Source organism: Bacteriovorax sp. BSW11_IV, from assembly GCF_000447755.1.
GTDB lineage: Bacteria > Bdellovibrionota > Bacteriovoracia > Bacteriovoracales > Bacteriovoracaceae > BSW11-IV.
In genome coordinates this window covers 1-57,671 of sequence record NZ_AUNE01000043.1, presented here as the reverse complement: position 1 = coordinate 57,671, position 57,671 = coordinate 1, and the positions used below count along the sequence as shown (strand labels likewise).

Below are 57,671 nucleotides of genomic sequence, written 5' to 3'. Positions count from 1 at the left end.
CCGACTGTCGTCGCCTCTATTTCTACTGCATCAACTCTCTCGTTCTTTCTTGTAACTTGAATTTTAGAAAGTATTTCAAACTGATCTATTTGATCATGCCCGGTAATCAGAACACGATCACCGTTATCGTCCACAGTGGCCTCTTCTAAAAGCTCTTCTGTAAGTCCTAGCTCTTGATCTACCTCTATAAAAATGCTGTCCTCACCGCCAATTTCGTCCTTACAGACAAGGATTGCTTCTGTCTTGAGAGTACCTTTAACCATAATGGCACGCACCTCTTTTCCATGATGAAGGATTTCAACAGAACACTCTGATCCATCAATAGTAGAATGTCCTTTGTAATTAACGATTTTATGTGCATTTGCGCCCAGAGAAAGCATCGTAAATGCTATAAGAGTTGTCATTTTCATTTTGCCACCTGTGTTTATTGAAAGTGATTTATCTTAAACAAATTTCACACAAAGATGGGTCTAATAGAAATTATTATAGATAGTGTCGAAAATTATTACGGTCCAAAATAAAAAAGGCCCAGATTTCTCTGGGCCTCATTTTTTGAAAATTTAATTTCGTTCGAGAAAGTAACGATTAATCATCGTTAGCAAGTTTCTCTTTACGCTCAGCAATTACTTTTTCTTGGATATTTGAAGGACACTCAGCGTATCTTGCAAATTCCATTGTGTAAGAAGCTTTACCAGCAGACATTGAACGAAGCTCGTTAGAGTATCCGAACATTTCTGATAGAGGAACCTCAGCATTGATGATTACGTCCCCACCTGGATCAGTCTCAGAACCTTGGATGATACCTCTTCTAGAAGAAAGGTCACCAATTACCGAACCTTGGTATTCGTCTGGAGTTGTAACTTCAACTTTCATTACTGGCTCAAGAAGAACTGGTTGAGCACCTTTGATAGCTTGTCTCATCGCTTGTCTAGAAGCAATACGGAACGCCATATCAGAAGAGTCAACATCGTGGTACTTACCGTCTTGTAGGAAGATTTCACAGTTAATAACTGGGAAAGCTGCAAGAGGTCCCTTATCCATAACGTCTTGGAAACCTTTTTCACAGGCACCAATGAATTCGTTAGGAATAGATCCACCTTTAATTTCGTTATTGAATCTAAATACTTGGTCTTCTTTCTCTTTTCTGTCTTCTGGAAGTGGCTTAAGCATACCCACAACTTGACCGAATTGACCAGAACCACCAGTTTGCTTCTTGTGAGTGTAATCGAACTTAGTTTCAGTTCTGATTGTCTCACGGTAGTTAACCTGTGGAGCACCAACAGTAACTTCAGCATTGAACTCACGCTTTAATCTTTCTACGTAAATTTCAAGGTGAAGCTCACCCATACCAGCGATACGTGTTTCACCTGATTCTTCATCAGTGTAAACGTGGAAAGTCGGGTCTTCTTTAAGGAACTTAGCAAGACCTTTTGACATTCTCGCTTGAGCATCTTTATCTTTACAAGAAACTGAAAGCTCAATAACTGGAATTGGAACGTGGATACCCTCACATGAAATGTTTAGGTCTTTGTCGTCAGCAACAAATGTATCCCCTGAAGCACAGTCAACACCAACAAGAGCGATGATATCCCCAGCGTGAGCTGAATCGATATTCTCTCTGTCGTTAGAGTTCATACGAACCATACGTCCAACACGAACTTTTTTCTTAGTTCTTGTGTTGTAAACAGTTTCACCCTTATTTAGAGTACCACGGTAGATTCTTGTATAAGTAAGCTGACCGAATTGTTCGTCAGTAATTTTGAACGCCATAGCAATAAGAGTTCCTTCTGGATCCGGTTGGATTTCCATCTTCCCTGCTTTCTCATCAACGATAGTTGGAAGAGCACAAGTAAGTGGAGATGGAAGGTATCTAGCAACACCGTTAAGAAGAAGTTGAACACCTTTGTTTTTGAAAGCAGAACCCATAAATACAGGAGTAAGTTTAAGTGATTGAACACCAACTTTAATACACTTGTGTAGTTCTTCTTCTGAAGGCTCTTCACCTTCAAGGTATCTTTCCATGATCTCATCGTCGAACTCAGCAACTTTATCGATCATTTCTGCTCTGTATTCTTCCATTTGATCAACTAGATCAGCTGGACACTCTTCTTCTCTTACTTTTTCACCGTTATCACCGTCGAAATAGTAAGCTTTTTTAGCAACTAGGTCTACAACACCACAGAAACCATCTTCTTCACCGATTGGGATCTGAACAAGAACTGCGTTGTGGTTTAGTTTTTCAACAAGGGCATCTCTACCTTTGAAAGGGTTTGCACCCATACGGTCCATCTTGTTTAGGAAAGCAAGTCTTGGAACGTTATATCTTCTCATCTGTCTGTCTACTGTAATTGACTGAGACTGAACACCAGCAACAGAACAAAGAACTAGTACAGCACCATCTAGTACACGAAGTGATCTCTCTACCTCTACAGTAAAGTCAACGTGTCCCGGAGTGTCGATTAGGTTGATTCTTGTTTCTTTATCAACACCATCAGCAAAAGTTGTACCTGCGTTACCGATACCTTTCCAAGTAACAGTTGTAGCAGCAGAAGTAATTGTAATACCTTTTTCTTTTTCAAGTTCCATGTGGTCCATTTTCGCACCATCACCAGCACCACGAACGTCTGAGATTTTGTGGATCATGTCACAGTAAAAAAGAATACGCTCACTCAGTGTCGTCTTTCCTGAGTCAATGTGCGCCGAAATCCCGATGTTACGAGTTTTGGCCATAAGTTTGTTGTTAATCATCTTTTCTCTCCAAACTAGAATGATAGAATTATTAAATACAACTGTAATTTTTTAAACATTTTAAAACCGCATCTTAGTGAAATTCTGGGCATGAGTCAATCTAGGAACATTAAAATAACTGAAAAAAATAGGGGCCCAATAAAATGACTCAACTAGTAATTTTTCACTTAAAAAAGCGTATCCTAGTTGACAAGAAAGCCCCTTACCATTAATAAATTTTAACAGACAAAATTCATCGTAAAATTAACATATTAGATTATCATTTAAGGAATACTCAAGAGTACGAATCTATGGGCAGCGAACTTAGTAAACAAGATCTATATGAAGGCGTAAAATCCCTCGTCGACCACACGGCAAATCACATTCATTTGCCACAGCACAAACTTTTTACACTATTCAGTATTGGGTTTCAGTATCTTTTGTTTAATTCGACAAAAGTTCCGGGCGCCTACATTATACGTATTGAAGACAGCCTCTTGGCCGACAAGCTGTGTAAAAAAGCGAAGGACCAAACGACCCGCAAGTTTCTTCAATCCCTAATGCTTCCGCGTAAGCTGAAGTATGGCAAATCTATCTTCTATCTCGACTACTTTCATATTGGTACATGGAATCTGACAAAAGATATTCCGCGCGACAAGATCAAAGGTGCTCTTATCGTTAAAAACACAACGACAAGACCAATGAATGAACAGGTCATTGAAGAAGAAGAAACAGATGTCCTAATGCAAAACCTGCCAAAGGATTATTTCCTTAGCTCTTTAACAGACTTTGTACCAAGAACAATTACAATAGCCTTCGATGAGTCTTTTGATGAACTAGAAAAACTAGAGTTTCCATTCATTAAAAAAGATGTTGAAAAAACAATCTCTGGAGTGACTCTCGGAAATGATGTTTCATGGGATAAAATAGATTAGATATATTTTCGCAAGAAGCGGTATATATGTCCGACGATAAAAAAGTTCATTATTATCAAAAGAATAAAGAAGTAATGGCCATTTGGTTTAGACACAACCTTGGCCATTAACATCGAATAATCTTCTATCTTATCAATAGGTCCATAACTACAAATAAGGTGATTACCTTCATAGCGAAATTCGCTAACTCCACGCTCGCCTTTTACTAACTTTCGACCAATTTGCGCAAACTGATCATTCTTATCGTATTGGATATAATCACTTACAACGAGAACATTTCCAAATTGATCATAAATTTGATTTCCATCTTGATCAGAGATCGGCACCAATTTTTTACGATTATCAAAGTGATACCAAAAAGCACCACTGCGATGGATGACCGAAGGCCAATATGAATCATCAAGTTTATAACTTTCATTCAATCGTTTAATAAATTTATCAAATTCATTCCACTCAACACCACCTCCAACTAGCCCTTTAACTTTTCCATCCCTTATAATGGTTGCCAATACAAGCACAAGCCTATACTCAGAGACATAGGCGATTAATGGAGCCGTTACATAGGTCATGTATTTATTGTCCACATTGTCGCGCACAAGTTTTTGCCAATAATGTCTTTTCTTTGTGTTTTTCAAAGGTGATTTTGGATCAGAGTTATCCAAAGAATGAAGACCTCCCAAGAAAGTATTTCCAGGATTGTCTGCGGTATAATATGTCCCATCAGCATTAACGACAAAAATTCTTATAAATCGTTTCTCTACTTCGCCAAGAAGTTTTAATTTAGGCATAAATTTTTGAGAATCATAACCATCAAAAATGGGAGAATTTGCTAAAGAGTTAACAAATTTTAAATGGCCATCAAAGTAAGCTTCCACTTCTTTAGCATAAGAGACTTGAATTTCTGTTAATTTTTTTTCTTGGTTGTAGACTTCATAGCGAAACAAATAATGATTAAATATTTGGTTAAAAAACCAAGCGATCACCGTTAGGTGAAAAAGTATAATTATCTTTAAAAATAAGGACAATCTGTGTTCGGCCATATCTTCATATTTTCAAGGAATTTATTTTTAAGAACAAGAAGAAAGGGCCATTCGGATTGACATAAAAAAGGGAGACCATTGTCTCCCTGATTTCATTATTTAAGAACGCAACTCATAAGTTTCTTAAGATTCGCACCTGTTGAATTTTGAAGAGGGCCAAAGTGATTATATGCATAACCTGCATATATGAACGGAGTGACACATCTTTGTGCCGCAGGCACTAAACCTGAAGATGATCTATTACTAGGGTGAGTAGATTTTGAAGCCGTTGTGTTTACCTGAATAGCGAATGTTTGCGCCACTTTATTTACACCACAAAAGGCATTCATTCCTTGGTGTGAGCTACCAAACATTCTAATGAGATCTGATTGGGATGCTTTTTCATTTACAGGACATTGAGGATACATTTGGTTCCAATGTTTTAAACATGCTCCAATATTTCCTGTGTATCGCGGAGTGAATTGGTAGAGACCGATATTCAATTTACTCTCCGCTGGCTGATAGGGATCTTCATAAAATTTTACACCAGCAGGCTTTCTATAATTTGAAGGAGCATACTTTCCTGCTACTTTCACAGATGAAGATGCATCGGCCGTAGTTAACGACTCAACATAAGATAAACAGCCCATAAATTTTGACCATGTTTTCACTAGATCAAGCTTGGCCACTTCATCTCCTGCTAGCATATCATCTCTAAGGCCATTTACTTTATCTTCAAATTCATTGAGCATCTCAATAACATCTGAACCTGGAACTTTTTTAAGCGATGTCGTTAATGAACTTTTTGTTGAGTGGCATAAAGGAAAATGTGCTAGTCCTGTTAATGCATGTTTATCGCGCGAGCTTGGTACAGCATAATAAGATGAAAGATGTGCTACCTCGGGACGAATATTAAGCAATTGCTCAGAAACATAAAAAGAAATTTGATCGACAAAGCGATCTTTTCCATCAAGAGCATTTGAGCAATGATCACTTGATGTATTAAAGCTACCATCCCTTACTTTAAGTAACTCGGCACTCCCAAATTGAGACTCAACTTCGGCATTAATAAATTCTGCAACCTCTTCATTCATATAAGTAGAATCTAGGGCCGGTGTATCGTATTGAGGCTCTACAGGACTTGCAGGCTCTCTATTTGGTTCAGAAGGTGTTGGTGTGGGTGTTGTATTTGCACCTGAATTTGATGATGATCCCGTTTGGCGTGATCTAAACAGCCCCATACTCATCGCTTGATCTGCAAAGAATAAGCTTGCGAGTAAAACGATCAAATACTTCTTCATGGTTTTCTCTCTTGTTTTGTATTGTTTCAAGAAACCAATCGGAAAATATTTCCCCTTCTTTATAATTTTTGGTGGCCATTTTTTTATGAAATCTTTATTAACTTCGTTTACAATGGGTTAGAGGTGGACAATGACAGCAGATAAGACTGATATTTTGAAATTTATGATTACTCTTTTAACGATTATTAATCCGCTTGGTGCGATTCCAATTTTTTTGTCGTTAACAGACAACTTTAGTCAACAACATATTGTGACGGTTTCTAAAACGTGTTCAATAGCGGTTATTGTTACTCTTTGTATAAGTCTTATTTTTGGACAAAACATTCTTAATATGTTTGGAATTAGTATTCCTTCATTCACTATCGGTGGTGGAATCCTACTTCTTAGTATGGCCTTCAGTATGATCACGGCCTCTCCGAGTAAGACTAAAATTAATAAAAGCGAAATGGAAACTTTTGAAAACCGTCCAGACTTAGGGATTGTTCCACTAGCTATTCCAATGTTGGCCGGACCTGGAAGTATTTCAACGGCCATTATTCAAGGTAAATCACTAAGTGGACTTGAACAGTGGCTTGGTTCGATCCTGGTAATTATATCTATGGGTGTAGTCGTATACGTTATTCTAAGAAGCTCAAGAACTCTGGGTAGAAAACTAGGCATGGTGGGAATGAGCGTTCTTTCAAGGGTCTTTGGTATAATTCTTCTGGCAATCTCAATCGAAATGATCGCCAAAGGCGTTAAAGAGATTCTACCAATCCTCAAGGGCGCTCCTGTTTAAAACAAGAGGGCCTTGGTACAAATTTAAATGGTAAGATAGGATATTGATTTGGATTAAGGGGATAAATTCTTATCCACTTTAATGATGCCGGTATAGGTGGGACAAAAGGACCGATTTTAAATCGTAACCAAGGCCTGTATATTGTCCGGCTTTCTTGTTAATACTATAAGCAATCCTCGTGCCAACTTTTTCACTCAAGTATTCCTAGTAAATTCAATGAAATGCCCTCGAAATCTTCTGGCCCCAGGGCCCAATTGCACCTTTTTCACGGTTCCCATTTTGGCCCTTGTAAAAATGACACTAGCTCTAAACAAGCACAACACAATGCGGTATAAGCACAGCATCATTTGTTTGGGGGAATTAAATGATGTGGTTACGAAAGAGTATAATCTTCACCTGTTTCTTCGCTGTAATTGCAAGTTCATGTGGACGCGGAAACGTTAGCGAAAAGGTAGAATTCTCAGTGAGTGGAATCATTCATGGAGAAGAGGTGGACCAAGATGAATACTCTTTCGTGGCCAAAATTCTTCAAGACAATCAAACAATCTGCACAGCGATTCTTTTAAATAACGACACTGCCCTATCGGCGGCCCATTGTTTCGAAAATTATCTTCCAGATGAAATCAGTAACGGCAGCACGACAAGACAAATTGCTGAAATTATCACCAATCCAGAATTTGATTATAGTCTCGATAATTATAGTGATAATGATATTGCCATAATCAAATTGGAAAGTGGCGATCAATTTAACGTAAGTAAATATCCAAAAATAACTGCATTAAAAAAGCAGCGAAGCACTTTTTTAGTTGTAGGACACGGTAAAGATGAAAACAACATCACTGCCCTACGCACTAAAACAATAAAAGAAGTACCAATTAAAAGACGTTGTTATAAAAACACGAAAAAAATTATTACAACAAATACTGCTATTTATGGAGCTGATAGCGGTGGAGCTCTTCTTACTAAAAATGATTTAGGGGAATCATTAAATTTAGTTGGAATCTCGTCGGCGTATTATAAAGGTGATTTTTGCAGAGCAAATTCAATCTTTGTAAATCTTGCTGACCATCTATCATGGATTGAAAAATTCATTTAAAAGAAGAGAAATTCATTTTCTGGGGGGGAAATGATGAAATTAAAACTTATGATTTCGACAGTTGCTTTAAGTATCCTGTCTCATTCTCAAGTCTATGCGGTCGCTAATTTTACAAAGATTATGGCCTCGTATGATCTGACACCAAAGTACCACGGTCTATGTACTCTCGATGACAAAGGTAATATTGGCGGTTTAAATCCGCATCGAAAAGTTCGTCTTGCATCTGTGACTAAGCTGCTTACCACTTTGTGGGCCGTTGAAAAAATTGGACCAGACTTTAAGTATGATACGAAGTTCTTTGAAAAAGACGGTGATATTCATATCGCAGGGGATTTAGATCCGATCTTCAGTACAAGGAAACTTTTCTTTTTGATTTCCCAATTAAACAATATGGGAATCACAGAAATTAACAATCTTACATTTGATAAGAATCTTAAGATTTTCACTGGAGCAGAAGGTTATTCGGGAAGTATTCTTAATATCTCACCAGAAAGAACAGCTCAAAATTTGAGAGATTTCTTTAACACTGATGCGTGGGAAAAACTAAAAGTGGCCTATACGGCCTTTATCAAATCCACTCCAAAAAGTGTGATTGATGCACTTCAGATTAGAGATTCCTTAGATGATATCTCACTAAAAGTTAAAAGTATTCGTTACGTCGAAGAAAATCCATTTAAAGACGATCAAAGTGCTGTGAAGGAAATGACTCACCTATCGCCGGAAATTGAAAAATATCTAAAACTGATGAACATTCAATCAAACAACTACATTGCTGACCAAGTTTTTGAAAAACTTGGTGGTACTAAGGCCTTTGAAAAATATGTTAATCCAATAGTTGAAGAAGATTTTCCAGATTACAAAAATGAGCGTCTTGAATATTCTGCAAATGAACCATCAATTGTGATCAATAGTGGTTCAGGTCTAAATACAGTAAAAAATGGCGCGCGTTTCGATAATTATGCGACATGTGCCATTGTAGTTAAGCTAATTAAGAGACTTGATCAAAAAATGATGGATCTCGATAGAAAAATTCAAGAAATCGTAGCTGTTCCAGGATCAGATGGTGGGACATTTAGAACTCGCCTAAATACTCCGAGAATAGCAAACTCGATTGTAGCAAAAACAGGTACGCTTTTTCATACATCGGCCCTTGCTGGTAAAGTATCTACAAAAAATGGAGATGTTTACTTTGGTGTTTTCCACCAACTTCAAGGTTGGAAAGGAAATGCAAAGATGGCTCAAAATGAGATCGTAACAGAGATTATTGATGCGAATGGTGGACCGAAAAAATTTGACTATAAAAAAGAATACTTTTTTCCTGCAGATCAAATTTTGCAGTAAAATAGGTTCATGAAAATAAAAATAATCAAAATGATCTTTATAGTATCGACGCTCGTAATGGGCGTCTATACTTTTCAAATGTACAGACAATCGGCCCAATTAAAAAACCCAATGCCCTCACAGCACACAAGGCAAACACGCCCGAGTTTAAATGAAGTTACAAAATCAAATGTAAGTGAACAGGCCTCTCAAAATCAAGACAACACAGTTGAAATAAGCGAATCAATCCAACAAGAGCATAAAATTGATAAGTCACTTTTCGAGGAGGCCTTTGATGGAAATGGTGAAAAGTTAAAAGAGGCCATCGAAAATGGTTTTGATATTAACAGTCAAAATGAGAACGGCCAAACGCTGCTCATGAGTGCGATAAATGGTAATTCATCAGACCTATTTTTTTACCTTCTCTCTAAAGGAGCTGACCCCAATATAAAAGATAAGTCAGGTCAAACGGCCTTAGTTTTTGCAAGCAGTGGCGCCAATGAAGATATGACTTTAGAACTTTTAAAAAAAGGCGCTGATCCAAATATTATTTTTAACTCTAAAAAGTTCACTCTCCTAATGGATTCTTCTTTTGAAGGAAATATCAATATTACAAGACATCTTGTTGAGTATAAGGCCGATATAAATGCTATAAACGCCGATGGACAAACGGCCCTGCACTACGCTGCGAGAGAGGGTCATTTGGAGATTGTTAAACTTCTGTTGGCCAATGGTGCAAATAAAAATATTAGAGACTCTAAAAACAAGTCTGCGCTTGAATACGCGGCTGAATCGGAGTTCCAAGCGATTGAAACACTTCTAAAATAAACCTAATTAAATCCTAAAACACAAAACGTTTTTTCTGAGTAGAATCCATCTTGAATAGAATATCCATGGGGTGGAACATGAAACTACTTAGATTTTTTGAAACGATTTTGAAATTTCTTGGTCACAATCAAGATCAGTCTTTGAACTATGAAACATTAGAAATGAAAAAGAACTGCAACCTTGAAGAGCGTGTTCTTCTGCAAAAATTATTTAACGAAAATAACTAAGAGAATTCTTAGATATTAATCTGGCGGGGTCGTTGATTCTCTTTCCTCAATTCCCAAAAACTGACGATCCCGCCTATAAAAAAAAGCGCCTCCAAAGGAAGCGCTCATTGAAAAAAAATTCCAATCAAAAATTAGAACATCTCTTTCCAGGCCTTTCCTGGCTTGAATTTTGGAAGTGTTTTAGCTTTGATTTTGATTTTTTCACCTGTAGCAGGGTTAACACCATCTCTAGCAGCTCTTTTAACTTTTGTAAAAGTACCAAAACCGATTAGAGAAACGTCGTCACCTTTTTTAACTGCTTTTTTGATTGTTTCAACAGCGTGATTAACGAAAAGCTCAGCATCTTTTTTTGAGATGTGAGAAAGTGTTTTTTCGCTTACGATAGCTTCGATAAGTTCCTTCTTGTTCATGAATGCCTCCATAAAAAAACGTTTGTGTGTTCTTTAAATGGTGAGAGATTTTTAATGACTTGGCAAGATAGCTGTCAGAAAATATTAGGCGAATCTTTTAAGAACCGTCACAATCTTTGTTGCGTACTCAGTTGCACTTGCCACATCTAATGAAGGGGCGAAGGATAGCCTCACAGCACCTTTGGCCTCATCTTCACTATAACCCATGGCCATAAGCACACGCGATGGAATAACAGCACCAGAAGAACAGGCAGAGCCTGAAGACACATCCATTTTTGCAAGATCAAAGGCCGTAAGAAGAATATCGGCCTTCTTATTAGGGATAACAAGATAAATGGTATTACCATTTCTATGATTGGCCTTTGCACCAACCAGTTTCAAAGAAGGAATCTCTTTAAGTATTTCATTTTCAATAATGTTTTTACCTACAACTTGCTGTGAAAAATCGTAGCTTTTCATGAGTGATTCAAGAGCAAGCTTAATTGAATAGATTGCGTGAACATTTTCAGTTCCCGAACGTAGTCCTTCTTGTTGACCGCCACCACGAATTAAAGAATGAAAGGGAAAATCTGTGCGCATAAAGCTAAAACCAATACCTTTCATGGCGCCAAACTTATGGGCCGAGAAAGTGAAAGCATCAATTTTTTCGCTAAGCTCTTGCCATTCTTTTATTTTACCGACGGCCTGTACAGCATCAACATGAACAAAACAGCCTGTTTCTTCTTTTAAAGAGACGGCCATATCCAGTGGCCATACAACACCTGATTCATTGTTTACAAATGTATAATTCAAAAGAACTTTATTGGTTTGCGCTTTTATTAAATCACGCAAATTTTCATAAGAAAATTCACCGTTTTCATCAATATCAAAAACAACAAATTGATGTCCGAAAAGTTCTAATTCTTCTTTTAGATTATAAATACATGAATGATCTGTGGGTGAACAAATGAACGTTAGCTTCTCAGAGTTTTTAAATAACTCATAAGCAAGCCCTCTAACTATACTATTAATCCCCTCTGTTGCACCAGAGTGGAAAAAAAGACGGAAATCATTTAAACCAAATGTCTGATAAAGAAACTCACGAGTTTCATTGATATATCGCTTTGATAATTTACCAGATGAGTGAATGGAAGATGGATTTCCAAATGGTAGATCCCCAGAAGAGAGCCAGCTTGTGACCGACTCTGCTAATGGGGATGTGGCATTATAATCGAAATAAAATCTGTTATTGGTTAATTTCACCAATTGGGTTCCTTATGGCAGATGTTAAACCACCTAAAGAAACCTCAGACTGAGATGCGCCAGTTCCAGTACCTGTAGTTGTTCCAGCTCCAGTACCGTTATTAGCAGTAGCTGCTTGAGCAGGGATTTCAACTTCAGCAGACTTTCTTACAAGATCACCAAGTGATGTTGTTGCAAGATATTCTGTCATGATCACACCTAGGTTTTGAAAATAATTCTTTGATAGGTGGAACTCAACAGTGTTTGCTGCTTCAGCTTCTGTACCAAGAATATCTTTTGCAGGGTTGATGTTTTCACCAACACAGTCAAGAATGTCTTTTACAGTGATTTGATCCATTGATCTCGATAGTACATAACCACCACCTGGTCCTCTAACCGACTTAACGGCCTGACCATTTCTTAGCTTTCTAAAAAGCTGCTCTAAGTAGTGAAGAGAGATGTTCTGTCTTTGAGAGATCTCTTGTAAGCGAACAGGGTTTCCATTACTGTGAACAGTAAGGTCGAGCATAGCTCTTACAGCGTAACGTCCTTTAGATGTTAGTCTCATTAGTCTTCCTCCATAAATCCAAATAAGAATTGAACTCGGTTTTTTCTTTCATGAAGCCTTGTGCGTGTTCTCTCAAATCGAGGTCGCGAATCCTACGCTTCCGTTTTGAGTCGATGTTCATTCCAGCGAACTCCGAGCTACGTAAATAGTATGACAATAAACTACCGACACCGTCAACTCGATTTCCGATTAAAAAAAAGAAAAGTTCCAACAAATTTAAAAATTAAGTTATGCTTTTGCTAAAGAATAAAAAACTCAGGTATTTAGGGCCCAAATCTCAAAAAAATCCAAGATGTTAACCAATTTGACGCACGTGGAAAAATTACCGATCAAAGCATTTTGATCGGCATTATTTACCACTAAACGTCGAGTTTATGGAGCAAGAAATTGCGTGACGAAACTGTGTTAGAATCTTCGTTTGCTTCGTTGATTTCAATCACCATTTCATAAAAAGAAAAGTCGATGCTGACATGACGAGAAATATCTCGAACATACTTCTTCCCCCATTCAACAAGAAAAAAATCTTTATTCTCTAAGTACAAAGACAATTCAAGGTGAATGATTTCTTCTGGTTCTTCAAGACGATAGAAGTCTGCATGAGCGACATTGCCATTTTCATTGATGATAGAATATGTAGGGCTCGACATCGCATCGGCCCTGCCACCTACAAACTTCTTTGTAAACGTTGTTTTACCTGCTCCCACTGGCCCAGAGAGGATAATGACAGCAGGTTTTTTAACGGTCTCTTTAAGCTCGCTGGCAATATTTTCGAGATCTGATTCAAAAACTTTTTTCCAAGATCTTTCAAGCATATTTCTAAAATTCCTTAATCAAGAAGCTCTTCGATTTGAGCAAAGGCTTCAGAAAAATGATCAACTATTGATAGCGCCGTCATTGCTCTTGGGCCAAGATTTTCACTTGCAACCTTTCCAGCAAGAGTGTGGACGAAAACTCCAAACAATACTGATTTAGATATTTTACTCTTATCAACGAACATCATACTTGTTTTATGTTCAAGTGGATTTTGTGCAAGGAGGCCACCTAAAATTCCGGCCAAAACGTCACCGCTTCCACCAGTGGCCATACCATCATTTGGAAAATAATTGATGTAGATATCACCATTTGGTAATCCAATATAAGTACATGCACTCTTTAAAACGATAATAGAATTTGTTTCATCAACTGCTTTTTTTAAATATCCAATAGGATTTAAATTAACTTCTTCAGGTGTTGCTCCAACAAATTTAGAAAACTCTCCCACGTGCGGAGTCATAATAGTTGGAAATTTTCTCTTCGTTAAAAGAAGGGCGTCATCATTGATATTAAGTGCATTAATTGCATCAGCGTCAATAACAACAGGTCCCGAAAAATGAGTCAAAACATCAATTACAGATTCTCTCGTGATTTCACGAGAACCTAATCCTGGACCAATTACAATTGAATCAAAACGATCTAGATCGCGAAGAACAGATTCAACCTCATCTTTGTTTGTTGGAATTTGACCAGTCATAATTTCTGGCGTGATACGAGAGACAAGTTCACCGTAATTGTCGCGCCAAGTGGCCGCAGTCACAAGACCAGTCCCCACTTTTAAACAAGCTTCAGAGGCCATCAAAACAGCACCTGTCATGCCTCGAGAACCACCAATAACAAGAGTGTGTCCAAAGCGATTCTTATGGTCAAATTTAGAGCGAGAAGCAATTACATCAACAAAGTGTGATGGATTAAGCAACCACTTATCACCACCACCTAAGGCCTTCGATGAAATCCCTGCATCAATGACAACAACCTCACCTGTTAACTTTGATCCTTCACCAACATAGTGACCAAGTTTAGGAAGACCAATAGCAAGAGTATAATCAGCACGAATGGCCGTCTGTCCAGCTTCTCCAGCATCTCCTGTAACACCAGATGGTAGATCAACAGAGACCATTACCGATGAATATTCATTTACGAGATTAATAATATCAAAAAGGTTATTTGCTAATGGTAAGCGAAAACCCATCCCGATGATGGCATCGATAAATAAAAAGTGTCCACCACCTTGAGAAAGGTAATCACTAAGCTGATCAACGCTTCTTATATCATTTATCCTTACACCATAATTCTTTGCAAGTTCAATTTGTCTATTGAGTTCCTCTGAGTATGGATCATCAGGTAAGAGCATGAAGGCACGAACACGGTGTGAGCGGTTTGCAAGATTTCTTGCAATGGCCATCCCATCAGCAGCATTATTTCCACGTCCACAAAGAACAATAATCTCACCAAAATCCTGATCTTCTAAGAAAGCTTCTTCAATAAAATCAGCTCCTCTAATACCAACATTTTCAATGATCAATCCTTCGCTGAAACCGAATTTACTAATTGCGGCCTCTTCAATCGTCTTCATTTCATCTAAACCAACAACTCTCACAGGGAAACTCCTTATTCCTTGGACGAACTAATATGTATAATTTGCAAATAGTTTTTTAAACTTATCTGTTACACTACCAAGTCCCTCAAATAGGGCCTGGCAAATTATCCAATGACCTATATTGTATTCTTCAAACAGATTATTGGAAAGCAGGGGGCATACACTTTCAAGTGTCAGTCCATGACCGGCATGGCAGTTGATCTTTTTGCTCAACAAGAACTCCTGCGCGGCCTTATATTGAGTCAAATACTTCTCAATATCTTCCCCTTGTAAAAAAGCACGAGCATAATCACCTGTATGAATTTCAACAGCGTCAATATTCATCTCACTCGCTTTTACAAGAGTATGAATATCGGCCTCTAGAAACAGAGAAATCTTTGTTCCAGGGATTTTTTCTTTTAAATAAGCACAAGTTTCACGAACCTTAGCATTATTGGCCTCACCAATAAGATCGAGGCCACCTTCAGTCGTTTTTTCTTCTCTTTTTTCTGGCACTAAACATATCCACTCGGGGCCGGTGGCCACGGCGATATCGATAATTTCTTTATTACAACCCATCTCTAAATTTAGTGGTTTCCCATAGCGCTTTGTGACCAGTTGAACCGCTTCAACATCTATATCCTGAATGTGGCGTCTGTCTTCACGTAAATGAATTGTAATTTGATCGGCTCCATTTTCTAAAACCACACGTGCCGCTTCAACGACAGAGGGATAATCTTCGCCACGGGCCTGTCTTAAAGTTGCCACGTGATCAATATTTACACCTAAACGAATCGTCATTTTATTTCCTTTAATTATTGTCCAAGCTCACGGCTTACAACATCAACAAGCTCATCACATAATCGATCGACTTGCTCAAATCTCTCGCCTTCAACCATGACACGGGCCAATGGCTCGGTTCCAGAGTAACGAACAAGAACTCGTCCCTTATCCCCAAGTTCCACATCTACTTTTTTCAATAGCGCCTGAATTGGCTCAATTGTATCGAGGGGAACTTTTTTATTAACAATAGCGTTTTTAGTCACCTGAGGATACAGTTGAATTTGCGCTAAAATATTTTGCAGTTCTTCGCCGTAAAATTTCATGGCCTCAACCATTTTAAGGGCCGCAAGACAACCATCACCAGTTGTTGCAAACTCTTTAAAAATAATGTGTCCAGACGGCTCTCCGCCTAAGATCGCACCACTTTCTTTCATATGCTCCATGATGTATCTGTCACCAACTTTAGTTCTATGAAATTTCAATCCAAGCTCTCTTAGATAAACTTCGAGCCCAAGGTTTGACATTACAGTACCAACAACCGTGTCCCCTTTTTTCAAAGAGCCTTGATCAAGAAGAAGTTTAGCAAAAAGACCAATAAGAACATCACCATGAATAACTTTTCCATCGTGATTGATAACTGTGACACGATCCCCATCACCATCGAGACAGATTCCAAGGTCTGCACGAAACTTCGTCACACTCTCGGCCGCGCCTTCTGGGTGTAGAGAACCACAATTCAAATTAATATTTTCTCCATTAGGGTTCACCCCTAAAGTCATCACTTCTGCCCCAAGTTCATCAAACATCATCGGCGCAACTTTGTAACCAGCACCATTGGCACAATCAAGAACGATTCTCATGCCATCAAGATCAAAGTCTCCCCTAAGGGCCGATTTCGCATGTACGATATAACGGCCAAAAACTTCTTTTAAACGTTTTGCATTTCCAAGTTTCGGTCCAACCATAACTGGCATTAGATCTGGTGTGAGAACTAAATTTTCAAGCTCTAGCTCAACTTCATCGGGAAGTTTATGTCCAGAGGCATCGAAGATCTTAATTCCATTATCATCAAAACTATTGTGTGAAGCAGAGATCATAACCCCTGCATCCGCACGCATAGATTTCGTAACAAAGGCCACACCTGGAGTTGGTAGAGGTCCAGTTAAAATAACCGAGCCTCCCTGTGAACAAACACCTGCTGCAAAGGCATGCTCCAGCATATAACAACTAAGTCTCGTATCTTTTCCGACAATGATAAGTGGTTTTTTTCTTTTACCATCGCCATGAGTTTGAAAGTAATGAGTTACGGCACGTCCTAGGGCCGTCGCGATCTCTGAAGTCATTGGATAGATATTGGCCTTTCCGCGAATACCATCAGTTCCAAAAAGCTTGCGTTGTGACATTTTCATTTATCCTTTGGATATAAAACAACATTAAAATTATCGAACAGTAACATTAATAGATTGTGGGTTAATTTGCAAAAGATGGACACCATCTGGCAGATTGGCCTTGAGCTTAATTTCCACATTCCCTTTTGACCCCTCTGGTATATCAGCAACCACCTGCACTTGTGAACTTCTAATTGACATTCCCTCGGGTGCGAGGACATCAAGAGACACTTTTCGACTCGTCGCTTTCAAAATCTTTGAAGAAGATAAAAAGCGAATCGGGATATTTTTCAGTGTCAAATTCGCCTTCTTTGCTTTGATATCATAGGCAAATGAAATTGGTTGCTCCCTGTCATAGGTAATGCGCTCGTCAATTTCGGCCAGTGTCGTTTTCACTTCGCCTTCGCCTTCTAGTTCACTAATATCGATGGGTATAGTTTTGGCCATACCAACATTACGCATCACTTCAACAGGACCTTGCAGCATAACTTTATCAGGACTCAATTCTTGTTTAACCATCTTGAGTTCACTTGGCAGCGCGCCAACAAGGTTCATTTTAATGGGGACAAACTTTTTTATTTCACGATCAAGTCTTACAGTAAGAGCATTGGGCGTAACAGAAAGAACATCCACTCCAAAGGGAATAGGAATGTCATTGGGACCAATATGAATCGTAAAATCCTTTCCTTTTTTGAATGGATACTTATTCAAATTGACAACAACACGCTCTTCACGCGGTAAAATTTCGTTAATAAAAGCGCGTGCGCCACGCAACTCGACATTGATCGTACTAAAATTCATGGCCGAAACAGCAAGACCTTCAGGTGAGATAAACTCTATTTTCATCTGCTTTGTGATTTCCTGAGGTTCAGAATTTAAAACGTAGAACCACAAAAAAACACTTATAAACAAACTCACAATTTTAAGGGCCGTCTTCTCAGTTCTTTTGCGATTAATTGACGAGAAAGCAAACTTCACTCTTTGCTTCATCTAAACCTCCCCTTCAATATTTAGAGGTCTAAGTTCGGCACTTAATTTTTCATGGGCCCACAAGTGTTTCATGTATTGACGAAGATGATTTTCATTTTCACAAGGATAGAAAACACCTTTTAAACACAAACTAATTCGTCCTGTTTCTTCACTCACAGTAACGACAACTGCATCACTAACTTCACTAATACCGAGGGCCGCTCTATGGCGTGTTCCTAGGTGGCGGTCGATATCAACATTTTTTGATAGTGGTAAAAAACAACCTGCAGCTGCAATTTTATTATTTCTAAAAATAACGGCACCATCATGCAGTGGCGACTTTGTCTGAAAAATCGAATAGAGAAGATCGGAATGGATAAAACTATCCATCTTCGTACCTGAGGCAATATAGTCAAAGAGCCCGTGTTTTCTTTCAAAAACCATTAAGGCCCCAATTCGTTTTCTGCTCATCGCACTTGCCACTTCTACAATTTCTTCAATATCAAGATCAGATTCTTGCTTTTGCAATAGTCCAAAAACTCTTTTTCCCGTACCAACACTTGCAAGAGCAGAGCGAATTTGATCTTGGAAAAGAATAATAAAAATAAGAAAAAAAGAATCAAAAAAGTGAGTCAGAATCCAGCTTAGAGAATACAGTTTGTAGTATTGTCCAAGTAAGAACAGAATAACGAGAAACGCTATCCCAAGTAACATTTGTAAGGCCCTCGTACCGTGAACGATACGGAGCAACTGGTAGAGTAAGACGGCCACGATAAAAATATCGAGGAAGTCCTTTACCCCCATTTGATTTATGAAAATATCTAATATTTGCATGGCCTATACCGCCCTTTTTGCAACTTCAATGATTTGTATATGGCTACTTTTCGTCACAGGACACCGAATACTTGAGATATTTAATCGACTTAATTCTCAAAACAAGCTCGGCCCTTTATTAGCAAAGATAACTGTGCAGTCATTATGACGAATTTTATCGAGATGAGAAATTATTTTTAAATAAAAATTTCAATACTTAGCGCACTCTTATATGATGGCCATGAAAGGAATTATTCATGAGTATAATCAAAATAGAAGTGAAAACACATGGTGAAAAGTTTTATAATATCACCGAAGAAGTTAAGCGCTATGTTTCGCAAATTTGTGCCAATCACAGTGGCATCCTACATCTTTTTGTGACCCATACAAGCTGTGCTCTGACAATTAATGAGTCCTATGACCCTAGTGCGAGAATAGATTTAGAGAACTTTTTAAAACATCTCGCCCCTAGAAATTTATCACTGATTACTCATACCGATGAAGGTGAAGACGACTCACCCTCCCACATGAAAAGCTTATTGTGTCATCAGAATTTGGCGTTTATCGTTGAAAAAGGACAGCTCTTGCTAGGAACTTGGCAAGGGATCTATCTCGCAGAATTTCGAGACGATCCCAAGACAAGGATTGTATTAGTTAAATTCCAAAAAGACTAAGCGGCTGCCTTTTTAGCTTTTTCCTCAGGAGTAAGCTCCTCAAGAACGTTATTTGAAAGAAGCAGCTTCTTTCTTAGGGCCTCTCGAGAAATTCCCATTTCTTTAGCGGCCTTCGATTTATTACCGTTATTTCTCTTAATTTCAGCAATGATCATCTCTCTTTCAACAAGAGCAATACGATCTTTAAGAGGAATAGAGAAATCACTTACGTAAGGAATTGTTCCAAACATTCTTTGCTTTTGATTAAAATCAAGAAGCGGTGTTGTCGTATTTTCGAGAGCAACTTCAGTAATCACGTGTGAGCGTGGATTATAAAGAACTGCTCTTTCAATACAAGTTTGAAGCTCTTTAATATTGCCTGGCCAATCGTATTCTTTCATTTTTTGAATGGCCTTAGGTGAGAAGTTCTTCATTAGAAGACCTTGCTTCTTACATTCGATTTTCAAAAAGTAATCCACAAGATGATCAACATCTTCGACTCTTCTTCTTAGTGGTTCAATTTGAATATAGGCCTTAGACAGAAGTTCATAAAGATCTTTGTTGAACTCCCCTTCATCAACCATTTTCCCTAGATCTTTAGTTGTAGAAGCAATAATTCTAGCATCTAAACTTAAACGACTACCTGGGATACCTTTTTCTCTTAAAACTTGTAAAAGTCTCTTTTGGAAATCAAAACTAAGGGCACACACTTCGTGAAGAAGGATTGTCCCTCCTTTACAGCTTGTGAATACACACTTCGTTTCATCTGGTCCAAAAAGTCTTTCTGAGAGAGTATCAAAATCTTTATTCTCGCAATGAACTGTATCAAATGCGTGAAGACCTCTTGCTCCTTCGTGGTGAAGAATTTTTGCATAGAGAGTTTTACCAACTCCTCTCTCACCTTGAATTAAAACTGGTGATTCTAGATCTTTGATTTTAATAATAGAGTTTCTCAGTGTCCCGACATGTGGAGTTCTCCCCACAAGAGCAAACTTTCTATCAAATGGCTGAGAGAATCTTCTAATTTGTGTTGTCTCACTGATCGGTGTGAAACCGTGGAACACTGATGAGAAAACAAGTGCTAATACTTTCATTGTTTTTTCATCTTCAATTGTAAAACGATCTTGGTTTCTCTTGTTAATAACTTCGATAACACCAATGATCTTATCTTCTCTATTATGGATTGGATGACAAATAATCGACTTCGTTTGAAATTGTAAAACTTGATCGAAAACTTCATTGAATCGTGAACTATCATTTTGCACGTCGATATTAAGTGCAACACCTGTCGTAAAAACAGAGCCAGCAATACCTAAGCGGTAATCGAATTTTAATGTATCTTTTTCAACCCCAAGAGCGGCCACGGCCTCAAGCTCGTTAGTTTCAGGATTAATGAGAAAAATCGAGGCACGTTGTGCATTCATAATACGCACAACTTCTTCAAGCATATTATCGAGGAAGCCTTCTTTGTCTCCGAAGTGAGTGATGTCTTTAAAAAGAGAAAGAAGTAGAGAGAACATCTCAAAACCTTCAGAAGCACTTGTGTATTTTTCTTTTAGTGCAGAGTCAACCAGACATTCTTTCAAACGATCTGAAGAAAAACTCATAATATACTGTTCAAGAAATTTATGTACTTTTTTCTCTTCGTCAATTTCTACACCGTAGATAATTTCTTCGTCTTCAATGGTATTTGAGAAGGCCCTTACAACTCTCCCCGATAAGTCGAGGTGGAATTTTTTAAATTGAAGTGAAATGGATAGCTCTGCTTGTACAGAAATACGCTGCTTCGTTGAAAAACCAAGACCCGTAACACTAATATCTATTAATTTAGCGTCATCAATATAATGAAAATTTCCTGCTTCATCTTCTATCTGAACAAGAAATCTCAGATCATCAGCTTCCTCAACAGGAATTCTGAACGACTGGTAAAATTTAAATTCTTGAAAACTTGCGAGCATACCTCACTCCTTCAAATATTAAGGCCTATCCTATCGTTGTTATCGGAACTCACTGGCATGAACTTTAGAAAATTGCCTAATAATTTTGGCAAGGCCGAGTAATTCATAAGGCTTAGACTGACAACCTTCCTCAACTAAAACGTTATTCTTTAAGAAGAAAAATAAATAAGAATCATCGTACAAAACCCAATACACATGCCTGATTTCATTGATTTACAACGCCTTTAAGAAATTAATGCCATAAGTCCATTTTTTTTTAGACGTGGCCCGCATTTTTGCGTATAACACACTGATATTCTTAAATTTTATCGACCCTTTAATAAGGAGAAGGCCTTGATCTTTGAAGGTTCTGAAAAGAAATGTGAAGTGATTGTAGACAAAGAGAAAATTGCTCTACGCTCAATTGATGAATCTTTTTGGCGCACACTCGTTTCTAAGTGTAATGCGACGGTACTGTCAAAAATTAGCAACGAGCACTGCGATGCTTATTTATTGTCTGAATCATCACTTTTTGTATGGGATGATCATTTTCTTTTGATCACTTGTGGGCAAACAACACTAGTAGACGCTGTTCTGTATTTTCTAGAACAGAAAGGAAAAGACGTTTTAAAACAACTAATCTTCCAAAGAAAAAATGAGTACTTCTCATATATGCAGCCGACGACATTCTTTGATGATGTTAAGAAGCTAAAAGAGCATGTGGACGGAGAGGCCTTCCGTTTTGGGCATATTGATGCTCACCACAACTATCTGTTTCATATGAATGGAGAATACACTCCAGATAAAGATGATAAAACTTATGAACTTCTTATGTATGACATTTGTCCTCTGTGCATTGATGTTCTAACAAAAGAAAATCAAACGAAAGAAGTCCTTAGAAAGTTCTTGGCCCTCGATCAGCTGATCCCAGGCTTTGAAATTGATGATTTCGTCTTTACTCCATACGGTTATTCATTGAACGCACTTAAAGACGATCAGTATTTAACGATTCACATCACTCCACAAGAAGAGAGCTCTTACATTAGTTTCGAAGCAAACTTCAATCTTGTGGAAAAGATTAATATTCCACTTGAAGTATTAAGACCAGGGTCTTTTGATCTTATTACTTTCAATGCTGATGATACAAAAGAGTTATCTAAATTTGTACCATCGGTATATACAGATAAAAGACGTGTGCAAGATGAGCTAAAGTGTGGTTACAAAGTAACATTCACGCACTACTACAAGCACGTACAAGAAACACAAAAACCATACAAGATTAAGGAGCTATAATATGAATTCACATCTATGGGTTGAAGAAAGATTTAGAGATTTTTACGGAATGAAGTATAAAGTTGAAAAAACACTTTTCTCTGGAAAAAGTGAATTCCAAACTGTTGACGTAGTTGAGACTAAAGGTCACGGAAAAATGCTTCTTAACGATGGTCTCGTAATGGTTACTGAGCGCGATGAGTTTGTATACCACGACATGATCACTCACGTTCCTCTATTTGTTCACCCAAATCCAAAGAAGGTTCTTGTTATCGGTGGTGGAGACGGTGGAACGGCAAGAGAAGTTATTCGCCACCCTTCAGTTGAAAAATGTGTCATGGTTGAAATTGATGGAATGGTTGTAGACGCTTGTGTTGAACATATCCCGCAAACAGCTGACATGCTTAAAGATCCAAGAATTGAACTTCTTATTCAAGATGGAATTGAATACGTTAAAAACACAAAAGAAAAATTCGACGTTATTTTAGTTGATTCAACTGACCCAATCGGTCCAGCTCAACCACTATTTAACGAAGACTTCTACCAAGATATTTATAATTGTCTAACGGACAACGGAATTGTTGTATCTCAGGGTGAATCACCATATTTTGAAGTAACAATGCAAACGAAACTTGTCTCAATTAAGAACAAGCTTTTCCCAAATACTTTTGTATACAACTTCTCTAACTTAACTTACCCAGGTGGTCTGTGGACATTTACTTTTGCATCAAAAGGTCTTCACCCACTTAAAGACTTTAACCCGCAAAGAGTTAAAGATTCTGGATTAGAGTTTGGTTATTACAATACAGATATGCACGAAGGTGCTTTCAAGTATATTCCAACTTTCCAAAGAAAGAACTTAGAAGGACTTATTCAAAACTAAGGTGGAGTAATGGCAAAGAAATATTGGCTCATGAAAAGTGAGCCTGATGTTTTTTCAATTGATGATCTTTCTAAGAGAGAAAATCAAACTGAACACTGGGATGGCGTAAGAAATTATCAGGCCAGAAATTTCATGAGAGATGAAATGCAGGTCGGTGATATTATTCTTTTCTACCACTCAAATTGTCCAGTGCCAGGAATCGCAGGACTTGCCACTGTGGCAAGCTCTGCTTACCCCGATCACACGCAATTTGATAAAAAGTCAGATTACTACGATCCAAAATCCACACAAGAAAATCCTCGTTGGATGATGGTTGACGTTAAATTTAAAAAGAAATTTGCCAACGTTGTTTCTCTTCACTACTTGAAAGAGTGCGACGAACTTAAAGATATGCGCCTTCTTCAAAAAGGCAACAGACTTTCAGTTATGCCTGTTAACAAAGAAGAATATGAATTTATCGTTGGACTTTCTTAATTAGAAAAAAAGACGAAGTTTAAAACTTCTGATAAATGTCTGGCCTTTAGGTGAATAGCTAAAGGCCATCACAAAAAGACAAAGTGTCAGTAAAAAACCCATCGCTCCCACTATAAATATCCCACCAAGACCTACTCTTGCCTTAAAACCTTGATGATAATAGGCCGATAAGCTGTGTGTGCTTTTTTTCTTTGATAATGTTGATGACGATGTGGAATAGTCGTGGGCCTCAGACATTTTACTCTCCTTGACCCACTTATCGACTTATTTGTGTCGGACTTTATTTTTTAAGATACGTGTAACCAGCTAAGCAGTCCTCATAGAAGTCAATTAACCTGACCCCTTCACGCGGATTTATACTTCCCTTGCTGATTTCCTTATCGATACTTCTCTTAATCGTAAAGGCCATGTATTCAGGATTATACTGCATAGTCGAAAGAACTTGCTCTGCAGACGAACCTTTAACAACTTCTTCAATATAGAAGTCTTGAGGGTCATCATCGTGTCCATAAACGTGAACTTCATTCAAGCGACCAAATAAGTTGTGCATATCACCCATAACGTCCTGATAAGCACCAGTTAGGAAAATACCTAAAAAGTAAGGCTCATCAGGATTTAGTTTATGGATAGGAATTGTCTTTCTTTCACCATCCAGATCAATGAACTTATCGATCTTTCCATCACTGTCACAAGTAATATCCACAAGTGAACAATTTTTTGATGGTCTAACATCAAGTTTAGAAATCGGACAAATTGGTAAAAGTTGATCAATGGCCCAACTATCAGCGGCCGACTGAAATACTGAGAAATTACACAAATACTGGGCCGATAAAACTTCATCAAGTCCTTGAAGTTCTTCAGGGACGAAGTCTTCTTCTTCCAGCTTATCGTTAATCTTCTTTAAAAGTTTCCAGTAAAGAGTTTCAACTTTTGCTCTTTCTTCAAGAGAAATTACACCTAGCTTGAAAGCATTAATGGCATCATCTTTTAATTGAACAGCGTCGTTGTAACCTTCTTGCAATGAAGAAAGCTCATCAAGCATATCAACAAGATCGCGCATATTTGAAACAAGGATATGCTCCCCTGTTACTTTCTTTGTATCGAGACTTTCTTCTGTGTTATCAATTTCACCCACTACATTTGTAATAATACAAGAGTGGTGGGCAGTGATGGCACGTCCCGATTCAGTTACAATATTTGGATGTGGAACATCTTCAAGATCACAAATTTGCTTTAAACCATAAACGATATCTGATGCGTACTCCACAATTGAGTAGTTCATAGACGAATCATTTGTCGACTGTGAACCATCATAATCAACTCCTAAACCACCACCAACATCGAAGTACTCAATAGGCACATTCATTTGATAAAGTTTAGCGTAGATTCTTCCACCTTCTTGAATCGCTTCTTTTACAGAACGAATATCTGTAATTTGAGAACCAATATGAAAGTGGAAAAGTTTGATACAGTGATCAAGCTTTTCACTTCTTAAGTATTGAACAGCGCGGATAATCTCTGCAGTAGATAGACCAAATTTAGCTCTATCACCACTTGAACTCTCCCACTTTCCACGACCCTTAACAGTCATCTTACCTCTAATACCGATTAGAGGTTCAACATCCATGGCCTTTGCCGTATCCACAAGAAGTTTTAGTTCTGAAAATTTTTCGATAACAACAATGATCTTTCTTTTAAGTTTTCTTCCTAGCATAGCAAGACGAATATATTCTTCGTCTTTATATCCATTAAGAACAGTAAGAGCATTCTTATTTGTATTGTAAGCAAGAACTGACAAAAGCTCTGGCTTAGAACCGGCCTCTAGACCGTAATCATACTTTGATCCAGCATCCACGATTTCTTCTACAACTTCGCGCATCTGGTTTACTTTTACAGGGTAAACACCACTGTAGCGGCCTTCGTATCCGGCCTCTTCAATAACCTGTCTGAAACAAGTGTTAATGCGTTTTACTTGGGAGCGTAGAACGTCCTGAAAACGAACAACAGCAGGAAAAGGAATATTTAATGCCTTAATCTCATCAACAACGTCTTTAATGGAAAAAGAAATTCCATCATCGACTCCATTTGGTCTAACAGTAAGATCTCCATTGTCTGCAATTTGGAAATAACCGCCGCCCCACTTTGAAACGTGGTAGGCATCCTCTGCATCTTTGATTGTCCATTCAGTGTTTTTCATTCTATCACCTACCTCCTAAGTATATGTGATTACAGGCCCACTTATTACAGGTAGATCACCCTAGTGGCAACTAAATTGTAAACGCATGTGCTAAATTATATTACATTCCCTGCTCATCTTCATCGAGATTGTTATCTTCAATCTCTTGAGACTTTTTAAGAGCGATATTTACACTATGCTCATCACGAAGATCGTGAAGCATGGCAAAGTGTACAGCGGTTTTGAAACGCTCCCAATAAACTTTGTGTTTGCGGTTATCAGAGCTTGGTAGCTCGAGCGTATAGGTTGGAATTCCCATCTCATTACCCGCAAAATTACCAAGGCTACCTGGAAAGAAAGGATAGTTCTTCATTTTGTAACCCTGAGCGGCCTTACTCATATTGAGCAAAAGCTGAGTTGCCTTGTGAGCAATCTTAACACCAAGAGTTTCTGGCCCATCGTAATCTAGGAAAGTCAGCGGGGCGTGAACAGAGAGAATCTTATTTGGTTTATATCTTCTGATGAGATTTACTTGAAAACGAGTTTCCGGCTCGCTCATGGCCTTGTGCCCAGGAAAGCGTCTCTTATCTGCGGCATATCGATGCTTCCATAAATGTAGGGCCTCTTTATCCCAATCTTGAGTTGGAAAATTTCGATTGAGGTCTACACCACGTGCATTTGTGCGCGAAGGTTTTGTTGTAAAAAAAGAGTCAGGGCTTACGATTGGGGCCACGATGATAAGTTTGTTTTGTAATTCTTCATATCCAGGTTCTAATCCTGCATAGATGCGCTCAATATGAGTCATGATATCAAAACAAAATTTTACCGGAGTAATCTCGTCACCATGAACGGCACAAAAAATCATTGTGCGATCAACTGTAGGATCTTTTTCTTTTTCTTCGTTTCCAAACACCGCCCAAATAAGAGGATCACCATTTACAGAATTTCTAACATGCTTCCAGTTATAATTCTTACAACGTGAAACTCCCCAACCCCAGTGCAGGAAAGTTTTATTAATTTTATTGCAATACTGATTAAGGGCCGGCGACTGTTCAACCAATTCGTCACTCAATTTTTTTATAGGCGCAACAGAAGTTGTAGATGAAAGTTCACCTTCTTTTTTAGCGTGAAGTTCAGCAGTGACAACTCCCTTATTTTCGATCTTTTTTTGATCGTCTTTTAAGAAAAAAGCACATGAGCTCAAAACCAATGTCAGAAGAATTAAAACTGTCTTTTTCATCTATTTCCCTATGTGTTTTAACAGTACCCCATTATAATCATAAAGAACCGAAACAAAAGAGTTTTTATGGTAAAACCGAACATTTTCCTCGTGTCAAAAAACAACCATTTGCCTACACTTTCACGCTTTCAAGAAGAGGCCCAAGCACTAGGCCTAAGTGCCCAAATCATCACTGTAGAGCAACTGTCACAATTAGACTTTAGCGAACACGATTTTATCATAAACCGCGTCACTGGAATTACCTACGATGACGAAGATTTAGTTCGTCTTCGAGAAATACAAAAGCGTACAAAAACCACTATTTGCAATACTCCTAACGCAACCCTTTCATTTAGAGACAAAAGTAAACAATACAATTTTTTATTGAATCAAGGTGTCAATACGCCTCAAACTCTTGGGCTTTGGGAGTTTAATTTTAACAATCCTCAGTTGAATCCCCCCTATATCATCAAACCGTTGAGAGGAAATAAAGGAATTGGAGTCGAATATTTTGAGACTCTGGCCGAACTTAAAAATTTCCACATGGAGAAATTGGCCATTGAAGATCTGCGCTATATTGTCCAACCCTATATTCAAAAGCAAAGTGAGTTACGACTTTTTATGATTAATGGTGAGCTCATTGGTGCGCTGGAAAAAGATGTTCAAGATAAAGTTTGCAATGCATCTCGAGTAGAGTGTCGGTTTATTGAAAGGAGTAATCTCGATGAAAAACTTATTGCTATATCAATAGCAATAACAAAGGCCTCAGAACTTTTTTATACAGGAATAGACGTTATGGTTTTTAACGAACAATATATTTTTCTTGAAATGAATACTTCTCCAGGTTTTATGGAATTCGAAAAATATTCAGGCATCAATATCGCAAAGAAAATTTTAAAAAATCTTACAAGAGATGATTAAAAATAATTGAAGGTATTTTAACGAGATAATAAAGAAACATTTTTCCAGTACTCACTTTCTCAAACTTTAATTTTTCAAAAGTTTCTTCGTCTGTCATATGTCGGGAACTATCTTCAATACGCACATAAACACTATCTTTTAAGGCCTTCGCCATGGCCGGATTATTGCGACATACAATCGCATGTTCCATATTATAATTATTAGATCGTGGATCAATATTATATGTACCAATTACTGAAGTTTCATCGTCCACAATAATAGTTTTAGCATGAGTTCCCCATCTGTTTTTCTTAAAGATTGAACGAAATACAGGATAATTCTTTACACTAGAGCCCTTAATTAAAAAGAGATCTAGGCCAAGTTTTAACCATGAGCGAACGAGGTCATACATGCGAGAACCAACATAGACAGCATCAGTAGAATACAGACCATTTGTTAGAACTTTAACTTCTGTTCCCTTACTCAATGCCACTTTGATATTTTTTTTCATATCCTTATCCATAATAAAATAAGGAGACTCTATCAAAACATTATTTTTTGCGTTTTTAATAAGATCAAAAACTCTATACTTTAGCACGCGTGCATTATCCGTTTTCTTTCGCCCAACCGAAGGCATATCTGAATAGTAGCCAATGTCATCACAAACAAATTCGTCATTGAGACTTCTCTTGTTGAATTCTTCCCCGGCCCAAAAATCTTCAAGCTCAATCATCAGACTCGTTTTTTCTGATGAGTAAAGAAACTCATGTTCCTTGGCCATATTCTTCTCATAACTTCTTAAACGAGAGCGATACTGAAACAACTGTTGATGCTCATTTTTATGATGAAAACGACTCATTTCTGGTCTTTTGGCAGGGTCAATTGTTTTAGTAAATTCAGATTTCCAAAACACATCAAAACTTTGACGTACAGTCTTGGCAATTGGACCATCAACGAAAATGTCTCTATCAATGAAATTGTAATTCTCATCCATATCAAAATATTCATTTCCAATATTGCGGCCACCAATAATAACTTTTTCATCATCAACGATTAAAGTCTTTCTATGATTGCGATATTGAGCGCGATTAAAAAAGATATTAGGAAGGGTATTAAAGAAGCGAACTTCAATTCCTGCATTTTTTAAGTGCGCCAAAAGATATTTGTTCATGGTTTTTTTAACGAGAAATTTATCAAACAAAACTCGAACCTTAACTCCCTCGCTGGCCTTTTGAACTAGGGAGCGCAGGATTAATCTTCCGGCCTTATCATGGCGAAAAATAAAGTATTCCATTTCAATGGTATTTTGAGCGGCCTCGATCATATCAAGACGTTTTTTAAGTGAAAAAGATCCGTGGTTTAAGATTTGTACCTGATGGGGCGTGTATTGTTCTGAAACAAAGGGCGAGAAAGCTTGTTCTGCATGTGCAGATATAATAAAAAAAGTTAATAGAATTAACAACTTAACCCTAGACAACACATCCCCCTTTTGCGAACAAACATGTGTAAGGTCTATAAAACACATCAAGATGGCCGAGTCCAGTGCATTGCATTATTTTTGTAAAATCTATAGTTTTATGATGGTTATGCCGAAAATTAGTTTGGCTATTCAAATTTTTTGTATATAATGGATACAAATGGGGGATTACATGTACATTTGTATTTGTAACGGAATCACAGAAGATCAATTAAAAACAGCTATGACGAACTCGTACAATGCTAAAGAAACACTAAAGAAACTTGGTGTAGGCGATAGTTGTGGAATCTGTCTTGTGGACGCCATAGAAAGAATTCAAAAAGATAGCGAACTAAAAAGTGAGCAAATTCTTCAAAATCCAACAACAAATCGTTAACTCTAGTTGCCACAAACTCCTATCATTTTTATAATACCTATAAATTTGATCTAAGGAGACCCCGATGAAAGGAAGTCAAAAAGTAATTGACGCTCTAAACTCTGTTCTTACAAAAGAACTAACGGCCATTAATCAATATTTTCTTCATGCAAGAATGTTACAAGACTGGGGCCTAGCTAAGCTTGGACGCCTTGAATATGAAGCAAGTATCGATGAAATGAAGCACGCAGATGAGCTTATTAAAAGAATTCTTTTTCTTGAAGGACTACCTAATCTTCAAAAGCTTGATCGCATTAAAATTGGTCAAAATGTAAAAGAAGTCGTTGAGGCCGATCTTGAAGTAGAATACTCAGCTGTACCTCATCTTAAAGACTGTATTAAAATCGCTGAGGCTGAAAGTGATTACGCAACTCGTGATCTTTTTGTTCAAATTCTTAAGTCTGAAGAACACCATATTGATTGGCTTGAAACTCAAAAAGGTTTAATTGAAAAAGTTGGTGTAGAAAACTACATGCAATCTCAAATCGAAATGACAATGGAACACTAAGAGTTCTTACTCTCTAAATATCTTAGGGCCAAATTACGCAAGTCGATTTTGGCCCCTAGTATTTTCAAAATCATAAAGACACCACCGATCTTTCTATCTAAAAACACAATATCTTGTGGTGGACTTGCTATATCCACTTTACCAAACATCTGCATACCATTTTTTAATAAATCATCGGCCAATCTTGTGGCCCCCCAATCATAGATTTCACCTTTAAAAGGATCACCAAGTAAGCGTGCATTATCCCAAAGAAGATCTTTATCCTTGTCACTCATTCCCGCACGAAAATAATTCATACGCTCAACGACTTCAAAATAAAGCTCTCTGTCCCCTACAATACAGGCCCTCATCATATCTTGGTAACACTCTCCAATGGAATCTGAAACATCCTTAACAGAGCCAAAGTCCAGCAAGACCCATTGCCATCTGCCTTGAATATGTCGGAGAAGGTAATTTCCATAGTGAGGGTCTGATTGAACTTTTTTAAATTCAAAAAACTCTCGCAAATAGAGTTCAAAAAAAGACGTTGCTAATTCATTACGAACGTCTTGCGCCAAAGATGCAACAACATCTGAATCAACTTTTACACCATCGATAAATTCAGTGGCCATTGTGGTGTCACTACAAAAGTCATCATAAACCTTTGGAATGTAATAGCGTTCATCGCCCTCTAAGCATTGTATAAAAAAATCGTGTGACTGTTTTTCCTTTTGGTAATCCATTTCATGGATCATCATTTTTTTGACTTCATCTAAGAAGGGATCAAGATCAAACTTTTTAGGAAGTGCTTTGATACCTTTTAGCAATAATTTCAAGGCCAACATATCTGAGTTTATGGCCTTTTTGATATTCGGATATTGAATTTTAAGTGCCATCTTTTCTTGATCTTTTGTATAGGCCACATGAACCTGACCTATGGATGCAGCAGCAAAAGGGCCATGTTCAATTTTTAATTGGTCAAAAAAATGATTGGGAATATTTTGAGAGATATTTTCAAAGTCAAGGTAATGAGTTTGGGTTTGCAATTTTTTAAAAACATCATTTACCTCTTTGGGTAAAAAATAATCACCATAAACAGAGAGCATCTGTCCGGCCTTTAGGGCAGAGCCTTTCATCATAGCAAGCTCAGAGTAGATCAACTCACTATGCTTAGAAAGGGCGCTTGCACCTTTTTCTAATACATCATCCTTTTTCTCAGAAATATAATCACGGCCTACTTTGTAGGCCATTTTGGCGAGAGAAAAATTTCTTTTAAGCACGTTGCTTTTGAGATCTTTTATTTTTTTCATAATTTGCAATTACTAATGAGAGGACAAGAACACTTGTTCCAATTGAAAATGGGACAATATCAACTGAGTCCCCAAAAAACATAAAACTTACAAAAATCCCTACCGGGATAACCATATTGTTCATCACGGCCAATATTCCGACTTCGACTTTCTTGGCCCCTGTGTTCCACAAAAAATAACAAAGTCCAGAAGCAATGATTCCTAACCACAATAGGACAAAATACTGTGTTGTGGTTGTTGGAATCTTATTAAAATTGGAAAAGAGCAAACTTAATAGACCAATAAATACAGACGCGCCAAAATAGAAGTAAAAAAAGACATTGCGATCTTTTAATTGAATTTCTTCTAATTCATTTTTTAATTTTCTGTAAAAAACTTGGCCTATGGCAAAGCAAATATTCGACCCCTGGACAAGCAAAAGTCCAACGAGAACATCATTGCTCATTTGTTGATAACGAATAATATAACTGCCTAAAATGGCAACAAGGGCCGCAAGTAAATGATTGGGTGAAAATCTTTTTTCTAAGAAGTCACCAATCAAGGCAATATAAAGGGGTGTCGTAATAGTGAATAAGATAACTTCCGGAACTTTTAAAAAGGCAAATGATTTGTAAAAGCACAAATACATAAGGCCAACTTGAATCAAACCACAAAGTGCAACCTTCGCTTTAAGCTTCCAATTATTCGTGAAGCTTGTGAAGGGAATAAAGCAAAGGGCCGCGAGCACGAAGCGAATTAAAATGGCCAGATAACTATCAATCTGGCCAGAAATATAGTGGCCTATCAAGGGAAATGAAAAGGCCCAAACAAATGTAACAATCCACAAATTAAGCAAAATTAATCCTCAGTGCTCTCAACCTTTGGCAAGAAAGAAAGCATGATAATTGGCACAATCAAAAAGAAGGCACCATATATATAAGGTCCACTTGAGCCAATGCGCCAGTAAACAAGAGAAGCAACAATAGGACCGACAACACGGGCCAAGGCCCCAAGAGATCTAAAAATACCAATGCTGCGTCCTTGAACTTGCGAAGGAGTGTAAAGACTTACTAGTCCAGTTAAACAAGGAATGGCCATGGCCGAGCCCACAGATAGAAAGAATAGACCAAAATAAACCATGCCGCTTGTGTAAGCATTTCCTATAAGCAGTAGCCCAGGAATTAGAGAGATTAGACCAACAATGGCCATTTTCTTTTCCCCAACTTTATGGGCACTACGTCGAACGACACCACCTTGAATAAGAGCAATGATCAGTCCGATAAAGATAAACATATAAGCATTATCCATTGACGAATAACCAAGCCTTTCAACTGCTAAGAATGTAAGTGTAAACTCCATACCAGAAAAGGCCGTTAAAAAGAAAAAGTATCCAAAGTTTGTAAGGTTAACACCTTTGTACGGTAAGGGTGCAAAAAGCTTAAGAGGATTTGTTGTTCTTTCTGATTCTGCTCTACCTCTTTTTTCCTCTGGTAAAGTTTCTTTAAATCTTCTGACAATGTAGAAGAGGTTGAAAAAAGATAGTACAGCTGCAATTAAAGCAGGCATTGAAAAAGGATTAACCCCATAATCAGCAAGAACTGGATAAATCTTAGTGAGATCGATTAAAGAAAAAATTCCCCCCATGGCCGGACCAATGATAAACCCTAGAGCGAAGGCAATTCCAATAATGGCCATTCCTTTAGAGCGATTCTCTTTAGTTGTAATATCGGCCACGACAGCAGTAGCTGTAGAAATATTACCTCCCATAATTCCACCAATAAATCTGGCCAAAATTAAGAGTGTGAATGATCCAGAGAAGAACCATAGAACATAACTAAGACCTAAAAAGAATATTGAAATTGAAAGAATTGGCTTTCTTCCATAACGGTCAGATAAACTTCCCCATATAGGAGAGGCGACAAACTGAAGTAAACTATAAAGGGCCCCTAAGGCACCACCAAATAGAACGATGGCATTCATCGACATGTGACCACTTTCATTAGCAAACGAAGAGATGGCACCAAAAATTAATTTCAAGAAATAATTATCACCATCAACTGTCAAATAGTGTTTGGCCAGTGCTGGGAACAAAGGAAAGATAATCGAAAAACCGATGAGATCTAAAAACAGCGTGAGAAAAATAATTTTTAACACCGACTTCGCCTCAGAACTGAGCGGCGGTGATTGCATTTTTTGCTGTTTCAAATCCATGTAGTCTTCCTTTTCTAAATAGTAAAAATCTTCTTTTCTTTTTGTGATATCGGCCAGTGTTTGGTTTTCTACAAAACTTGCAAAATCTTCACACCACTTTTGATCGTCATTTAAACATGGCACAAGGTGAACAACCCCTCCGTGCTCACTAACCTCTTCAACAAGCTCATGACCGAGCTCATCAATTGTCTCTAAACAATCGGCCACGAAACTCGGGGCATAAACAACAATATGCTTTTTACCCTCTTTAACAAGATCACAAATATATTCATCTGTGTAAGGTGTTAGCCATTCTTCTGAACCAAAGCGAGATTGAAAAGTCATGTGCACAAGATCGCGATACTTGGCCGGGAGTCTATCTTTAATCAACTTATATGTTTCAAAACAGTGTTGGTAGTAAGGATCTTTTTTATAGATAACCCTTCTTTTAGGAATTCCGTGAAAACTTAAAACAAGAGCATTTGCACTAAGGCCATTTTTTTCAAGCTCTTCAAATTTTTCAACAATTAGGCGCACACTATTATCAATGAAGGCCTTCGATGTATGAAAGTGAGACATCACTCTTAGATGAGGAATGCGCACCTTTTCTTTCAGCATATGAAATAGCCCATCAATACCTGAGGCCACAGTACTTTCTGAATACTGTGGAAACATAGGAATGGCCAAAAGCTCAGTGGCCGGACTTTCTTTTTGATCGAGATCGTCTTCCCAGTCTGAATAAACTTCTTTTACTGTTGGAGATGATAATAAGAAGGCATGATTAATTTCTAAATGCTCTTTATCTTTAATTGAAGCTTTTACTTTGTCGCTGAACTTTCTTGTGATTTCGATTAATGGAAACGTTCTCCCATCCCAAATACGAGAATAAAGTTTTGCAGATCTCTTTGGCCTAAAAGGCAGCACAAATAAATTAAGAATAAGTTTCCACAAAGTGGGATTAATATCCACAACTCTTGGGTCACCCAAAAATTCTTTTAAGAAAGTTCTGACATCTGCTATTTTAGGAGACTTCGGTGAACCCAGCTGAACGAAAACAACTTTTGTTTTAGGTCCTGTTGCTGGTAGAGTTTTATGGAAGGTGTTTGACGCGTTATTTTTTTCCACAATTTACCTTAAAGCTTTAATTATTCATTGAGTTAAGCTATGTTTTGCATAAAAGACATATAATACTAACATATAGCAAATACCAGACATAAGGACTAGAAAAATGGCCGTAAAAAAGAAGACAAATACGAGACAAACTAAGAAAGGTCGCGACGTTAAAGAACTTGCTGACTTTGCGCTGGGTCAAAACGAAACTGTTTACCCTACGACTTATGCTCCAGAAATGCTTGAGGCCTTCGACAATAAAAACCCAGGAAAAGACGCATGGACAACTTTTGTATGCACAGAGTTTACTTCTCTATGCCCTAAGACTGCTCAACCAGACTTTGCTCGCGTATACATTAATTATATTGCTGATAAAAAAATGGTGGAATCAAAATCTCTAAAGCTCTATTTATTCAGCTTTAGAAATCACGGAGATTTCCACGAAGATTGTATCCAAAAAATTTGCGACGATCTAACGGCCCTTATGAATCCAAAATATCTTGAAGTCATCGGTGAATTTACTCCAAGAGGTGGAATTGCAATTTATCCATTTGCCAGTTCGTCTAATAATGGGAAAAAATATAAAGAATTAAAAGAGAAGAGATTTTTCGAATACGCTCCAGGTAAATATTCGATGGACCTCTCTAAAATATACTAAGGAGATATTATGTTTGGTCTAGGAATGGGAGAGGCGCTAATTATTCTTGCCGTTGTTCTATTGATCTTTGGTGGAAAAAAACTACCTCAACTTGGTAAGTCTATGGGTGAGGCCATCAATAATTTTAAGAAAGGTCTAAACGAAGGCGCGAAAGACTCTGATAAAGAAAAAATAGAAGACAAAGAAAATAAGTAAGGCCTTAACTTAAGGCCTTTACAATTTCAAGCACTATAGAATGATTGTGGGGCATTGACTGATAGAGCTCTAGGCATTTTCTTTCGATAATGTCGTACTCAAGCACAATGCCCTTTTCTCTAAGTAAAATATCCGCATATCGACAGGCCCTATTAATAAGCTTTCCATTGGAAGGGCGCACCCATACCATTAGATTTTCCACATAGCGCCCCATGCGTCCCATGACTAGAGTTGAATGCATATTAAGAATCAACTTTAAAAAAACTTGTTCCATCCAAGTGTATTGAAAAGAAGAAGTAAATTCGATGCTCATATTATCAAAGTTCAAAATTAATTTATCATCGCTGTGATGTAAGTGGACACTGTGCTCTACCTCTTTGGCCCTTGGATTGTGAGAACTAATATCCATATCCATGAGATATAAAAACTGTGTTTGCCCACCATGCCCGCGCCAATTTAGTGTGCGCGGTCTTCTGCCCAGCATTTTTATCCAACCATCAAATGCACTAATTGCATTTTCCATAAAGCAATATACAAACGAATCCCTTTTGGCACTTGAAACACTATCAAAGGGCGATAATCCAAAAGTAGGTGCACGCTCAGTGGTATCAGTTAAAACAGAAAGAGCATTAAGTCCTGAGACAAAATAATTCACTCTTTCATTTTTTTTATAAAGACCACTCTCCCACTCAATAAAGGGAATGAGTTTTAAAAATTCACTTTTTTGATGAAGCGCTACAAAGTCTTTAAAGAGTTGTACAACATTGATCTTTTCATTAAAGGCCCGCTCTAGAGCAAGACACATAAAAAGAAGCTGTACAGTTGTTGCTTGTAATCGCGTACTACCGGCCAATGCCATGGGGCCACAAGTAAGATTGATCTTTTCAATGGCCGAGTTCTCAATCACACCACGTGAGCGCTCCACAGGAAGAAGTTCTTCATCAGGATTACAGTAGATAAAAAATGGTTTTTCTCGACAAATTTTTGAGGCCTCTTCAACTGCACCAATAACAAAAGGCGTTTCTCCCCCTTCTGTTATCCCTACTATAAGATCAGCGGCCGAGGGATTAAAAAGATGAAGTTGATCTTTACCATATTCAGGATAGTCTTCAAATTTTTCAATGGACTTAATAAGAGCACTATCCCCTCCGGCCATAAAAGAAAGGAGTTTGGCACCAAACTTCTCTTTGAAAAAACTTTCCAATGCCAATGATAGACGTCCTGTGGCGCCACAACCACAAACAATTAATCGACCACCACTACTTAGTGATCTTTCAATGGCGAAAATAAGTGGGTCCAATTTGTGTATATTCTTTTGAAGAGAAGCGAGAGCAAGCTTATCCACTTCATAAAAATCGGAAATGGCCTTCGCAAGATTGCTCTCACAATCAAAAGACAAATTGCGAGTCAAAGGATGACAACTTTCTGTCGTCAAATGCCCTAAGGAAAAATAATCTTTGTCATTCATGAATTACTGAGCTTTTTTTAATTCTTCTTTTACAAGGTTTATAAGCTCATCAATATCAAAAGGCTTGATAATGATGGCACTAGCACCTTTAAGTTTAACGTCACTTTCATTGACGTCAACTGCTCCGGTAGAGAAGATAAAAACAGGAAATTTTTTATGGGCACACAACTTCTGTGCTTGTGACAAAAATTCAAGGCCAGACATTTCTGGCATCATAAAATCTGATATGACGACATCGAAATCGTTTTTGGCCAAAAGATCTAAGGCCTTCTCCCCACTTAAAACGGGTGAAACCTTAAAGCCTTCCATCTCAAACGAATCGCCGCATATATCAAGAAGATCTTGCTCATCATCAACTAAAAGTACGTGAATTGGTTCGGTAGACATTGCTCCCCTTTAGCAAGTGATTCTATTAGGAATAATCTACACCAGAGAACAAAAAAAAAGAGGCCTAAAACAAGCGGACCTCTTTTTTTTAATGTTATCTTTAGAAAAAAATGAATGATTTATTCGATAATTTCTAAAACAGAACGCTTCTTCAATTTAGTTGAAGCGGCATTGAGAATAGTTCTTAAAGCACGAGCTGTACGCCCTTGCTTACCAATAACTTTACCAAGATCAGACTTATCAACTTTAAGCTCAATTACAGTTGTCTGCTCACCAACGATCTCATTGACTTCAACATGATCTGGCATATCAACTAGAGCTTTACTAACGTAATTAATCAAATCTTTCAGTTCACTCATAACCTATTCCCAATGTAACAAGAATTAAACTTTAGTTTATAAATACAATTCAACAAAAACTATTCTATATATGTTTTTGTAAAAACGGTACCTTTTTTTTAACTAAAGAGCAATTTTGTTTCTTTTGAGAAGAGACTTAACTGAATCAGAAATAGTTGCACCATTAGCAAGAAGGTCTTTAATTCTGTCAGCCTTAATATCAATAAGGTTGTTTTCAGCTAGGTGTGGATTATATTGTCCAAGTCTTTCAATAAAACGACCGTCTCTTGCATTTCTAGAGTCAGTTGAAACGATTGTATAAATTGGCTTGTGTGTTCTACCACCACGCTGCATTCTAATTGTAAGCATTTAGCTACTCCTACATCAGTAATAACAATTAACGAAACAGTAAAATATATACTTTTACCGAAGAAATCAACCTATATTTCAATAATTCTGAGGTTTTTTCTCATATTTAGGGGCCTTTTACAGGTCCCCACAACGTAATTTGTTAATTGAATTCGTAAAATCACGAGTAATTCTATTGATTGCGTGCACTGAAACCTCTTTTTGGTTGCCTGAAAGGATTGCACCTAATCTGATTTCATCTCTTAATCTCTTATAGCGTGATTCATAAAGTTCAGAACATTTCACAGACTCAGCATCTGCAAGCATCTTACAAAGATACTTATTACCCGTAACCTGAGTACTAAGAAGTCCCACTCTCATGGCGAAATCTTCTTTATCCATATATTTGTTGTTAAATTCAGAAGTCAGTTCACTAAGCTCTTGGTAAGCGTCGTTAAAGAGTGAGCGGCAATCATCATTAGATACAAATGCCTGTGCTGATTGTGTAAGGGTAAAAAGAATAAGGCCTGTGGCCAAGAATTTTTTTAACATAAATGCCTCTCTAAAACATGGTTATGAATTAGAGAGACTATAGCAAATTCTAAAAAAGAACTGTTTGCGCTAGATACTTTTTATAGGCCCTGTCCAAGAAATGAACGAAGCATCCACGTCTCTTTATCGAGAAACGCAACTTGCTCATCAGCAAAGGCCACAGTTGTTGTATCCCCTTCGCTCATTTGGCTAAGGGCCTTGAATTCTGTTCTAAGAAAGTCAAAGTCCTTAAGGATATTTTCAACAACATACTTTGCATTAAAGTCAGTGCTTGCATCTTCTGAGATACGACCGACTTCAAGAATTTGTTTTAACGTCACAAGTGGTCTACCACCCAATTGTAAAATTCTCTCAGCTAAAGCATCGTACACTTCTTGAAGATGGTCATAGTAGCCCTCTGTCTTTGCATGGATTTCAAAGAATCTTTCCCCTTTGATATTCCAGTGGTAGTTTTGGGCCTTCGTCCCAAGAATGTGTAAGTCCGCTAAAATTAAGTTCATTTTTTCTGTAATATTTTTCATAAAACCCTCCAGTTGGTATTATTATGGGAAAGATCATAACATAAATGAAATCAATTTTAAGTATGGCAATATAGATATAATCTATATAAACAACAGACGTTAATAGACAATCATAATAAGGTATTCCATGCCCTTTATTGACATCCACACCCACAAGGCCCCAAGAAGTGGCATATTAAGCATCCGCAACATCCGATGGGGTAAAAAGGGGCATTTTGAGGGTCTGAAGGCCATACAAAACGATATGATCGTAGATGCAATCTCAATTGGACTTCATCCATGGGATGCACAGTGGGATCAGCAAGCTCCAAATTGGCATGAATTGGCAACTCTTCTTGAAAATGAAAATGTCTACTTTTTAGGAGAGACAGGTCTTGATTACATAAAAAAAGAAAACCTTTCTCAGCAAGAACTGGCCTTTCATAAACAAATCGAACTCTCCCAAAAAATTAAAAAACCAATTCTTATTCACTGTGTGCGCGCCCTGAGTGAAATTCTCAGTGAAAAGACCTCGCGAAAAATTGAAGGCCCCTGGGTTCTTCACGATTTCAACGGTAATTCACAAGAGATTCAAGCGGCCATGAAACATGGCTGCTACATAAGCCTTGGCAAAAATATGATGAGAGACAATACAAAAGTTGTTAAGGCCTTAATGGCCATAAAAAGAGATCGTCTCTTTTTTGAAACTGATGAGAATGACTATAGTATTGAAGAAGTCTATCAACGTTATTGTGAACTTAGTGGTATTGGAGAAAAAGGACTTCTTGAGCTTTGTGAGCAAGTCGAAAATAATTTTAAGACACTTTTCGCTCTAAAGTCTCTACCATTTTATTGAGAAGAACATCCCCACGAATAGGCTTAACGATATAATTGGTCACCCCGACACTAAGGGCCTCGACGACATGATCTTTTTCATTATCGGCCGTAACCATGATAAAAGGAACTTCGTTATAACGAGGATCAAGTCTTACTTTTGATAGAAATTGCATTCCGTCTAACACTGGCATTTCACGATCTGCGAGGATCAGTCCGATGGGAGTAAAAGCTTTATAACTTTCATTAAGAATTTGTAAGGCCTCATCACCATTAGTGGCACTGACAATATTTTTGAATCCTTTTTTTAAAAGAATTTGTTTGATAAAATTTCTCGTATCAATACAATCATCGACAATTAAAATACGTAATGCCGCGCTTACCGTCATAATCCTCTCCTACAACCTTGTCTTCACAAGTTCATGCCAATAATTGAGATGGTCAGCACATCGATCGAGAATATCGTATACTTTTTTACGATCAACTGGCTTATTTATAAAATAGCGAAAGCCGTTGGTATAACACTCAAGAGTGGTAATAAGTGTTTCGTCCCCTGAGAGCGCCACGATCTGTATCCCTCGATTCGTTGAGAGCATTTCTTCAACAACACTCCATGGTTTTTTTCCACCATCAAGGTGGATATCGACAAAGGCCACGTGGAAATTCTTCTCTTCGTCTTCTAAATATTTTTTTGCCTCATCTAATGTTTGGCAGTAATCAATGACAAAAAGACCTTCATAGCGAAGATCAACATAGCGCTTTATAAGATTGAAGATGGACTCGTCATCATCAATGAGAAGAAGTCTGTAAGGATGGGTAAAAACATTCATACTGAAGATCCTTAGAAATTAAGATTGTGCTCCTAATTAATTTAAACATGACGGTTAAAAATGATGCCTTAATTAATTCTAAATTTTTGGGACGACCTTAAAAGTGTGAAACTATAAACAAATATCTGTCTAAAAAATAAACGGCCACTGTAATTATGCCCCTGTCTCTTTTGAATCATTCGGATTTCAATTAAAAAAGGCAAAAGACATCAGGAGTAGGTCAATGAAAAAGTTATTAGTAATATGTCTCTTAGTGACAAGTATGGCCTCAATGGCAAAAGTATCTGTATTTGAATGCTCGCCTCATATTGGCGCAACCAATATAACTGAAGACTACAGCTATACGATTAGAGAGAAATCTCTTTTTGGTATTGTAACTAAAGTAGAACTAAGAAACGAACACGAAGATACATGGCTTTCATGTGAAAAAGATCTCGAAAGTGGTAGTGCTGTATGCGATGGTTGGGACTATCCTTACAAGGGCGAAACTGTTCATTTTATGAATATCGAATTTAACTGCGAAAAGAGCATATAAAAAAAGAGGCCTTGGCCTCTTTTTTTTATTTTTTAAAATATCCGCCACCCCAAGGGCCTTTTCCTTTACCTTTCTTCTTTTTGCCACCGCCAAAAGGATTATCAAAATCTGGCATACCACCAGGCATACCGCCACCAGGCATACCGCCACCTGGCATTCCTGGGAAACCACCCATACCAGGCATTCCACCACCTTTAAACATTTGCATCATTCCGCCCATCATTTTTTCCATTTGACGGAACTTTGCAAGGAAGTCCTTTACCTGAGCAACTGTGTTTCCAGAACCTTTTGCAATTCTTTCAATACGAGATTCTTTAATAAGCTTATAGTCCTGTCTTTCTTGCTTTGTCATAGAATTGATAATAACTCTCATACGAGTCATTTCAGTTTCTGCTGGAGACAGATCTCCAATTTGACGAAGCATTCCACCCATACCAGGGATCATTTTTAAAATACTCGACATTGAACCAAGATTTTTCATCATATCCATTTGCTTCATGAAATCTTCAACAGTGAACTTACCTTTTTCAAGGTTTTTCATCATGCTTTCAGCTTCTTTTTGATCAATGGCATCTTCTGCTTTTTCAACTAAAGAGAGAACATCTCCCATATCAAGAATTCTTTTCGCCAGACGATCTGGGTGAAAAAGCTCTAGATCCTTCATCTTCTCGCCTGTAGAGATATACTTGATTGGTACACCTGTTACGTAGCGAATTGAAAGTGCCGCACCACCTCTTGCATCGGAGTCCATTTTCGACAGAACAACACCTGTTAAGGTAATGGCATCGTGAAAACTTTTTGCAACGTTTACAGCTTCTTGTCCAGTCATGGCATCGGCCACCATAAGAACTTCTGGATTCATTGAAGAAAGAGATTCTCTTACTTCTTTAATTTGTCCCATAAGTTCGTCATCGACATGAAGACGACCGGCCGTATCGATAATAACAACATCTTTATCATTTTCTTTTGCAAAGGCCATCGCTTTAATAGCAATATCCTTTGGATGCATTGAAAGATCACTGTCAAACCAATCAACACCAAGATTCTTTGCGTGTGTGATGAGTTGATCTTTAGCTGCCGGTCTGAAAGTATCGGCCGGAACGAGAAGAACATTTTTCTTCTTCTTATTGCGAAGGTGAAGAGCAAGCTTTCCTGAGAAAGTCGTCTTACCTTGACCGTTAAGACCTACCACAAGAACTGGAACGATATCTTTTCTGTCGAGATTTAATTCTTCGTTTTCAACACCCATAACTGAAGCAAGTTCATCGTGAACGATTTTAATGAACTGCTCGCCAGGATTTACACCCTTAATTACTTTTTCACCCAAGGCCTCTTCTTTAACTTTGGCTATAAATTCCTTTACGACTTTAAAGTTAACATCGGCCTCTAGAAGTGCTGTTCGCACTTGTTTAAGAGTTTCTTCAATATTAGTTTCAGAAATTTTCCCTTTGCCTTGAATATTTTTAAATGCATCAGAAAACTTTTCACTCAACGTATCAAACATCTCAATTCACCTTTATTTTTCAATATGATCTAAAATAATTTTTAAACAATCTTTTGGCTCAGACACAAGATGGTCTGCACCCATTTCTTTTAGTACTTCCACATTTGCATAAGTACTCCAACAAGCTCCAATCGAAAGACAGCCAAAATTCATAGCGCCTTGGATATCGGTATAGCTATCACCTATCATCACAACTTTATCGGCGTCACACTCTCTTCCAAGCATCTCATATAGTCCCTGAGGATGAGGCTTGGAAATGGTATCGTCCATACAGCGAAAATCGAGAAAATCTTTTGCAACACCTAGTTCATTCAAAATCTCAAGGGTTGTTTTACGATCGCGACCTGTCCACACATAAAGAAGTAGACCTTCTTTAATAAGATCTTGTAACAGCTCTTTAATGCCATCAAAAAGCTCGTAGCGCAAATTCAACTCGGCGCAAACTTGCTGCCATCTCAAAATAAATTGACGGGCCTGCTCAGTTTGCTCTTGTACTTCAATACCAAAATTTGCAGCAAGTTTCACTAAATCAGCGACATATTTTTGCTCGACTTCCTTGGCCGTGACCTCTCTTTGCAAATATTCCGTTAAAAGTACGGAGAGGGCGCGAAAAGTGGCCTTTTCACTAGAGATCAGGGTTCCATCGCAGTCAAATACAATAAATCCTCTTGGGTTTTCCAAATTCATCGTCATTTTTCCATCTGTTGGGTCTTGGCAATTGACGCCAATCTTAACCTCTGGTAAACAATTGGGCCATGACAAAAGCGTTAAGAACTCCATTTTCCAGTGATTTACAACAAAAAATTGATACTCTCAAAGAGCGTCAAAAAAAGATAATGCTAGGGAGCGTCGAATTCAATTCGCCATTACTCCTTGCACCAATGTCTGCCATAAGTATTGCTCCGTTTCGTCTATTGATGGAAGAGCTCGGTGCTGGTGGTACAGTGAGTGAATTGATTTCATGCCACGGCATCAATTACCAAAATGAAAAAACACACCAAATGCTCACTATAGATCCAAGAGAAGAGCATATTGGAATTCAACTTTTTGGCGAAGACCCTGAGGCCATGGCCCGTGCTGCACTTGTGGCCCAAGAAAGAAATCCAAAATTCATAGATATCAATATGGGCTGTCCCGTAAGAAAAGTCGTCACAAAAGGTGGTGGCTCGGCCCTTTTGAAAGAAACGCAAAAGCTAGCGAACTTTTTTAGCACGATGAAAAAAGATTTAAGCATTCCACTAACTGTAAAAATAAGAACAGGATGGGATGAAGAAAATATCAATGCCAAAGAAGTTGTTCATATTGCCAAAGAAGAAGGCCTTGAGTTTGTTGCCATTCACGGGAGAACAAGAACACAACAGTATAAAGGACACGCCAATTGGAATATCCTAGAGAGTGTTGCTTGTGAGGCCGAGCTTCCTATTATTGGCAACGGCGATCTTCATGAGGCCCACGAAGTTAGGGATCGTATGGGCCAGACAAATTGTCAGGCACTCATGTTAGGAAGAGGACCATTGAGAAATCCTTTTATTTTCTTAGAAAGTTATTTAACTGCTGATGACACAATTAATTTTGGACCAAAAGATTATTTTGAAGTGATCACACGTTTATATGATTACCTCTCACAATATACAGATAGAGAAAGAACCCTTCTTGTGCAAATGAGAAAACATATCGTATGGATGGCACAGGGCTTTCCTGGTGTTGCGAATTTTAGAGGACAAATTTTTCAAACTCCTGATCTTGGCGACACAATGAAATTTACTGAAGATTACTTTATGGGCCTAGACCACCGTACATCAAAATCTATTGACCACTCTGAGGCCTTTATGACCTCAGGTCACGGTTAGCCACAATTTACAGGCATAGTTAGGGCCATGGATTTCATGGCCTTTTTTTTGTCAACTCATTGAATTCAAAGCGAATATAAACTTTTTTACTCAAGTTTAGTCCATGGCCTATCGAAAAGAATGAAAGTCGTTAATAATGGACCATGATGAGAACTAAAAGAAACTTAGCTACATTCACAACAACTTTCGTTTTAGCAATGATATGCACCGATGCTCTTGCAGCTGGCGCAAGACACAATACTTGTAATCAGATGAAAGAAGCTTTGCGCTCTATTGCAAAAAAGCAAGAACAACTTCCTATAGAATTCACAGATGCTAATGGCAATAAACTCGCTAATTATGGTGAGCTTCAAAATCAATACGACGAACTCTCTGCAAAATACGTTATCCTAAAAGGTCTCCTCGATCTTAAAATGGAATATGATAGCTTCAAGGCCCGTGCCTTTGATAAGGATTTTGGAACTATCGATGGGCAAACACTAAACGATATTCAAAATGTCGCCAAGGCCAAAAAGACGGCAAAAAAACTTGCTCTACTCTACGATCAATTCAATAAAGAGAGTTTCATGTACAACACACAGGCCGGACCTGTGGGACAAATGGAAATGACTCAGCTTATGAAACCATTGAATGAACTTGGTCAAGAATGCCAAAAAGAAATCAATGTGTTCAACTCGCCTATGGCATGCTCTGTAATCCAGCAAGATTCAAACAAAAATATCTTTCAAAATTTCGGTGAACAGTTTACTGGTAATGACCAAAAAAATATGATTAACGGCTTTAATCAAGCAAAGATGGCCCTAATCTCAAACCATACACCAGTTGAACAAAATCAAATTCGCGAACAGATTCTTCAATCTTATAAGAATATCGCCAGAGAAGTTTTTACGGCCGAGAACTATGCACAGGACTATAGAATTCTCGATGATGCTGAAGATATGATGTTAAAAAACATCTATAGACTAATTAATGTGAAACCAGACAATGAGACGACTCATACTGATTATTTAAAATTCAAAGAAGAGTTTGCAAAAACAGATATCGAATCATTTAAAAATGATTATGCAAATTGCTTTTCGAACTCAATGTTCGATCAAAGTAGTGATCCTCTAAAGGCCTGTGCTCAAGAAAAAGCGTCAATTACTCAATCAGCAAGAGCATCACTTAATAATGTGAAGAGCTTTCTGTTAGAAAAAGAAATCACGGCACGCGCCAATCCTGAACAAATTGAAAAAAATGAAATGACCATTTTAAATAAGAGACAAAATATCCTTGCGAAGGTGAAGTCCCTTAAAGATTTTTCTGAAATTGTTGAAAGAAATCCAAAACTCTACAATTTCGCTCCGAAAAATTTCATGGCCCAGTACTGCCCTAGCACAACTGAGGATATCGCGGCCTGTATGAAAGAGATTAACGGCACTGATTTAAAAGCAGCGGTTGATCTGGCCAATAAAGAATTTACTGAAATTCAAAACGCCCGCGCCAATGCCCTTAAACTTTTTGATAATCCTGACTACCATCAGTTAGAGACAATGAAGCAATATATGATTGCAGACTTAAAAAATGGTCGATGTAATAAAGAACAAGAAAATAAAATGATTCTCGTAAATGCTTCAGACTGTGGGCGAAACTTAGACAATTCAAGAGACCTCTCTAGTTTTGTAAAAGTGGGAGAAGATTTTATTAGGGCCATCGATAACAGATACCCAGGAGTCTATGAGAGTGAACTTGCAAGTCTAGAAGCACTATCAACAATTACAGATATGTGTAGTAAAAAGTATAACAGCTCTATTCCAAGCGAGAATGACGATCTCAATGAAGAAGAAGGTCAGACTTCAAGTAAGTCCAACTCTAACATGAGCGCTGAAGATATCCATATCAGCCGTTACTGCGATACTTATGCGAAAAGATATCAAAGAGTGAGACAAGAAGAGCACAATCGCAAGAAAACAGAACAGAAGCTAGAAGACGTTAAGAAGAATCACTATGTTTATGATGAATCAACTAATAGAATGATTAAGACACCAAAAAGATCAATTGCTGCGACTATGTTTGTCTCTGGTATGAAAAGCTCCCTTGGACTTCTTCCTACATACTTTCAAACAAGGGCCAATAGCAATATCGCAAATATGCAGGCCAATTCTCTAATTGCTCAAAAACAATATTTGCACAATATGCAAGGTGCCCATCAGTGGTATGGTTATGGAGTCTCTCAATACTTCCTAGATAACCCAGCTCAGACAAACTTCTATTTCAACAACCCGATCTACTTCCAGCAGTCGTCAATGGCCCTGCAATCAATTAGCGGTGGATCGACAACAACTAGCAGTACCAGCTCATTTAGCTGGTAATTGCCCTAAATCTTTGTCATTTTTTTTCGCCATTTACCTAAGATAACTTGATTCTTAATGTTTTTTAACAAACTTTTCTCTTTGTTTTCAAGTTCTTACGACTTTTCATCCATATCTCGGCACAAAATACCTGAGAAGAACGATAAAATAGAAACATCTAAACTCACTGAATTTCTAAGACGATAAAGAGATCAGGATGAATTTAGGTTTTTTAAGGATGAAGAATTTAATTAATATTATTACACTTTTACTTTTCACTTTGGCCTTGGGTGCTTGCGTCCCGAGTTCACCTTCTGCTTCTCGTAAAAAGAGTTCAAGCGGAAGTACGGATAGCTCTTCAGATGCTGGCTCAGTTGATCTTGAAAATCAAATCTACTGGTACACAACAAGTGAAGTAGTCGGCGAAGTTACGATCAATCAAAGCTCATCTAGCGCGCTATACGTTAGAGGAAAATCTGTTAACAACTACCTTTCTTTAAATAGCAATATCAACAACAGCTACTGTTTGGCGATCAACTACAACACAGCAAGCACTGCTATTGCACCGATTTATCGTGTAAGAGCAATTCCATTAACATCACTTGATCTTAAAACAGGCCTAAAAGAAAACTATTTTAGAATAGATCTTCATTCTCTAAATGATAATCAAGCGGCCTGTAGCGGTCTTATTCCCCACTATGAAGCAAAGGATGGGGCCAGTGTAACAACGACAAATGGTAGCTACTCACTTGAGAGCTTATGCCCAACTTGTCGTGGGAAACAGTCTTCTGTGGTCATCTCTCTTTATAAATCAAGCAATGGACTTTCCTTAAGCTCTATCGTTCCAAATGGAGAACTTGATCTTAGTAGCCTTACCCTTAGAGTTGATTTTGGAAATAACTCAAGTGATTCAGGCGGCAGCTCACTATGTTCTAAAAGCTCATGTATGGCCCAAGGCTTTGATTGTTGTATCGACGGTCAATGCGTAACAGATGGGGCCTTAAAGAGCAATCCAAACCCCGATGATCTTCTTCAGGCCATTCGCGATGTAAATCTTGATCGCAGAAATTATATTAAATGGCCGAGCGTATACAACGTTTGTGGTGAAGGTGCGCCAGATACAGGTGATGGCGACGATACGAGTGATCCAAACGATGATGCGGCCACAAGACTACAAACCTATATTGAAAAATACAATTGTCTTGCAGGTGCAAAGCTAGATACTCCAAGTTACGCTGCCTGTGTTCCTAGTGGTGATCTTACAAGCTTTGAGGCCATCAGAACAAGTGTTTGGAAAGAATGTGGATGTGCTCTTGATCCTATTACAAATGATCCACTCGACCCTCGTTGTCCAGACTACGGATTAAAACTAGTCACATCTTCAAGTGGTGCCACTATTGATGTTGTTTGTGATATTCCACCAGCAGACGATGCGAATCCCCCTATTTTTCAAGAACTCGATGTCGCAATTTCTTCACGTCATACTCCTCACCGCTTTTTCGCAGAAAACGGAACGAACTATGATGACTTAACAGGAGTAAGAGGTAGTCTACCAAACCTTAAGCAAGAAGGTGAAGAATTCCTATACTTCGATGAAGTTGGAAAATCGGGACCAGTGCCAACGTCATTTAGTATGAACGCAATCTTAGGACAGATGAGTGTATCTCTAGATAAGGCACTACCTGCAAAAATGATCGAAGTTGAATTGAATAAAAATTACCTTATTACTGTTAACAAAGGTACATACACGCCGTGTCCACAGTGTGATAAGGACAAATGGTTTCAAGTGTTCATGTCACACCCATCTTCAAGCTATGGAAATGGAATAAACGGTGATCCTATTACAACAGACAGAACAAGATTTGGGTACAACAATAGCAATGCTAACTATGAAGACAATGTGTTTGGGAGAGCTTGTTGGGTTCCTCCGACAATGATTCCTTTTACACATAAAAAAGAAACAAGTCTTCAAACACAACGCCTTAACAGACTTATGTCCCAGGCCGCGATGTATGTAAATGGCTACCAAAGAGACTGGTATGGTTTTAATAAAGGTGCTGTCATTGGCTCTTTTGATGGTGTGAAGTGGTTCTCTATTGGCTCACTTTCAAGAAGAGTGAGATCATCTTCAAAAAAACTCTTTGTTGCCATCAATGCTCCATTCGCAGACCTTGCTGAACAATCGTCAATTTCAATATCTGTAAGAGAGGATCTTGGCGATGGTCAAGCATCAACAAAAGACTACGACCCTGCCCTTGCACTTAACGATCTTAATCAAAACCAAGGGGCCACTTGTCAGCGTTTCCACCAATGTAATGTTGATGCCGATTGCGTGACTCAACTTGGTTGGGAATACACGTGTGCCGATGTTGGAAGTTATAAAACTTATTTGCCTAAGTTTTCAACAAGTGCGGATGAAAAGTTAAACGATGAATCTGCAGATGCAACGTTTGCTAGCATTATCTTTGACGGCTTTCAAACGACGAATAAGAAAAGATGTGTCTATAGAGGTGCTGGTTCAGTTTGTAAGCTGACGCCAACATCAGACCTAACAAATGCTAATACACAAAAGCTTTTCACTTGTGCACCAAACTTCTACTGTGCTGGACTAAATGATAACAACTTTAATAAAGAAGTGATCAGAGCACCAAGTTCACTTTCAAATATTCTTTATGGACAAGAGGCCGATGTACTAGGTCGCCCAAGTAGTTATGTTGGTGGAACTGGTGATGGAATTCTTGACAGTAAAGTCATTACAAATATCACTTACAATGCTGCCCTCTTCTTTGGAAAAAATACAGCAAGTGCAGGAGCGCAAGATTTTGGACTCTGTCGTCCAGGTAAGGCCTTGGCCCTCGATCCAGCTGATCAACACAGAAGCAATGACCTGCTTAAGAGAACGGATTATATCAATCAGATCGCCTCATGTAATAGCTCTAATTTAGACCCTATTGCGCGCGTGCAGACTTGTCCTGCCTTTGATGATGATGGCAATTATGTGAAGACTCAAACAGCAACTGATATTCTCAACAGACACTCACAAAATATGTGTGGTGTAGAGTCCGTAAGACCAAATGGACTTTCATCTTTTGATGATATTGAGGCCAGGGCGCTTCCAGTATTAGCTGAGCTTACAACTGTTAAATTTGCTAAGGATGCATGTTTTAGAAGGGCCGGTTCAGTTTGTCATACAGACCTAGACTGTTCACCAAATAAAGTACATAAGAACTCTGCTCTATTTTTAGCGCAATCAGACTTTGGAAATACTGAAGCAGAGTATCGCTTTTGGAGTGAAGATCTCGTTTGTAGTCAAGGAAAACCAAAACCAATCTTTGGTTCAACTGAAGCAAATTCGTGGGATCTAACACAAAATCGTTGTTGCCGTGAAGTTGGTAAAACAATCACAATGTACACAGAGGGAACTCATTTAGATGGAAATGAAAATAATCAAATTCTAAATGTAACAAGCTTTCCTTATAACAATACGGCCGCCAATGGACGCTATTCTCGCTATACTGTGGCCTCGCCAACAAATGCTGCGCCAGTAAGTTCAACACCTATAGCAACAGCGCCAAGAGTGGCACAGAATCAAGTTCCAAATGCTTTTCAGTGGAAGACTTTTAATGATACTGCAAAAAGAACTTGTTGCGGTGGCGGATGGGTTCGTAAATTTGCCGATGGAACAAATAATTGGAATAAAAAACGTGCACTAAATATCAATGTCGAATCACTACAATGTCTAAACTACAACAATACATTGTATAAGGAACCACTACCAGGTGCCAGCACATTGAACTACCAAAAAGACTATGGAAAAATTTGTCTGTATCCATCTGAAAATGGTGCCTGTGTTCAAACACCTCTTCGCAAGGCCGCTGGTTTTGAATTGAGTCCACCTACTGTTGTCGCCAATGCCGCAACGGCACTAGCGACTTTGGACACAAGCCCTGAGACACAATTTGATAATCTTTCTTCTGATGTTCTGTACATGCCTACTCCATATAGAACAGGCTCTGCTCCAGATAAGATTTTCAATTACTTTGAAGACAGTGAATTTGATTACGATCTAAGCGTTTACTTACCAAATTATATCGCTGATAGAGCGGCCATAACATCAGTTAGAGCGAAATATTATAACTCTAATAATAATGAAATCGCTGAGATCACATTTAACGAAAATATCCCTTCATGTACTATTGTTACAAGAGCGAAAGATCACCTTGCTGAAAAAGAATGGTGCCTTGAAAATAAAAGTGGTTACCTTGTTCTTCACGCAAACGCTGGTGATACAGGCACTCTTGAGGGTCTGGGAGATATTCCTGAATCCTATCAATATGCAGGTCTAATTGTTGAATTTAAGCCATACAGAAGATTAGTTTCTGAAAGTGCGGGAACAAAAACACCGGCCAATACACCATTTGATCCAGGTAACGATCTCTATTATGCAACGAAACTTTCACGCTTTGAACTAGCTGGTATTCCGCAAATGGTTTACGAGCCGGTTTACTGTAACGATGATCCTCAAAATCTTGTACCTGGTCTTTTTGCATGGGATGATAGAGCAAATTTTGAAGCAAACTCATTTGATTACAACGCAACTTCAAGTAATCCAAATTCTATGTCACAAATTTACGGACAACTTGTCACAAGTAACGGTGCTGCAACAAATGACACAATCAATCCTCTAAATAGAGTTGTTGATGATTCTGGAATTAATCAGCAGGCGATTTTCTCAAATAAAGACTTCATGTGCTGTATTGAATTGGGTGAAGAAACAACAAGTTCTAGTGGCTGTTGTTCAAACCATGCCACAACTGATGACAATGGAAAAATGACTTGTAAAATCCCAAGTGGAACAGATCTAATGGTTTACTTTAACCGCTTTATTTCAGGTGATGGAACTGGTGAAGATGCTCCAGGTGGTGGTCTTGTAGACACTGACTTCATTATGGAAACGGGTGAACCAAAACTGTCTCAAGAAGTGTACACAAAAATCCGCGCTCTTGGAGAGGCCTACTGTGACAAGGGTGTGACATCTGATGATGACTCTGGTGGGAAAACAAGAAATGGGGCGACTTTTGGAGACTTCTCACCTCAACCAAATAACGGTGGTTTTATTGGAGAGGATTCAGGCTTTGATCCAAACTCTGTACGTACCTACTCGATTATTGACTCTGCCGATGACGCTGATGATAATAGGGCCACAGGTACAGGATATTTCTTCCAAGGCTATCGTTGGGGTCACCATATTTATTGTAAGTAGTGTCAAAATTGACGGATAGCAAAGAATAGAGATAATGCGTTAGAATAAATTAAAGGAATACTATGAGAACTTTATTTATACTAGCGCTTCTTGTGCCAGCATTCACTTTGGCAAAAGAATCCCAGATAACATGTTACCACACTCAGATTTGCAATATCGTGCACTATCTTGCACCCAAAGTTTCATTGGAAGTTTTAGAACTGCCAAAAGAAACTGACCCCCATCATTACGAAATCAGCGCTAAGGAGTTAAAGACTCTTGTTAAAGCAAAGCATCTTATTACGCCAAATCGTGCCCTTGTGCCTTGGATAGAAAGAGCTCTTGTAAGTAGAAAAACTGAAGATAGCTTAGAGCTGGGCCTGCCAAAGATGAATGGCCAAAGTGATGGGCCTCTCGCCCATTTTTGGCTCTATAAAAAAGGTCTATGTGAGGCCATTGATTCCATTCGAAATAAACTTCAATCTTGGCAAATTCCCATTGAAAATAAAAATTGTTCCGATTTAAAAATTGAAGAACTCTCAAAAGCTCAAAAGCGACTTCTCGTTGTAACCCACGATGCCCTCTATCCACTGGCCAGTGAGCTAGGCCTTGAAATCGTGGCCGCGAGAACTTCACACCACTCCCATGAAGTCTCAGCGCAAACTCTAAAAGAAATTGCCCTTAAGACCAAGAGTCGCAAAAGTTTGTGGATTGTTGAAAACCAAATAAAAATTCCGCCCACTGTTTTATCTTATGTAAAAAGTGACGATAAAAAAGTAAATTTAAACACTACTGGGGAGCTTTATGAAACCCCAGGACAAACCTTAAAGAGCCTTTTAAAGGAAATCTTCAGTGACAACTAAACTCATTGAGGCCACAAATATCAGCTTCCACTATCATCCAGATGAGACAATCTTAAAGAATGTTTCTTTTTCTGTTCATGAAAAAGAAATGCTAGGAATCATAGGTCCCAATGGTGGTGGGAAGTCGACTCTTTTAAAAATTATTACAGGTCTTCTCACTCCTACAGAGGGAGAGATCAAGCGCTATAGTACAAAAATGTCTTACGTTCCTCAGACCACTAAACTGAATAACACGCTTCCCCTAACAGTCTCAGAGTATTTGAGCCTTGCAGGTGATTTTGATGATAGGCAAAGAAGAGGCGCCCTTGAGTTTGTGTCTATGGAAAAGTACTACAACTCTCTTGTGAGAGAACTCTCTGGAGGTCAAAAGCAGCGTATCCAGCTGGCCAAGGCCCATTTAGAAAGACCAAAAATACTTGTTCTCGATGAGCCTACAAATGGCCTAGATAGCAATGGCCAAGACCAGCTTTTAAAGCTTATTACAGAGATTAAAGAAGAACACAGTGCCAGCGTAATTATCGTTGATCACAATATCAACCAAACGCTTCGTTTCTCAGACAAGATTCTTTGTCTCAATAGAACTGGTCACTGGCACAATAAAAAAGAACTCGTAAGAAAAGAGCATATTGAATCCATTTATCACTGTGAAATGGAACACCTCATTATTCATGAGCAGTTGGGAGCTGGCCCTCAAACGCCGCATCACCAATGTACGATTCACCCCCATGAAGAAGGCACAATTGGGGAACTGAACTGTAAAGTTGATTTTATTAAGAAAGAGAAAAAAGATGTTTGATTTGGCGCTAGCTGATTTTTTACAATTTGATTTTTTAATGAGGGCCCTCATTGGCTCTATTCTCTTATCGTTGGCCACAGGACTCTTATCTCCTCTTCTTGTTGCTAAACGCTACGCCTTTATGGGTTCGGCCATTTCGCATTCCACTCTTTTAAGTCTTACGATTACTTTTGGACTTTTTAATCCACAAGGACCAATTGGCGTTTTTTTATCTCTTATTTCAATAACACTGCTTTTGAATTGTTTTTTGGCCCACACAACTTACAAAGAAGATGTGCCGGCCGACAGTATGATTGGAATCTTTTTCACCACAACCATGGCCCTGGGGATTATCCTTCAATCACTTACTAATAACGGCAACAATCTTATGAATTACCTCTTTGGTAATATCCTTCTGCTAGAAAGCGCCGATGTGATTATCCTGTCCATTCTCATGACCATTACAGGACTTGCCATTGTCCCCTTTTTCAAAAAGTGGATTTACTTTACCTTTGATAGCGAAGGCGCAAAAGTCAGTGGCCTAAATACAAAACTTCTCCACTATGCCTTCTTTCTCTTAGTCTCTTTAATCATTGTAAGCTCTGTAAAACTTGCGGGAACAGTGCTCATAAACACCCTTCTCATCATACCGGGTGTTTTTGCGTTTAAGGTCGCTAAAAGTGTTAAACAAGTCTTCATCGTCTCGACTTTATTTTGCCTTATTTCGGGCATTATTGGCCTTGTCGTGGCCAATAAATTCAACCTACCAACAGGTGCCACAACAACAATCATTCAATTTGTAGGGCTTTTACTTGCAACGATCATGGTAAAAAAGTAAGTAGGTGTCTAAAAACTAGACACGCCCTCTCTTATAACTCTCTAATATTACAGTAATCACTTCCTTGCCATTCTTGGCACCAAGCTTGCTTAATAAAAAGCACAAACTTGGAAATCGGGAGATTACTATGAAAAGAAAAATTTTATTACCGCTAATGGCAATTAGTTTTTCTCTTCCATCTTTTGCTGGGGAATGCGACTACGTTATTGAGGCCTACAAAGACAGAGGAAGAAAAACTTTTCATGATTTAACTGTTGTTGAAAAAGATGCTCTTAACTCTTGTTTGGCCGACAACCCAGAAGCAGAAAAGTCATCTGCCTATAAAGGTTTTCAAAGCAAAACACAGGCCTTCGATAAAGAAAGCGAAGAGGCCCGTAAAAAAGATGCACACGAAAAAGAAGTTCTTGCTGGAAGACAAGCAAAAGTCTTTGGCACAAAAGAACTCAATAATTATGGACTCCCTCTTTTTGCCGTAAAAGTAGAACACCTTTGGGCATCAGAGGATAAAGGTTATCGTCACAGTAAAATTGTTAGACTTACTGATGCAAATGATTTCTGTAAGAAAAACGGTTATCAAAGAGCTGGTCAAGTTGTTATTGAAGCGAAGGCCAACAAGGGTAACGAAGCAGATAAGCTAAGTGCACAAGGTACTATTATCGAAGATATTTGGTACAAAATGGGCAATAAGAAAACACCATTTAAGTATGATGAAGATGATTATGACCAAAGAAAAGAATTTAGAAAACCACACGTTTTAAAATTCAATTCTATTGAGTGTATTAAAAACTCATACAAAGAAGATAAACTAGATGACATCGTTACAGTATCAACTTTCAAAGATGAGCTAGGTAACGAGCAAAGACTTCTTCTAGATGAAAAAGAGCATGAACTGAATGAACTTTTTGGAAACTTCATGATGGGTAACGAAAGAGCTGACTCTCGTGGCCAAGAAGAAGTCTTCAATGAAGATAGAAATTGTAAAAACGGAAAGAAACTAGGCGTGAACTACTCATACTGTAGCTACGGATACAAAGAAGTTTCTTTTGACGAAGATGAATCTGGCAGAGAGTCTGGCGTAGACAATAGCAGTTATATGCCAAGTACAAGACTAAAAGATCGCTTCAATGAAATCGACAAAAGATATAATAGCGGAGCAACTCGCTAATATATAAATCCCCCCAAGTAAGAAAGACCCTCTCCCCCCAGAGGGTCTTTTTTTTTGACCTCATTTTAAAAAATCATTAAAATAAAAGAGCGTTCTAGGAGTGAACCTCATGAATAAACTAATACTACTTACAATTTGCCTTTTTCATTTATCCCTGCCCATAATGGGTCAGGACGATATTGATTGGGAAAAGAACTTTAAACCCCATATGCTTGACCATCTCAATGAGGGTTGCCCTTCAAATTCAGAGTGCACAGCTGAGCTTGGAAAAAAGAGAAAGGCGTGGGAAGATCTTTTTAAAACACGCCCAACTGTAATGGCCATGAACTCTTTGGCAAAGACCATAGGTTTTCCTCTAAAAATTTGGAATGATAAAAATTCTTCAAAAGAAGATTACATTTCGTGGAACTCTCCATGTGAAGTACATAATAAAGAAGGTCAAGAAATCAGAACGGCAGAAACTTTTATAAAATCACCCTTTAAAAAGGGTGACCACACTCTTTTTCATAAAATTTATATGGAAAATGGGGATAAGGTTAAAGAGTATATCATTCCAAGAGATGAAACCCCTCTTTACAAAGATGGAAACGACTTGGTTTTTCTCCTCGAAGAAAAAGGTCATTACTTTGGTATGAGAATTAATGAAAAGAATGAGTATTCTTTGATAAAAAATCCATCAACTCAAAATTTTTCAGAGTTTATAAGCTGTCCTAAAAAACTCCAGGATTATTTCGATAAACACGTGCACAAAGATCTTTATCGCTTTTCTAATTGCAAGGCCCTGTGGAATAACAAAACAAAAAAATATGAAACGTTTATTGTAGGAAAGGCCTGTTCTTAGTGAGTGCTGTTAAAATTAAATTTTGCACGATTAATCTAGAAAACTTCTTTATTGTAAAAAGTGAGTATGCCCCTAATCCAGGAATTTATAAATCCCTTGATAAAATCAAATGGATGGCCAAAACAATCACTGAAATTGATGCCGATATTTATATGCTGACAGAGATTGGAGGAATTGAATCTCTTGAATACTTCAACGATATTTACCTCGAAGGGCGATACCACCCGATTATTCAAACAGGTAACTCCAATAGAGGAATAGAAGTTGGCTACTTGGTAAAAAAGACGCTGCCATTTAAATATCAACATAGCACGTATAAAAATCATCCGATTAATTTTCTCTACCCCCATGAAGTTGAAGA

Annotated in this window: 56 protein-coding genes and 1 pseudogene (1 of these 57 running past the window's edge); 26 read left to right on the top strand and 31 right to left on the bottom strand. The window is 38.1% G+C overall.

All coding sequences use genetic code 11. The features are described 5' to 3' along the window. Both M899_RS11540 and fusA read right to left on the bottom strand, forming a co-directional pair. Positions 1–410, bottom strand: the 5' portion of a protein-coding gene (locus M899_RS11540) for a hypothetical protein (RefSeq protein WP_021271702.1). 46 nt of this gene lie to the left of the window's left edge; 410 of the gene's 456 nt are visible here — the first part of the coding sequence; it begins with the start codon at positions 408–410; its stop codon lies off the left edge, out of view. Between the two features lie 175 nt (positions 411–585). Beyond that, the gene (gene fusA, locus M899_RS11535; protein WP_021271673.1) at positions 586–2,748 is read right to left on the bottom strand and encodes an elongation factor G; all 2,163 of its coding nucleotides are present in this window, start codon (positions 2,746–2,748) and stop codon (positions 586–588) included. Between the two features lie 290 nt (positions 2,749–3,038). Between fusA and M899_RS11530 the strand changes: the two genes are divergently transcribed. Further along, on the top strand, positions 3,039–3,662 hold the full coding sequence (locus M899_RS11530; RefSeq protein WP_021271704.1) for a hypothetical protein: 624 nt from the start codon (positions 3,039–3,041) through the stop codon (positions 3,660–3,662). On the opposite strand, the gene M899_RS11525 is transcribed toward M899_RS11530, so the two are convergent. Then, positions 3,659–4,702 carry a cache domain-containing protein gene (locus M899_RS11525; protein WP_155897195.1) on the bottom strand — a complete coding sequence of 348 codons (1,044 nt, stop codon included), beginning with the start codon at positions 4,700–4,702 and terminating at the stop codon, positions 3,659–3,661. The genes M899_RS11530 and M899_RS11525 overlap by 4 nt on opposite strands. Positions 4,703–4,797: 95 nt before the next feature. Then, positions 4,798–5,982, bottom strand: a complete 1,185-nt coding sequence (locus M899_RS11520; RefSeq protein ID WP_021271602.1) for a hypothetical protein — start codon at positions 5,980–5,982, stop codon at positions 4,798–4,800. 130 nt (positions 5,983–6,112) lie between these two features. Here M899_RS11520 and M899_RS11515 point away from each other — a divergent pair, with 130 nt between their 5' ends. The 5 genes from M899_RS11515 to M899_RS18415 all read left to right on the top strand — a co-directional run bounded on the left by M899_RS11515 (position 6,113) and on the right by M899_RS18415 (position 10,231). Next, the gene (locus M899_RS11515; protein WP_021271581.1) at positions 6,113–6,760 is read left to right on the top strand and encodes a MarC family protein; all 648 of its coding nucleotides are present in this window, start codon (positions 6,113–6,115) and stop codon (positions 6,758–6,760) included. Between the two features lie 364 nt (positions 6,761–7,124). Then, positions 7,125–7,856, top strand: a complete 732-nt coding sequence (locus M899_RS11510; RefSeq protein ID WP_021271633.1) for a trypsin-like serine protease — start codon at positions 7,125–7,127, stop codon at positions 7,854–7,856. Between the two features lie 30 nt (positions 7,857–7,886). Beyond that, complete coding sequence (locus M899_RS11505; RefSeq protein WP_034729042.1) at positions 7,887–9,197, top strand: D-alanyl-D-alanine carboxypeptidase; 1,311 nt, start codon at positions 7,887–7,889, stop codon at positions 9,195–9,197. 9 nt (positions 9,198–9,206) lie between these two features. Further along, a complete protein-coding gene (locus tag M899_RS11500) occupies positions 9,207–10,004 on the top strand; it encodes an ankyrin repeat domain-containing protein (protein ID WP_081653814.1) in 798 nt (265 codons plus the stop codon). Between the two features lie 77 nt (positions 10,005–10,081). Next, positions 10,082–10,231, top strand: coding sequence for a hypothetical protein (locus M899_RS18415; RefSeq protein WP_021271604.1), 150 nt, complete (start codon positions 10,082–10,084; stop codon positions 10,229–10,231). Positions 10,232–10,362: 131 nt separating this feature from the next. Here the strand turns inward: M899_RS18415 and M899_RS11495 are convergent, their stop codons facing one another. The 9 genes from M899_RS11495 to cdaA form a co-directional block, all read right to left on the bottom strand. Then, positions 10,363–10,641, bottom strand: a complete 279-nt coding sequence (locus tag M899_RS11495) for an HU family DNA-binding protein (RefSeq protein ID WP_021271679.1) — start codon at positions 10,639–10,641, stop codon at positions 10,363–10,365. Between the two features lie 84 nt (positions 10,642–10,725). Beyond that, positions 10,726–11,883: a cysteine desulfurase family protein gene (locus M899_RS11490; RefSeq protein WP_021271653.1), complete on the bottom strand. Its 1,158-nt coding sequence runs from the start codon at positions 11,881–11,883 to the stop codon at positions 10,726–10,728. Continuing rightward, complete coding sequence (locus M899_RS11485) at positions 11,867–12,430, bottom strand: Rrf2 family transcriptional regulator (protein WP_021271629.1); 564 nt, start codon at positions 12,428–12,430, stop codon at positions 11,867–11,869. The genes M899_RS11490 and M899_RS11485 overlap by 17 nt, the downstream gene beginning before the upstream one ends. A gap of 359 nt (positions 12,431–12,789) precedes the next feature. Next, entirely contained in the window at positions 12,790–13,242 is a 453-nt protein-coding gene (gene tsaE, locus M899_RS17815; protein ID WP_021271612.1) for a tRNA (adenosine(37)-N6)-threonylcarbamoyltransferase complex ATPase subunit type 1 TsaE, read from the bottom strand. Positions 13,243–13,256: 14 nt separating this feature from the next. After that, the gene (locus M899_RS11475; RefSeq protein ID WP_021271632.1) at positions 13,257–14,843 is read right to left on the bottom strand and encodes a bifunctional ADP-dependent NAD(P)H-hydrate dehydratase/NAD(P)H-hydrate epimerase; all 1,587 of its coding nucleotides are present in this window, start codon (positions 14,841–14,843) and stop codon (positions 13,257–13,259) included. A gap of 27 nt (positions 14,844–14,870) precedes the next feature. Further along, positions 14,871–15,623, bottom strand: a complete 753-nt coding sequence (locus M899_RS11470; RefSeq protein WP_021271683.1) for a pyridoxine 5'-phosphate synthase — start codon at positions 15,621–15,623, stop codon at positions 14,871–14,873. Between the two features lie 14 nt (positions 15,624–15,637). Beyond that, positions 15,638–17,008 carry a phosphoglucosamine mutase gene (gene glmM, locus M899_RS11465; protein ID WP_021271700.1) on the bottom strand — a complete coding sequence of 457 codons (1,371 nt, stop codon included), beginning with the start codon at positions 17,006–17,008 and terminating at the stop codon, positions 15,638–15,640. 36 nt (positions 17,009–17,044) lie between these two features. After that, positions 17,045–17,983, bottom strand: coding sequence for a CdaR family protein (locus M899_RS11460; protein ID WP_021271622.1), 939 nt, complete (start codon positions 17,981–17,983; stop codon positions 17,045–17,047). Further along, positions 17,984–18,796: a diadenylate cyclase CdaA gene (gene cdaA / locus M899_RS11455; RefSeq protein ID WP_021271599.1), complete on the bottom strand. Its 813-nt coding sequence runs from the start codon at positions 18,794–18,796 to the stop codon at positions 17,984–17,986. Positions 18,797–19,032: 236 nt separating this feature from the next. Here cdaA and M899_RS11450 point away from each other — a divergent pair, with 236 nt between their 5' ends. Then, positions 19,033–19,449, top strand: a complete 417-nt coding sequence (locus M899_RS11450) for a secondary thiamine-phosphate synthase enzyme YjbQ (RefSeq protein ID WP_021271645.1) — start codon at positions 19,033–19,035, stop codon at positions 19,447–19,449. Here M899_RS11450 and M899_RS11445 read toward each other — a convergent pair. Further along, a complete protein-coding gene (locus M899_RS11445; RefSeq protein WP_021271696.1) occupies positions 19,446–21,386 on the bottom strand; it encodes a sigma-54-dependent Fis family transcriptional regulator in 1,941 nt (646 codons plus the stop codon). The genes M899_RS11450 and M899_RS11445 overlap by 4 nt on opposite strands. Before the next feature lie 333 nt (positions 21,387–21,719). Here M899_RS11445 and M899_RS11440 point away from each other — a divergent pair, with 333 nt between their 5' ends. The 3 genes from M899_RS11440 to M899_RS11430 are packed head-to-tail and all read left to right on the top strand — an operon-like array spanning position 21,720 to position 23,994. Continuing rightward, on the top strand, positions 21,720–22,658 hold the full coding sequence (locus tag M899_RS11440) for an adenosylmethionine decarboxylase (RefSeq protein WP_021271617.1): 939 nt from the start codon (positions 21,720–21,722) through the stop codon (positions 22,656–22,658). 1 nt (position 22,659) lies between these two features. Further along, entirely contained in the window at positions 22,660–23,520 is an 861-nt protein-coding gene (gene speE / locus M899_RS11435) for a polyamine aminopropyltransferase (protein WP_021271640.1), read from the top strand. A 9-nt stretch (positions 23,521–23,529) separates the two neighbouring features. Next, complete coding sequence (locus M899_RS11430; protein WP_021271677.1) at positions 23,530–23,994, top strand: EVE domain-containing protein; 465 nt, start codon at positions 23,530–23,532, stop codon at positions 23,992–23,994. On the opposite strand, the gene M899_RS11425 is transcribed toward M899_RS11430, so the two are convergent. From M899_RS11425 to M899_RS17810, 3 genes are all read right to left on the bottom strand, one after another. Then, a complete protein-coding gene (locus tag M899_RS11425; RefSeq protein WP_021271649.1) occupies positions 23,995–24,231 on the bottom strand; it encodes a hypothetical protein in 237 nt (78 codons plus the stop codon). A 43-nt stretch (positions 24,232–24,274) separates the two neighbouring features. Further along, the gene (speA, locus tag M899_RS11420) at positions 24,275–26,191 is read right to left on the bottom strand and encodes a biosynthetic arginine decarboxylase (RefSeq protein WP_021271666.1); all 1,917 of its coding nucleotides are present in this window, start codon (positions 26,189–26,191) and stop codon (positions 24,275–24,277) included. A 100-nt stretch (positions 26,192–26,291) separates the two neighbouring features. Next, on the bottom strand, positions 26,292–27,410 hold the full coding sequence (locus M899_RS17810) for a M14 family zinc carboxypeptidase (RefSeq protein WP_021271607.1): 1,119 nt from the start codon (positions 27,408–27,410) through the stop codon (positions 26,292–26,294). Positions 27,411–27,476: 66 nt separating this feature from the next. On the opposite strand from M899_RS17810, the gene M899_RS11410 reads away from it, so the two are divergent. Next, positions 27,477–28,310: an ATP-grasp domain-containing protein gene (locus tag M899_RS11410; protein ID WP_021271631.1), complete on the top strand. Its 834-nt coding sequence runs from the start codon at positions 27,477–27,479 to the stop codon at positions 28,308–28,310. On the opposite strand, the gene M899_RS11405 is transcribed toward M899_RS11410, so the two are convergent. Continuing rightward, entirely contained in the window at positions 28,294–29,766 is a 1,473-nt protein-coding gene (locus M899_RS11405) for a phospholipase D-like domain-containing protein (protein ID WP_196801762.1), read from the bottom strand. The two genes, M899_RS11410 and M899_RS11405, sit on opposite strands and share 17 nt — an antisense overlap. A gap of 172 nt (positions 29,767–29,938) precedes the next feature. On the opposite strand from M899_RS11405, the gene M899_RS11400 reads away from it, so the two are divergent. Beyond that, entirely contained in the window at positions 29,939–30,142 is a 204-nt protein-coding gene (locus M899_RS11400; RefSeq protein WP_034729034.1) for a (2Fe-2S)-binding protein, read from the top strand. Positions 30,143–30,206: 64 nt separating this feature from the next. Continuing rightward, positions 30,207–30,689, top strand: a complete 483-nt coding sequence (gene bfr, locus M899_RS11395; protein ID WP_021271643.1) for a bacterioferritin — start codon at positions 30,207–30,209, stop codon at positions 30,687–30,689. On the opposite strand, the gene M899_RS11390 is transcribed toward bfr, so the two are convergent. Genes M899_RS11390 through hemH form a run of 3 tightly spaced genes read right to left on the bottom strand, consistent with a single transcriptional unit; the run spans position 30,686 to position 35,272 of the window. Continuing rightward, entirely contained in the window at positions 30,686–31,978 is a 1,293-nt protein-coding gene (locus M899_RS11390) for an ABC1 kinase family protein (protein ID WP_034729032.1), read from the bottom strand. The two genes, bfr and M899_RS11390, sit on opposite strands and share 4 nt — an antisense overlap. After that, complete coding sequence (locus tag M899_RS11385) at positions 31,941–32,813, bottom strand: EamA family transporter (protein ID WP_021271621.1); 873 nt, start codon at positions 32,811–32,813, stop codon at positions 31,941–31,943. The genes M899_RS11390 and M899_RS11385 overlap by 38 nt, the downstream gene beginning before the upstream one ends. A 2-nt stretch (positions 32,814–32,815) precedes the next feature. Beyond that, positions 32,816–35,272: a ferrochelatase gene (gene hemH, locus M899_RS17805; RefSeq protein ID WP_021271591.1), complete on the bottom strand. Its 2,457-nt coding sequence runs from the start codon at positions 35,270–35,272 to the stop codon at positions 32,816–32,818. A 103-nt stretch (positions 35,273–35,375) separates the two neighbouring features. On the opposite strand from hemH, the gene queF reads away from it, so the two are divergent. Continuing rightward, a complete protein-coding gene (gene queF, locus M899_RS11375) occupies positions 35,376–35,915 on the top strand; it encodes a preQ(1) synthase (RefSeq protein ID WP_021271706.1) in 540 nt (179 codons plus the stop codon). Between the two features lie 9 nt (positions 35,916–35,924). Beyond that, complete coding sequence (tatA, locus tag M899_RS11370) at positions 35,925–36,110, top strand: twin-arginine translocase TatA/TatE family subunit (RefSeq protein ID WP_021271672.1); 186 nt, start codon at positions 35,925–35,927, stop codon at positions 36,108–36,110. A gap of 4 nt (positions 36,111–36,114) precedes the next feature. Here the strand turns inward: tatA and M899_RS11365 are convergent, their stop codons facing one another. The 6 genes from M899_RS11365 to M899_RS11340 all read right to left on the bottom strand — a co-directional run bounded on the left by M899_RS11365 (position 36,115) and on the right by M899_RS11340 (position 39,724). Then, complete coding sequence (locus M899_RS11365) at positions 36,115–37,578, bottom strand: hypothetical protein (protein WP_021271634.1); 1,464 nt, start codon at positions 37,576–37,578, stop codon at positions 36,115–36,117. A gap of 3 nt (positions 37,579–37,581) precedes the next feature. Further along, the gene (locus M899_RS11360) at positions 37,582–37,965 is read right to left on the bottom strand and encodes a response regulator (RefSeq protein ID WP_021271624.1); all 384 of its coding nucleotides are present in this window, start codon (positions 37,963–37,965) and stop codon (positions 37,582–37,584) included. A gap of 119 nt (positions 37,966–38,084) precedes the next feature. Beyond that, a complete protein-coding gene (locus tag M899_RS11355) occupies positions 38,085–38,324 on the bottom strand; it encodes a KH domain-containing protein (RefSeq protein WP_021271691.1) in 240 nt (79 codons plus the stop codon). A gap of 102 nt (positions 38,325–38,426) precedes the next feature. Continuing rightward, positions 38,427–38,672 carry a 30S ribosomal protein S16 gene (gene rpsP / locus M899_RS11350; RefSeq protein WP_021271663.1) on the bottom strand — a complete coding sequence of 82 codons (246 nt, stop codon included), beginning with the start codon at positions 38,670–38,672 and terminating at the stop codon, positions 38,427–38,429. Between the two features lie 117 nt (positions 38,673–38,789). After that, a complete protein-coding gene (locus tag M899_RS11345; protein ID WP_021271686.1) occupies positions 38,790–39,203 on the bottom strand; it encodes a hypothetical protein in 414 nt (137 codons plus the stop codon). A gap of 80 nt (positions 39,204–39,283) precedes the next feature. Next, complete coding sequence (locus M899_RS11340) at positions 39,284–39,724, bottom strand: Dps family protein (protein ID WP_021271678.1); 441 nt, start codon at positions 39,722–39,724, stop codon at positions 39,284–39,286. 244 nt (positions 39,725–39,968) lie between these two features. Between M899_RS11340 and M899_RS11335 the strand changes: the two genes are divergently transcribed. Further along, positions 39,969–40,559, top strand: coding sequence for a TatD family hydrolase (locus M899_RS11335; RefSeq protein ID WP_021271638.1), 591 nt, complete (start codon positions 39,969–39,971; stop codon positions 40,557–40,559). On the opposite strand, the gene M899_RS11330 is transcribed toward M899_RS11335, so the two are convergent. Further along, a complete protein-coding gene (locus M899_RS11330) occupies positions 40,519–40,926 on the bottom strand; it encodes a response regulator (RefSeq protein WP_021271642.1) in 408 nt (135 codons plus the stop codon). The genes M899_RS11335 and M899_RS11330 overlap by 41 nt on opposite strands. 9 nt (positions 40,927–40,935) lie before the next feature. Continuing rightward, positions 40,936–41,367 carry a response regulator gene (locus M899_RS11325; RefSeq protein ID WP_021271676.1) on the bottom strand — a complete coding sequence of 144 codons (432 nt, stop codon included), beginning with the start codon at positions 41,365–41,367 and terminating at the stop codon, positions 40,936–40,938. Positions 41,368–41,590: 223 nt separating this feature from the next. On the opposite strand from M899_RS11325, the gene M899_RS11320 reads away from it, so the two are divergent. Further along, the gene (locus tag M899_RS11320) at positions 41,591–41,902 is read left to right on the top strand and encodes a hypothetical protein (RefSeq protein ID WP_021271688.1); all 312 of its coding nucleotides are present in this window, start codon (positions 41,591–41,593) and stop codon (positions 41,900–41,902) included. Between the two features lie 25 nt (positions 41,903–41,927). On the opposite strand, the gene ffh is transcribed toward M899_RS11320, so the two are convergent. After that, positions 41,928–43,406: a signal recognition particle protein gene (gene ffh, locus M899_RS11315; protein WP_021271703.1), complete on the bottom strand. Its 1,479-nt coding sequence runs from the start codon at positions 43,404–43,406 to the stop codon at positions 41,928–41,930. 12 nt (positions 43,407–43,418) lie between these two features. Next, positions 43,419–44,186, bottom strand: a complete 768-nt coding sequence (locus M899_RS17800) for an HAD family hydrolase (protein WP_081653810.1) — start codon at positions 44,184–44,186, stop codon at positions 43,419–43,421. Between M899_RS17800 and M899_RS11305 the strand changes: the two genes are divergently transcribed. From M899_RS11305 to M899_RS11265, 9 genes and pseudogenes are all read left to right on the top strand, one after another. After that, entirely contained in the window at positions 44,162–45,256 is a 1,095-nt protein-coding gene (locus tag M899_RS11305) for a tRNA dihydrouridine synthase (protein ID WP_021271594.1), read from the top strand. The two genes, M899_RS17800 and M899_RS11305, sit on opposite strands and share 25 nt — an antisense overlap. 143 nt (positions 45,257–45,399) lie before the next feature. Next, positions 45,400–47,607: a hypothetical protein gene (locus M899_RS11300; protein ID WP_155897194.1), complete on the top strand. Its 2,208-nt coding sequence runs from the start codon at positions 45,400–45,402 to the stop codon at positions 47,605–47,607. Between the two features lie 217 nt (positions 47,608–47,824). Next, entirely contained in the window at positions 47,825–52,849 is a 5,025-nt protein-coding gene (locus M899_RS11295; RefSeq protein ID WP_155897193.1) for a hypothetical protein, read from the top strand. Between the two features lie 62 nt (positions 52,850–52,911). Then, positions 52,912–53,691 (top strand): metal ABC transporter solute-binding protein, Zn/Mn family, encoded by a 780-nt coding sequence (locus tag M899_RS11290; RefSeq protein WP_021271650.1) that lies wholly within the window; start codon positions 52,912–52,914, stop codon positions 53,689–53,691. Beyond that, on the top strand, positions 53,681–54,487 hold the full coding sequence (locus M899_RS11285; protein WP_021271609.1) for a metal ABC transporter ATP-binding protein: 807 nt from the start codon (positions 53,681–53,683) through the stop codon (positions 54,485–54,487). The genes M899_RS11290 and M899_RS11285 overlap by 11 nt, the downstream gene beginning before the upstream one ends. Then, a complete protein-coding gene (locus tag M899_RS11280) occupies positions 54,480–55,304 on the top strand; it encodes a metal ABC transporter permease (RefSeq protein WP_021271583.1) in 825 nt (274 codons plus the stop codon). The genes M899_RS11285 and M899_RS11280 overlap by 8 nt, the downstream gene beginning before the upstream one ends. A 127-nt stretch (positions 55,305–55,431) precedes the next feature. Beyond that, a complete protein-coding gene (locus tag M899_RS11275; protein ID WP_021271690.1) occupies positions 55,432–56,469 on the top strand; it encodes a hypothetical protein in 1,038 nt (345 codons plus the stop codon). A gap of 109 nt (positions 56,470–56,578) precedes the next feature. Then, the gene (locus tag M899_RS11270; protein WP_034729024.1) at positions 56,579–57,310 is read left to right on the top strand and encodes a hypothetical protein; all 732 of its coding nucleotides are present in this window, start codon (positions 56,579–56,581) and stop codon (positions 57,308–57,310) included. After that, positions 57,310–57,671 (top strand): annotated as a pseudogene (locus M899_RS11265) (hypothetical protein); the annotation flags it as partial. The gene M899_RS11270 and the pseudogene M899_RS11265, both read left to right, overlap by 1 nt.

What these genes read in the sequence shown, in the direction of transcription:
- M899_RS11325 (WP_021271676.1), bottom strand. Translation starts at nt 41,367, where the DNA reads ATGAATGTTTTTACCCATCCTTACAGACTTCTTCTCATTGATGATGAC.
- cdaA (WP_021271599.1), bottom strand. Translation starts at nt 18,796, where the DNA reads ATGCAAATATTAGATATTTTCATAAATCAAATGGGGGTAAAGGACTTC.
- glmM (WP_021271700.1), bottom strand. Translation starts at nt 17,008, where the DNA reads ATGTCACAACGCAAGCTTTTTGGAACTGATGGTATTCGCGGAAAGGCC.
- M899_RS11410 (WP_021271631.1), top strand. Translation starts at nt 27,477, where the DNA reads ATGGTAAAACCGAACATTTTCCTCGTGTCAAAAAACAACCATTTGCCT.
- M899_RS11360 (WP_021271624.1), bottom strand. Translation starts at nt 37,965, where the DNA reads ATGTCTACCGAACCAATTCACGTACTTTTAGTTGATGATGAGCAAGAT.
- M899_RS11270 (WP_034729024.1), top strand. Translation starts at nt 56,579, where the DNA reads ATGAATAAACTAATACTACTTACAATTTGCCTTTTTCATTTATCCCTG.
- M899_RS11330 (WP_021271642.1), bottom strand. Translation starts at nt 40,926, where the DNA reads ATGACGGTAAGCGCGGCATTACGTATTTTAATTGTCGATGATTGTATT.
- speE (WP_021271640.1), top strand. Translation starts at nt 22,660, where the DNA reads ATGAATTCACATCTATGGGTTGAAGAAAGATTTAGAGATTTTTACGGA.
- fusA (WP_021271673.1), bottom strand. Translation starts at nt 2,748, where the DNA reads ATGATTAACAACAAACTTATGGCCAAAACTCGTAACATCGGGATTTCG.
- M899_RS18415 (WP_021271604.1), top strand. Translation starts at nt 10,082, where the DNA reads ATGAAACTACTTAGATTTTTTGAAACGATTTTGAAATTTCTTGGTCAC.
- M899_RS11275 (WP_021271690.1), top strand. Translation starts at nt 55,432, where the DNA reads ATGAAAAGAAAAATTTTATTACCGCTAATGGCAATTAGTTTTTCTCTT.
- M899_RS11400 (WP_034729034.1), top strand. Translation starts at nt 29,939, where the DNA reads ATGTACATTTGTATTTGTAACGGAATCACAGAAGATCAATTAAAAACA.
- M899_RS17810 (WP_021271607.1), bottom strand. Translation starts at nt 27,410, where the DNA reads ATGAAAAAGACAGTTTTAATTCTTCTGACATTGGTTTTGAGCTCATGT.
- M899_RS11445 (WP_021271696.1), bottom strand. Translation starts at nt 21,386, where the DNA reads ATGCTCGCAAGTTTTCAAGAATTTAAATTTTACCAGTCGTTCAGAATT.
- rpsP (WP_021271663.1), bottom strand. Translation starts at nt 38,672, where the DNA reads ATGCTTACAATTAGAATGCAGCGTGGTGGTAGAACACACAAGCCAATT.
- M899_RS11530 (WP_021271704.1), top strand. Translation starts at nt 3,039, where the DNA reads ATGGGCAGCGAACTTAGTAAACAAGATCTATATGAAGGCGTAAAATCC.
- M899_RS11505 (WP_034729042.1), top strand. Translation starts at nt 7,887, where the DNA reads ATGATGAAATTAAAACTTATGATTTCGACAGTTGCTTTAAGTATCCTG.
- M899_RS11500 (WP_081653814.1), top strand. Translation starts at nt 9,207, where the DNA reads ATGAAAATAAAAATAATCAAAATGATCTTTATAGTATCGACGCTCGTA.
- bfr (WP_021271643.1), top strand. Translation starts at nt 30,207, where the DNA reads ATGAAAGGAAGTCAAAAAGTAATTGACGCTCTAAACTCTGTTCTTACA.
- M899_RS11340 (WP_021271678.1), bottom strand. Translation starts at nt 39,724, where the DNA reads ATGAAAAATATTACAGAAAAAATGAACTTAATTTTAGCGGACTTACAC.
- M899_RS11425 (WP_021271649.1), bottom strand. Translation starts at nt 24,231, where the DNA reads ATGTCTGAGGCCCACGACTATTCCACATCGTCATCAACATTATCAAAG.
- M899_RS11390 (WP_034729032.1), bottom strand. Translation starts at nt 31,978, where the DNA reads ATGAAAAAAATAAAAGATCTCAAAAGCAACGTGCTTAAAAGAAATTTT.
- M899_RS11430 (WP_021271677.1), top strand. Translation starts at nt 23,530, where the DNA reads ATGGCAAAGAAATATTGGCTCATGAAAAGTGAGCCTGATGTTTTTTCA.
- M899_RS11365 (WP_021271634.1), bottom strand. Translation starts at nt 37,578, where the DNA reads ATGAATGACAAAGATTATTTTTCCTTAGGGCATTTGACGACAGAAAGT.
- M899_RS11320 (WP_021271688.1), top strand. Translation starts at nt 41,591, where the DNA reads ATGAAAAAGTTATTAGTAATATGTCTCTTAGTGACAAGTATGGCCTCA.
- M899_RS11510 (WP_021271633.1), top strand. Translation starts at nt 7,125, where the DNA reads ATGATGTGGTTACGAAAGAGTATAATCTTCACCTGTTTCTTCGCTGTA.
- M899_RS11290 (WP_021271650.1), top strand. Translation starts at nt 52,912, where the DNA reads ATGAGAACTTTATTTATACTAGCGCTTCTTGTGCCAGCATTCACTTTG.
- speA (WP_021271666.1), bottom strand. Translation starts at nt 26,191, where the DNA reads ATGAAAAACACTGAATGGACAATCAAAGATGCAGAGGATGCCTACCAC.
- ffh (WP_021271703.1), bottom strand. Translation starts at nt 43,406, where the DNA reads ATGTTTGATACGTTGAGTGAAAAGTTTTCTGATGCATTTAAAAATATT.
- queF (WP_021271706.1), top strand. Translation starts at nt 35,376, where the DNA reads ATGGCCGTAAAAAAGAAGACAAATACGAGACAAACTAAGAAAGGTCGC.
- M899_RS11295 (WP_155897193.1), top strand. Translation starts at nt 47,825, where the DNA reads ATGAAGAATTTAATTAATATTATTACACTTTTACTTTTCACTTTGGCC.
- M899_RS11515 (WP_021271581.1), top strand. Translation starts at nt 6,113, where the DNA reads ATGACAGCAGATAAGACTGATATTTTGAAATTTATGATTACTCTTTTA.
- M899_RS11345 (WP_021271686.1), bottom strand. Translation starts at nt 39,203, where the DNA reads ATGTTAAAAAAATTCTTGGCCACAGGCCTTATTCTTTTTACCCTTACA.
- M899_RS11495 (WP_021271679.1), bottom strand. Translation starts at nt 10,641, where the DNA reads ATGAACAAGAAGGAACTTATCGAAGCTATCGTAAGCGAAAAAACACTT.
- M899_RS11450 (WP_021271645.1), top strand. Translation starts at nt 19,033, where the DNA reads ATGAGTATAATCAAAATAGAAGTGAAAACACATGGTGAAAAGTTTTAT.
- M899_RS11300 (WP_155897194.1), top strand. Translation starts at nt 45,400, where the DNA reads ATGATGAGAACTAAAAGAAACTTAGCTACATTCACAACAACTTTCGTT.
- M899_RS11305 (WP_021271594.1), top strand. Translation starts at nt 44,162, where the DNA reads ATGACAAAAGCGTTAAGAACTCCATTTTCCAGTGATTTACAACAAAAA.
- M899_RS11525 (WP_155897195.1), bottom strand. Translation starts at nt 4,702, where the DNA reads ATGGCCGAACACAGATTGTCCTTATTTTTAAAGATAATTATACTTTTT.
- tatA (WP_021271672.1), top strand. Translation starts at nt 35,925, where the DNA reads ATGTTTGGTCTAGGAATGGGAGAGGCGCTAATTATTCTTGCCGTTGTT.
- M899_RS17800 (WP_081653810.1), bottom strand. Translation starts at nt 44,186, where the DNA reads ATGGAGTTCTTAACGCTTTTGTCATGGCCCAATTGTTTACCAGAGGTT.
- M899_RS11280 (WP_021271583.1), top strand. Translation starts at nt 54,480, where the DNA reads ATGTTTGATTTGGCGCTAGCTGATTTTTTACAATTTGATTTTTTAATG.
- M899_RS11335 (WP_021271638.1), top strand. Translation starts at nt 39,969, where the DNA reads ATGATCGTAGATGCAATCTCAATTGGACTTCATCCATGGGATGCACAG.
- M899_RS11470 (WP_021271683.1), bottom strand. Translation starts at nt 15,623, where the DNA reads ATGACGATTCGTTTAGGTGTAAATATTGATCACGTGGCAACTTTAAGA.
- M899_RS11355 (WP_021271691.1), bottom strand. Translation starts at nt 38,324, where the DNA reads ATGAGTGAACTGAAAGATTTGATTAATTACGTTAGTAAAGCTCTAGTT.
- tsaE (WP_021271612.1), bottom strand. Translation starts at nt 13,242, where the DNA reads ATGCTTGAAAGATCTTGGAAAAAAGTTTTTGAATCAGATCTCGAAAAT.
- M899_RS11520 (WP_021271602.1), bottom strand. Translation starts at nt 5,982, where the DNA reads ATGAAGAAGTATTTGATCGTTTTACTCGCAAGCTTATTCTTTGCAGAT.
- M899_RS11485 (WP_021271629.1), bottom strand. Translation starts at nt 12,430, where the DNA reads ATGAGACTAACATCTAAAGGACGTTACGCTGTAAGAGCTATGCTCGAC.
- M899_RS11460 (WP_021271622.1), bottom strand. Translation starts at nt 17,983, where the DNA reads ATGAAGCAAAGAGTGAAGTTTGCTTTCTCGTCAATTAATCGCAAAAGA.